At 55.1% G+C, this 56,800-nt stretch carries 56 protein-coding genes and 1 tRNA gene; 20 read left to right on the top strand and 37 right to left on the bottom strand.

Going from position 1 to position 56,800, the window contains the following annotated elements; genetic code table 11:
* Window positions 1-123 precede the first annotated feature (123 nt).
* From CMO10_RS14945 to CMO10_RS14925, 5 genes are all read right to left on the bottom strand, one after another.
* Complete coding sequence (locus CMO10_RS14945; RefSeq protein WP_044827749.1) at window positions 124-705, bottom strand: DUF3035 domain-containing protein; 582 nt, start codon at window positions 703-705, stop codon at window positions 124-126.
* 52 nt (window positions 706-757) lie between these two features.
* On the bottom strand, window positions 758-1,228 hold the full coding sequence (gene lspA / locus CMO10_RS14940) for a signal peptidase II (protein ID WP_044827748.1): 471 nt from the start codon (window positions 1,226-1,228) through the stop codon (window positions 758-760).
* A gap of 65 nt (window positions 1,229-1,293) precedes the next feature.
* A complete protein-coding gene (ileS, locus tag CMO10_RS14935) occupies window positions 1,294-4,131 on the bottom strand; it encodes an isoleucine--tRNA ligase (protein WP_297023767.1) in 2,838 nt (945 codons plus the stop codon).
* Window positions 4,132-4,239: 108 nt separating this feature from the next.
* Window positions 4,240-5,196, bottom strand: coding sequence for a bifunctional riboflavin kinase/FAD synthetase (locus CMO10_RS14930; RefSeq protein WP_297023764.1), 957 nt, complete (start codon window positions 5,194-5,196; stop codon window positions 4,240-4,242).
* A gap of 129 nt (window positions 5,197-5,325) precedes the next feature.
* Complete coding sequence (locus CMO10_RS14925) at window positions 5,326-5,763, bottom strand: MaoC family dehydratase (RefSeq protein WP_044827746.1); 438 nt, start codon at window positions 5,761-5,763, stop codon at window positions 5,326-5,328.
* 244 nt (window positions 5,764-6,007) lie between these two features.
* On the opposite strand from CMO10_RS14925, the gene CMO10_RS14920 reads away from it, so the two are divergent.
* Window positions 6,008-6,799, top strand: coding sequence for a methyltransferase domain-containing protein (locus tag CMO10_RS14920; protein WP_044827745.1), 792 nt, complete (start codon window positions 6,008-6,010; stop codon window positions 6,797-6,799).
* Between the two features lie 7 nt (window positions 6,800-6,806).
* Here CMO10_RS14920 and CMO10_RS14915 read toward each other — a convergent pair whose 3' ends face one another.
* Window positions 6,807-7,598 (bottom strand): sterol desaturase family protein, encoded by a 792-nt coding sequence (locus CMO10_RS14915; RefSeq protein WP_297023757.1) that lies wholly within the window; start codon window positions 7,596-7,598, stop codon window positions 6,807-6,809.
* Window positions 7,599-7,818: 220 nt separating this feature from the next.
* On the opposite strand from CMO10_RS14915, the gene CMO10_RS14910 reads away from it, so the two are divergent.
* The 5 genes from CMO10_RS14910 (at window position 7,819) to CMO10_RS14890 (ending at window position 13,141) form a co-directional block, all read left to right on the top strand.
* Window positions 7,819-8,805: a M23 family metallopeptidase gene (locus tag CMO10_RS14910; RefSeq protein ID WP_297023754.1), complete on the top strand. Its 987-nt coding sequence runs from the start codon at window positions 7,819-7,821 to the stop codon at window positions 8,803-8,805.
* Between the two features lie 120 nt (window positions 8,806-8,925).
* Window positions 8,926-11,355: an EAL domain-containing protein gene (locus tag CMO10_RS14905; protein ID WP_297023751.1), complete on the top strand. Its 2,430-nt coding sequence runs from the start codon at window positions 8,926-8,928 to the stop codon at window positions 11,353-11,355.
* A gap of 218 nt (window positions 11,356-11,573) precedes the next feature.
* Window positions 11,574-11,696 (top strand): hypothetical protein, encoded by a 123-nt coding sequence (locus CMO10_RS14900; RefSeq protein WP_255356118.1) that lies wholly within the window; start codon window positions 11,574-11,576, stop codon window positions 11,694-11,696.
* Between the two features lie 194 nt (window positions 11,697-11,890).
* On the top strand, window positions 11,891-12,217 hold the full coding sequence (locus CMO10_RS14895; protein ID WP_297023748.1) for a hypothetical protein: 327 nt from the start codon (window positions 11,891-11,893) through the stop codon (window positions 12,215-12,217).
* A 60-nt stretch (window positions 12,218-12,277) separates the two neighbouring features.
* Entirely contained in the window at window positions 12,278-13,141 is an 864-nt protein-coding gene (locus CMO10_RS14890; protein WP_297023746.1) for an NUDIX hydrolase, read from the top strand.
* A gap of 93 nt (window positions 13,142-13,234) precedes the next feature.
* Here CMO10_RS14890 and CMO10_RS14885 read toward each other — a convergent pair whose 3' ends face one another.
* The 3 genes from CMO10_RS14885 to CMO10_RS14875 all read right to left on the bottom strand — a co-directional run bounded on the left by CMO10_RS14885 (window position 13,235) and on the right by CMO10_RS14875 (window position 15,081).
* Window positions 13,235-13,717, bottom strand: coding sequence for a hypothetical protein (locus CMO10_RS14885; protein ID WP_297023743.1), 483 nt, complete (start codon window positions 13,715-13,717; stop codon window positions 13,235-13,237).
* A 113-nt stretch (window positions 13,718-13,830) separates the two neighbouring features.
* Window positions 13,831-14,292, bottom strand: coding sequence for a methylmalonyl-CoA mutase (locus CMO10_RS14880; RefSeq protein ID WP_297023740.1), 462 nt, complete (start codon window positions 14,290-14,292; stop codon window positions 13,831-13,833).
* A 126-nt stretch (window positions 14,293-14,418) separates the two neighbouring features.
* Window positions 14,419-15,081 carry an NnrU family protein gene (locus tag CMO10_RS14875; RefSeq protein WP_297023738.1) on the bottom strand — a complete coding sequence of 221 codons (663 nt, stop codon included), beginning with the start codon at window positions 15,079-15,081 and terminating at the stop codon, window positions 14,419-14,421.
* Between the two features lie 198 nt (window positions 15,082-15,279).
* Here CMO10_RS14875 and CMO10_RS14870 point away from each other — a divergent pair, with 198 nt between their 5' ends.
* Window positions 15,280-15,720 (top strand): GcrA family cell cycle regulator, encoded by a 441-nt coding sequence (locus tag CMO10_RS14870; RefSeq protein ID WP_044827738.1) that lies wholly within the window; start codon window positions 15,280-15,282, stop codon window positions 15,718-15,720.
* A 100-nt stretch (window positions 15,721-15,820) separates the two neighbouring features.
* On the opposite strand, the gene CMO10_RS14865 is transcribed toward CMO10_RS14870, so the two are convergent.
* Complete coding sequence (locus CMO10_RS14865) at window positions 15,821-17,782, bottom strand: bifunctional 2',3'-cyclic-nucleotide 2'-phosphodiesterase/3'-nucleotidase (RefSeq protein WP_297023734.1); 1,962 nt, start codon at window positions 17,780-17,782, stop codon at window positions 15,821-15,823.
* 153 nt (window positions 17,783-17,935) lie between these two features.
* Window positions 17,936-19,204: an MFS transporter gene (locus CMO10_RS14860; RefSeq protein ID WP_297023731.1), complete on the bottom strand. Its 1,269-nt coding sequence runs from the start codon at window positions 19,202-19,204 to the stop codon at window positions 17,936-17,938.
* 155 nt (window positions 19,205-19,359) lie between these two features.
* Here CMO10_RS14860 and CMO10_RS14855 point away from each other — a divergent pair, with 155 nt between their 5' ends.
* Window positions 19,360-20,160 (top strand): AraC family transcriptional regulator, encoded by an 801-nt coding sequence (locus CMO10_RS14855; protein ID WP_297023729.1) that lies wholly within the window; start codon window positions 19,360-19,362, stop codon window positions 20,158-20,160.
* Between the two features lie 25 nt (window positions 20,161-20,185).
* Here the strand turns inward: CMO10_RS14855 and CMO10_RS14850 are convergent, their stop codons facing one another.
* On the bottom strand, window positions 20,186-20,806 hold the full coding sequence (locus CMO10_RS14850; protein ID WP_297023727.1) for a hypothetical protein: 621 nt from the start codon (window positions 20,804-20,806) through the stop codon (window positions 20,186-20,188).
* A gap of 218 nt (window positions 20,807-21,024) precedes the next feature.
* A complete protein-coding gene (locus CMO10_RS14845) occupies window positions 21,025-21,507 on the bottom strand; it encodes a hypothetical protein (protein ID WP_297023725.1) in 483 nt (160 codons plus the stop codon).
* Window positions 21,508-21,921: 414 nt separating this feature from the next.
* On the opposite strand from CMO10_RS14845, the gene CMO10_RS14840 reads away from it, so the two are divergent.
* Window positions 21,922-22,965, top strand: coding sequence for a helix-turn-helix domain-containing protein (locus CMO10_RS14840; RefSeq protein WP_297023723.1), 1,044 nt, complete (start codon window positions 21,922-21,924; stop codon window positions 22,963-22,965).
* 134 nt (window positions 22,966-23,099) lie between these two features.
* Window positions 23,100-24,041 (top strand): DMT family transporter, encoded by a 942-nt coding sequence (locus CMO10_RS14835; protein WP_297023721.1) that lies wholly within the window; start codon window positions 23,100-23,102, stop codon window positions 24,039-24,041.
* Window positions 24,042-24,049: 8 nt separating this feature from the next.
* On the opposite strand, the gene CMO10_RS14830 is transcribed toward CMO10_RS14835, so the two are convergent.
* On the bottom strand, window positions 24,050-24,943 hold the full coding sequence (locus CMO10_RS14830) for a ketopantoate reductase family protein (protein WP_297023719.1): 894 nt from the start codon (window positions 24,941-24,943) through the stop codon (window positions 24,050-24,052).
* 223 nt (window positions 24,944-25,166) lie between these two features.
* Between CMO10_RS14830 and pncA the strand changes: the two genes are divergently transcribed.
* A complete protein-coding gene (gene pncA, locus CMO10_RS14825; RefSeq protein ID WP_297023717.1) occupies window positions 25,167-25,925 on the top strand; it encodes a bifunctional nicotinamidase/pyrazinamidase in 759 nt (252 codons plus the stop codon).
* 70 nt (window positions 25,926-25,995) lie between these two features.
* Here pncA and CMO10_RS14820 read toward each other — a convergent pair whose 3' ends face one another.
* The 7 genes from CMO10_RS14820 to CMO10_RS14790 all read right to left on the bottom strand — a co-directional run bounded on the left by CMO10_RS14820 (window position 25,996) and on the right by CMO10_RS14790 (window position 33,708).
* On the bottom strand, window positions 25,996-26,928 hold the full coding sequence (locus CMO10_RS14820) for a nitrilase-related carbon-nitrogen hydrolase (RefSeq protein ID WP_297023715.1): 933 nt from the start codon (window positions 26,926-26,928) through the stop codon (window positions 25,996-25,998).
* A gap of 112 nt (window positions 26,929-27,040) precedes the next feature.
* Entirely contained in the window at window positions 27,041-28,081 is a 1,041-nt protein-coding gene (locus CMO10_RS14815) for an extracellular solute-binding protein (RefSeq protein WP_297023713.1), read from the bottom strand.
* A 93-nt stretch (window positions 28,082-28,174) separates the two neighbouring features.
* Window positions 28,175-28,969: an ABC transporter permease gene (locus tag CMO10_RS14810; RefSeq protein ID WP_044827731.1), complete on the bottom strand. Its 795-nt coding sequence runs from the start codon at window positions 28,967-28,969 to the stop codon at window positions 28,175-28,177.
* A complete protein-coding gene (locus CMO10_RS14805) occupies window positions 28,966-29,856 on the bottom strand; it encodes an ABC transporter permease (RefSeq protein ID WP_297023705.1) in 891 nt (296 codons plus the stop codon). The genes CMO10_RS14810 and CMO10_RS14805 overlap by 4 nt, the downstream gene beginning before the upstream one ends.
* A gap of 2 nt (window positions 29,857-29,858) precedes the next feature.
* The gene (locus CMO10_RS14800; RefSeq protein WP_297023702.1) at window positions 29,859-30,953 is read right to left on the bottom strand and encodes an ABC transporter ATP-binding protein; all 1,095 of its coding nucleotides are present in this window, start codon (window positions 30,951-30,953) and stop codon (window positions 29,859-29,861) included.
* 250 nt (window positions 30,954-31,203) lie between these two features.
* Window positions 31,204-32,427: a CaiB/BaiF CoA transferase family protein gene (locus CMO10_RS14795; RefSeq protein WP_297023699.1), complete on the bottom strand. Its 1,224-nt coding sequence runs from the start codon at window positions 32,425-32,427 to the stop codon at window positions 31,204-31,206.
* 90 nt (window positions 32,428-32,517) lie between these two features.
* Window positions 32,518-33,708: an acyl-CoA dehydrogenase gene (locus CMO10_RS14790; protein WP_297023697.1), complete on the bottom strand. Its 1,191-nt coding sequence runs from the start codon at window positions 33,706-33,708 to the stop codon at window positions 32,518-32,520.
* A gap of 200 nt (window positions 33,709-33,908) precedes the next feature.
* Between CMO10_RS14790 and gcvA the strand changes: the two genes are divergently transcribed.
* Entirely contained in the window at window positions 33,909-34,841 is a 933-nt protein-coding gene (gcvA, locus tag CMO10_RS14785) for a transcriptional regulator GcvA (protein WP_297023694.1), read from the top strand.
* Here gcvA and CMO10_RS14780 read toward each other — a convergent pair whose 3' ends face one another.
* From CMO10_RS14780 to CMO10_RS14750, 7 genes are all read right to left on the bottom strand, one after another.
* Entirely contained in the window at window positions 34,842-36,293 is a 1,452-nt protein-coding gene (locus CMO10_RS14780; RefSeq protein ID WP_297023691.1) for a hypothetical protein, read from the bottom strand. It lies immediately after the preceding gene.
* A complete protein-coding gene (locus tag CMO10_RS14775; protein WP_297023687.1) occupies window positions 36,290-37,456 on the bottom strand; it encodes a hypothetical protein in 1,167 nt (388 codons plus the stop codon). Before CMO10_RS14775 ends, CMO10_RS14780 begins: the two co-directional genes overlap by 4 nt.
* A gap of 243 nt (window positions 37,457-37,699) precedes the next feature.
* Window positions 37,700-38,836, bottom strand: a complete 1,137-nt coding sequence (locus tag CMO10_RS14770) for a homogentisate 1,2-dioxygenase (protein WP_297023685.1) — start codon at window positions 38,834-38,836, stop codon at window positions 37,700-37,702.
* A 171-nt stretch (window positions 38,837-39,007) separates the two neighbouring features.
* Window positions 39,008-39,084, bottom strand: a tRNA-Arg gene (locus CMO10_RS14765).
* 159 nt (window positions 39,085-39,243) lie between these two features.
* Entirely contained in the window at window positions 39,244-39,768 is a 525-nt protein-coding gene (locus tag CMO10_RS14760; RefSeq protein ID WP_044827724.1) for an acyloxyacyl hydrolase, read from the bottom strand.
* Window positions 39,769-39,856: 88 nt separating this feature from the next.
* Window positions 39,857-40,813, bottom strand: a complete 957-nt coding sequence (gene pip / locus CMO10_RS14755) for a prolyl aminopeptidase (protein ID WP_297023681.1) — start codon at window positions 40,811-40,813, stop codon at window positions 39,857-39,859.
* Window positions 40,814-40,906: 93 nt separating this feature from the next.
* Window positions 40,907-41,611, bottom strand: coding sequence for a hypothetical protein (locus tag CMO10_RS14750; RefSeq protein ID WP_297023679.1), 705 nt, complete (start codon window positions 41,609-41,611; stop codon window positions 40,907-40,909).
* Between the two features lie 316 nt (window positions 41,612-41,927).
* Between CMO10_RS14750 and CMO10_RS14745 the strand changes: the two genes are divergently transcribed.
* On the top strand, window positions 41,928-43,406 hold the full coding sequence (locus CMO10_RS14745; RefSeq protein ID WP_297023676.1) for a M48 family metalloprotease: 1,479 nt from the start codon (window positions 41,928-41,930) through the stop codon (window positions 43,404-43,406).
* Window positions 43,407-43,510: 104 nt separating this feature from the next.
* On the opposite strand, the gene CMO10_RS14740 is transcribed toward CMO10_RS14745, so the two are convergent.
* From CMO10_RS14740 to fdxA, 3 genes are all read right to left on the bottom strand, one after another.
* On the bottom strand, window positions 43,511-44,314 hold the full coding sequence (locus CMO10_RS14740; RefSeq protein ID WP_297023674.1) for a hypothetical protein: 804 nt from the start codon (window positions 44,312-44,314) through the stop codon (window positions 43,511-43,513).
* A gap of 93 nt (window positions 44,315-44,407) precedes the next feature.
* A complete protein-coding gene (locus tag CMO10_RS14735; RefSeq protein WP_044827719.1) occupies window positions 44,408-44,908 on the bottom strand; it encodes a CarD family transcriptional regulator in 501 nt (166 codons plus the stop codon).
* Window positions 44,909-45,220: 312 nt separating this feature from the next.
* Window positions 45,221-45,556, bottom strand: a complete 336-nt coding sequence (gene fdxA / locus CMO10_RS14730) for a ferredoxin FdxA (protein ID WP_044827718.1) — start codon at window positions 45,554-45,556, stop codon at window positions 45,221-45,223.
* Window positions 45,557-45,929: 373 nt separating this feature from the next.
* On the opposite strand from fdxA, the gene CMO10_RS14725 reads away from it, so the two are divergent.
* From CMO10_RS14725 to CMO10_RS14705, 5 genes are all read left to right on the top strand, one after another.
* Window positions 45,930-48,356: a putative bifunctional diguanylate cyclase/phosphodiesterase gene (locus tag CMO10_RS14725; RefSeq protein WP_297023661.1), complete on the top strand. Its 2,427-nt coding sequence runs from the start codon at window positions 45,930-45,932 to the stop codon at window positions 48,354-48,356.
* A 61-nt stretch (window positions 48,357-48,417) separates the two neighbouring features.
* Window positions 48,418-48,792, top strand: coding sequence for a response regulator transcription factor (locus CMO10_RS14720; RefSeq protein WP_297023660.1), 375 nt, complete (start codon window positions 48,418-48,420; stop codon window positions 48,790-48,792).
* Window positions 48,789-49,412 carry a chemotaxis protein CheC gene (locus CMO10_RS14715; RefSeq protein ID WP_044827716.1) on the top strand — a complete coding sequence of 208 codons (624 nt, stop codon included), beginning with the start codon at window positions 48,789-48,791 and terminating at the stop codon, window positions 49,410-49,412. Before CMO10_RS14720 ends, CMO10_RS14715 begins: the two co-directional genes overlap by 4 nt.
* Window positions 49,413-49,424: 12 nt before the next feature.
* Window positions 49,425-51,044 (top strand): ATP-binding protein, encoded by a 1,620-nt coding sequence (locus tag CMO10_RS14710; protein WP_297023656.1) that lies wholly within the window; start codon window positions 49,425-49,427, stop codon window positions 51,042-51,044.
* A gap of 38 nt (window positions 51,045-51,082) precedes the next feature.
* Complete coding sequence (locus CMO10_RS14705) at window positions 51,083-51,466, top strand: MerR family transcriptional regulator (protein WP_297023654.1); 384 nt, start codon at window positions 51,083-51,085, stop codon at window positions 51,464-51,466.
* Here the strand turns inward: CMO10_RS14705 and CMO10_RS14700 are convergent.
* Window positions 51,463-51,867, bottom strand: coding sequence for a YbaN family protein (locus CMO10_RS14700; RefSeq protein WP_044827713.1), 405 nt, complete (start codon window positions 51,865-51,867; stop codon window positions 51,463-51,465). The genes CMO10_RS14705 and CMO10_RS14700 overlap by 4 nt on opposite strands.
* A gap of 168 nt (window positions 51,868-52,035) precedes the next feature.
* Here CMO10_RS14700 and arfB point away from each other — a divergent pair, with 168 nt between their 5' ends.
* Both arfB and CMO10_RS14690 read left to right on the top strand, forming a co-directional pair.
* Complete coding sequence (gene arfB / locus CMO10_RS14695) at window positions 52,036-52,452, top strand: alternative ribosome rescue aminoacyl-tRNA hydrolase ArfB (protein ID WP_044827712.1); 417 nt, start codon at window positions 52,036-52,038, stop codon at window positions 52,450-52,452.
* A 46-nt stretch (window positions 52,453-52,498) separates the two neighbouring features.
* Complete coding sequence (locus tag CMO10_RS14690) at window positions 52,499-53,281, top strand: acyl-[acyl-carrier-protein] thioesterase (protein WP_297023649.1); 783 nt, start codon at window positions 52,499-52,501, stop codon at window positions 53,279-53,281.
* Between the two features lie 2 nt (window positions 53,282-53,283).
* Here CMO10_RS14690 and CMO10_RS14685 read toward each other — a convergent pair whose 3' ends face one another.
* The 5 genes from CMO10_RS14685 to CMO10_RS14665 form a co-directional block, all read right to left on the bottom strand.
* Window positions 53,284-53,907: a ribonuclease HII gene (locus CMO10_RS14685; RefSeq protein WP_297023646.1), complete on the bottom strand. Its 624-nt coding sequence runs from the start codon at window positions 53,905-53,907 to the stop codon at window positions 53,284-53,286.
* A 144-nt stretch (window positions 53,908-54,051) separates the two neighbouring features.
* Window positions 54,052-54,456 carry a Na+/H+ antiporter subunit G gene (locus tag CMO10_RS14680; protein ID WP_044827709.1) on the bottom strand — a complete coding sequence of 135 codons (405 nt, stop codon included), beginning with the start codon at window positions 54,454-54,456 and terminating at the stop codon, window positions 54,052-54,054.
* Window positions 54,457-54,468: 12 nt separating this feature from the next.
* Window positions 54,469-54,738: a K+/H+ antiporter subunit F gene (locus tag CMO10_RS14675; protein ID WP_044827708.1), complete on the bottom strand. Its 270-nt coding sequence runs from the start codon at window positions 54,736-54,738 to the stop codon at window positions 54,469-54,471.
* Window positions 54,735-55,226, bottom strand: a complete 492-nt coding sequence (locus CMO10_RS14670) for a Na+/H+ antiporter subunit E (RefSeq protein ID WP_044827707.1) — start codon at window positions 55,224-55,226, stop codon at window positions 54,735-54,737. The genes CMO10_RS14675 and CMO10_RS14670 overlap by 4 nt, the downstream gene beginning before the upstream one ends.
* A 19-nt stretch (window positions 55,227-55,245) precedes the next feature.
* Window positions 55,246-56,778 (bottom strand): monovalent cation/H+ antiporter subunit D, encoded by a 1,533-nt coding sequence (locus CMO10_RS14665; RefSeq protein WP_297023642.1) that lies wholly within the window; start codon window positions 56,776-56,778, stop codon window positions 55,246-55,248.
* Window positions 56,779-56,800: the final 22 nt, after the last annotated feature.

The following is a 56,800-nucleotide window of genomic DNA, read 5'->3' as shown; positions in this document are numbered from 1 at the left end:
GCGCAATCGCATTCAACAGGCATTTCTTAAAAACCGAATATGACAGAACAAGGGCGCGAAACCATCGCGCCCTTGTTCGAATTCATCAAATTGTCGTGTGGTCGCAAAACCAAGGAGAAAAGCTTAGAAGATATCTTCCAGCCAGCCCTTCTGTTTGCGTTCGATCACAGGGGTATCGGCACCACCGGAAACATTGTCGCCCAGGGCCTGCTGATCGCGGATACGCTTGGCTTCGGCTGCCGGGTCAACCACGGATCCGAATTCCGGCTTTTCCTGCCAGAACAGAAGGTCGTCAACGACACCTTCGCTTTCGGAAATGAAGATCGAGGTTTCACGATCAACCGTGTTGCGGATTTCCGGATCGGCATATTGCGCGCCCGATGCCGACAGAAGGGCAACCTGACCTTTACTGCGTGTGCCTTCGGTAATGTCGCGTTTAACCTGATTGGGGTCTTCGCCCACCAGAATACGACGCGCCTGATCAGTGGTCGAACCGGTCTGCGGGCGCGGTGCACCCGGATCAGGAACACGCAGCGTAAAATCAGGCGGCAGGCTTAGCGGTGCGCGCGAGACAACGGCGAACTCGTCCGGGGACTGTTTGTTCAGGCCAAAGGTTTCGCGTGTTGATTCACAACCGGAAACGCCAAGCGCAAGTCCGCCCAGCAATGCAATTTTGAAAATATTGGTCGTCAGTTTCCGGGCCATGTGCGCCTCATTACCACGTCTGAACCGGGCTTTAAGGCCCGGCGAAAATTCATCAGGTAGATTTTTTACCGCCAAAAAGGGAATCGATCAACAGTAGCGCGGCACCAACCGTGATTGCGCTATCAGCGACATTGAAGACCGGCCAGTGATAGCCCGCAACATGCAGATCAATGAAGTCGGTCACAGCGCCATGACGCAGGCGATCCACCAGATTGCCGATTGCCCCGCCAATGATCATGGCGAGTGCAAAGCGCAGCATGGAATCACGTGTGCGCCACATCCAGACGCCAAAGCCGATCGTGATGGCCGCGGTAATCGCAATCATCACCCAAGGTGCCTGCCCCTGAAACAGGCCGAACGAAACGCCCGGGTTCCAGGCCAGAACAAAGTTCATAAACGGCGTGACTTCGATCTTGCGAAACGGGGCAGAAAGCCCGTCAATGGCAAGCGCCTTGGTCCACTGGTCGACACCAAACACGATTGCAATGACGATCAGACCAAAGACAAAGGCACGATGTTTCATCAACACTCTTTCTGACTTGCCAGTATCTGCCCTGCCATCAGGCAGGGCTTTCCCAAACGCCACCCTTATTCGGCAGCAATTCCCATTTCATCAACGGCATCCGCACAGCGGTTGCAAACGGCTTTGTGTTCGGCGTGGCTGCCGACTTCCGGCAGGGTCTGCCAGCAACGTTCGCATTTCTCGCCGTCTGCCAATGCCGGCACGACACCAACACCTGCAACATCATCAAGGGTATAGGCACCAGCCGGTGCTTCACCCGTGATCAGTTCGATGTCAGATGTAATGGCGATTTCGGCAAGATTAAGGCCGTTAAGTGCTTCGACATATTCGGCGTCGGCATAAACCTTCGGTGCGGCATCAAGGCTTGCGCCAATGCGTTTTTCCGCACGTTCAAGTTCAAGCGCACCGGTGACAACACGGCGAAGCTTGCGGATTTTTGCCCATTTGGCAGCCAGTGCATCGTCTTTCCAGCCATCGGACACCGTGTTGAAGGTTTCCGAATGGACGGAGCTATCGGCACCATAACGGGCACGCCATGCTTCATCGGCGGTAAAGCACAGAACCGGTGCCAACCAACGCACAAGGCAATCAAACACGCGATCCATGACGGTGCGGGCCGCGCGACGGCGCAGGCTGCTTGGCGCGTCGCAATAAAGCGCGTCCTTGCGGATATCAAGGTAGAACGCCGACATATCGAGCGCGCAGAAGTTATGCAGCTCGATAAACATGGTGTGGAAATCGTAATCCGCGGTCGTCTTGCGCACCATGTCATCAAGGTGGCTCAGACGATGCAGAACCCAGCGTTCGAGTTCCGGGAGTTCGTTATCGGCGACCTTTTCGGACTCGGTGAAGCCATCAAGGTTCCCCAGCAGGAAGCGCAGCGTGTTGCGCAGACGACGATAGATGTCGGAATGGCGCTGAATGATTTCATGGCTGATGCGCAGATCATCATGATAGTCCGAGCTAACCACCCAAAGACGCAGGATATCGGCGCCCAGCTTGTCGATCACATCGTTCGGCGCAATGACGTTGCCCAGCGACTTGGACATCTTGCGGCCTTCACCATCAAGCACGAAGCCGTGGGTCAGAACCGCTTCATACGGTGCACGACCACGGGTGCCGCATGATTCAAGCAGCGAGCTGTGGAACCAGCCGCGATGCTGATCAGAACCTTCGAGATACAGATCCGCTGGCCATTTCAGGTCCTGACGTTCTTCAAGCACGAAGGCGTGGGTCGAACCGGAATCAAACCAGACGTCAAGAACGTCGGTGACCTGTTCGAAATCATCGGCCTTGTATTTGTCGCCAAGGAAATACTGCGCGTCACGGGTGAACCATGCATCGGCCCCTTCTTCGCAGAAGGCTTCGTAAACACGATCAAGAACTTCCTGATCACGCAGCGGCTGACGAGTGCTTTTTTCGATGAACCCCGTGATCGGCACCCCCCATGCGCGCTGACGCGAAACGCACCAGTCCGGACGGTTGGCGATCATGGAATGCAGGCGGTTGCGACCGGCTTCCGGCACAAAGCGGGTTTCATCAATCGCCTTGAGCGCCTTTTCGCGCAGGTCATTGTCCTGCATGGAAATGAACCACTGCGGCGTGGTGCGATAGATCACCGGCGCCTTGGAACGCCAGGAGCACGGATAGGAGTGCTTGAGACGACCACGCGACAGCAGCGCGCCAACTTCGATCAGCTTGGCGATAACCGCTTCGTTCGCACCGGCTTCCTTGCCGTTTTCGTCATAGATACGTTCGCCGGCAAACAGCGGCACGGTCTGATAATAGGCACCGTCGCCATCGACCATTTCCGGTACTTCCAGACCGTATTTCAGACCGGTCTGGTAATCGTCTGGGCCGTGGGTCGGTGCGGTATGGACAAAGCCGGTACCGGTATCGGTCGTGACATAATCAGCAGCCAGAAGCGGCACATCGAACTCATAACCCTGCCCGCGGAACGGATGGGCCGACAGAGTACCTTCAAGTTCGGAACCCTTGAAGGTGCCGACAACCTTGTGACCAGTCACGCGACCGTTCTTGCACAGGTCTTCGAGAAGGTCGGTACAAACCGCCATCTTCTCGCCAACGGTGGCCCATGCTTCTTCGGCGGTTTCGGTGACTTCGATGACGGAATATTCGATGTCTTCGCCATAGGAAATTGCACGGTTGCCCGGAATGGTCCACGGGGTCGTGGTCCAGATGACGATGGTCGCATCTTTCAGCAGATCAACCTTGGTCTCGGTGACCGGGAAACGGACATAGATCGTTTTCGACGTATGGTCGTGATATTCGACCTCGGCCTCGGCGAGCGCGGTCTTTTCAACCACCGACCACATGACCGGTTTCGAGCCCATATAGAGCGAACCGTTCATCAGGAACTTGCCGAGTTCACGCGCGATGGAGGCTTCTGCCTTGTAATCCATGGTGACATAGGGGTTATCCCAGTCACCCATCACGCCAAGGCGTTTGAATTCTTCGCGCTGAACATCAAGCCATTTCTGGGCGAACTCGCGGCATTCCTTGCGGAATTCGGCAATCGGAACATCGTCCTTGTTCTTGCCCTTGGCACGATACTGTTCTTCGATCTTCCATTCGATCGGAAGGCCGTGGCAGTCCCAACCCGGAACGTAAACAGCGTTCTTGCCCAGCATCTGCTGGGAACGGGTGATCACGTCTTTAAGGATCTTGTTCAGTGCATGACCAATATGCAGGTGGCCGTTCGCGTAAGGAGGGCCGTCATGCAGGACAAACATTTCACGATCGGCAGAAATACCGCGAATTTTGCCGTAGAGGTCCTCGTTTTTCCACTGCTCAAGCAGGGTGGGCTCCATCTTTGGCAAACCCGCCCGCATCGGGAAATCGGTCTTGGGCAGGATAACGGTTTTCTTGTATTCGACACTCATCGTGACGGTCCTGTCGTCTTGAACAAATTAAAAGGGCGAACCCCCGGAGATCTCGCAAACGCCAATCTTGCGAAAAGCGCGCGGATCATAGCGGGTTCGTCAACAAATTCAAATCTTGCCGAGAATATCCTTGGCAGTGATCACATCTGCTGCGATCTGGGCCTTCAGGGCATCAAGCCCATCGAACTTCTGTTCCCCACGGATAAAGCCGTGCAGACGCACGCGGACCCGCCGGTCATAGATGTCCTGATCAAAGTCAAAAAGGTGTGCTTCAAGCCCGGCATCGTCATCACCGCCAAAGCTTGGCCGCACACCGATATTGGCGACTCCGGGCACCCAGCGTTCAACGGTTTTGCCATCTTCTTCGGAAACCAGTCCAAGTTCGACGGCATAGACACCGAATTTCGGGCGCAGGTGATTACCCAATGCCACATTGGCGGTTGGAAAACCGATCGTCCGACCACGCGCATCGCCATGGGCGACAATCCCGGCGATTTCCCACGGGCGCCCCAAAAGATGCTTGGCGTCTTCCGGGCGGCCTTCACGCAGCGCCTGACGGATCGCAGTCGAGGAATAGACAATCCCGTTATCATGGGTCACAGCGGTTACCGCGGTTACGCCAAAACCGGACTTCTCGCCAATCGCGCGCAACAGATCAACGTCACCTGCCCGGCCCTTGCCGAAACAGAAATCCCAGCCAACAACGATATGCTTGGCACCAAGGCCGCTGACCAGAACGCGCTCGATGAATTCTTCGGCGGTCATGGCCGCGAAGTCGCGATTGAATTCGACCTCGTAGAACAGGTCGATATCAATGCTGCCAGCCGCAGTTTCGCGATCCTCGGCCGAGGTCAGGCGAAATGGCGGATCATCGGCGCGAAACAGCATGCGCGGATGGGGTTCAAAGGTCAGGATGGCAAGCGGCGCGCCGAGATCGCGGGCAATCGCGCGGGCCTGATCCAGAAGCGTTTGATGCCCCAGATGCAAACCATCGAAATTGCCGATCGCCACAACGGCGCCGCGCGCATCATCGGTCAGGTTCTCAAAAGATCGAAAAACGCGCATTCGCGCCGGTCTCTCTTTGCTGCGTTCCATGCCTGCCGACCTTTTATCGGCAAATCCAGCAGGCAGCTATATAGGGCGCAGGCCCGAAGCGTAAAGACTTTTCCGACAAAAAAGCGCCGTTTCCTGACCCTAGCCGCGTGAGGGCACCATGACCGTTGCTTCACCGGTGATCACGCAACGATCCCCGACATAGCAATTGGTTTCGAGAATGGCGCGTTTCTTTTCCGCGATGATTTCACGCACAGTCACCCGTGCCGTCACGGTATCGCCAATGCGAACCGGTGCCTTGAATTGCAGGTTTTGCGAAAGATAAATGGTGCCCGGCCCCGGAAGGCGGGTACCAAGAACGGTGGAAATAAACCCGGCGGAAAGCATGCCATGGGCAATGCGGCCTTCAAACATCGTGGTTTCGGCGTAATCCTGATTAAGGTGCACCGGATTGGTATCGCCGGTAATACCGGCAAACATCACAATGTCGGTTTCGGTGACTGTCTTGCCATAACTTGCTGACAAGCCGACCTCGAGATCTTCGAGATACAGCCCGTGAAGTCCGTCGCGTTCGTTCATTTCCTTGGAACCCCTTGCCTGTTGCGCAGTCGCTTACATTGCAGATGTCGCGCTTATGATTATTTTGCAATGCAATATTTGTAATTTTATTGCGCATTTTTTGAAATGAGCAATGCCTATTTCGTCGAATGGCCAATTGGCAAAGGTCCTAATGCTTGAAATTGTTGGGAAGCGGGACATATCAGGGCATGGCCATCTGGCACCGGATTAAAATAAATCAAACAAATTTGAGGAAACGCCCCGGATGAACAACACGATTGCCGACACCTATGAAATTGCCATGGGTCGATGGAGCCGCCGCCTGTCGCGCAGTTTCCTTGATTTTGTTGCCGCCCCGTCCTGTGGGGCGCTGGTTGATGTCGGCTGCGGCACCGGCAGCCTGACGCTGGCCGCGGCAAACCGGTATCCCGATGCGCGCGTTGTCGGTATTGACCTGATCCCCGATTACCTGACCGATGCCCTGCGCGAAGAAGCGGCGAATATCGAACTCAAGACCGGTGATGCGTCGTCCCTGCCCTTTGACGACAACAGTTTTGATACCGCCTGTTCGCAGCTTCTGATCAATGACCTGGAAGACCCGGTGAAGGCTTTGGGCGAAATGGTACGTGTGACCAAACCTGATGGTCGGGTGGCCGCATCGGTCTGGGACCGTTCTGGCGGGCTGACCTTTATCCGGCTGTTTCTCGATGCCGCCGCCATTCTGGCCGGGGTAGAAGGTGAAAAGCTCCGCGAGGAGATTTTTGACGTTCCCTATAAGGACGAAGACGATCTTTATGATCTTTGGTCGGATGCGGGTTTGCGCGACATCGACACAACCACCTTGGCTGTGCGCATGGACTTCATCGATTTCGATGATTATTGGCAATCGCTGATGGGTGCGCACAGCCTGATCCGCACATTCTTTAATCGGCAATATGCCGACATGGCCCACGAAATCCAGCAGGCCACCCGACTGGCCTATCTTGGTGGCAAGACCGATGGGCGCAGGTCACTGGTGGCGTCGGCGATGGCAGTGCGTGGGGTGGTTCCGGCGTAAGCCCTGATCAGCGGCGCCTGAACGGCATGCACAAAACACCCAGCAAACTTTGACTGTCCTTGTCGCGGAATTCTTCAAGGCCGATCTGCATGTCGTGATCATTGACCCTGGTGTGGTCGATGTAGCTGACAAACAGGCGATCCCAGACCGACAGGATATTGCCGTAGTTGCTGTTGGTTTCTTTCATCACACTGGAATGGTGAACCCGGTGCATATCGGGTGTCACCACCAGCATGCGCAAGGCCCGATCCAGGCTTTTGGGCAGATGGACATTGCCGTGGTTAAACAGGGCAAAGCCGCTAAGCATGCTTTCATACACCACCACCGCCCATGGATCGGCACCGATCATCAGAACAAAGAACGATTTATAAAGTGCGGATGCGACGATCTCGAACGGGTGAAAGCGCACAGCGGTCGAGACATCAAATTCGGTATCGCAGTGATGCACCCGATGGAACCGCCAGAAGATCGGCACGATATGGGTCAGGCGATGCTGCCAATAGATTGCACAATCCAGAACAATGATAGTGATAAGGCCCGCCAGAAGCGCCGGTAGTCCTGCAATGTTGTTCAGGCCCCAGCCATTGGCCTGCGCCCAGATGGCCGTCGCGATCATTGCCGCACCGATGGTGAACCGTGTCAGTGCAGCGCTTAGCAACAGTAGGCCAAAATTGGTCAGCCAGCGCATGGGACGGCGCACGGCTTCCTTGGGCCGATAGGGGGCCAGGGCCTCCCACAAAGCCATGACCGCCAGAATAGCGGCAAAGATACCCAGCCGAAACAATCCGCTCTGATCCATTTCATCCTGCCTTGCGTGATGAGATCGTGTTCATATTTGCCATCTTGAAGTGATAGCGGAAAGCGCAATCTACAAACAATATCTTGCACGTCGCAGCCTGATCACCTTTATGTTAGAGAAAGGTGATTCATACCAGAACACCAAAGTGCAGTGACCAAATTCGAAAACAGGGGGCCTTATGCCAGAACGATCAGGATCTATTCGGACACTTTTTCTTTCGGTGTTCGCGACCCTATCCTTTGGCAGCACCGCTTTTGCGGATGGCCCACCGTTCGATTTGCCAATCGTATGTGAAGGCAATACCTGCGACATCGTGCATTACGTTGATCATGATGCCGGTCCGAACATTCGTGACTATGCCTGTGGTACCACGACATATGATGGCCATCGCGGTACTGATTTCGCCATTCCGGATGAGGCAACCATGCTTGACGGCGTTCCGGTCTTGTCGATTGCGGACGGCACGGTTGTTGCGCTGCGCGACGGGGTCGAGGATATCGACTCTGGCCGGATCGCCACCAGCAGCCTTGAAGGCATTGAATGCGGCAATGGCATCCTGATTGATCACGATAATGGCTGGCAAAGCCAGTATTGCCATTTGCGCCGTGGATGGGTCGCAGTCAAACAGGGCGACCGGGTCAGCCGGGGACAGGTCATTGGCCGCATCGGCATTTCCGGTCAGGCCACCTTCCCGCATCTGCATTTCAACCTGCGCAAGGATGGCGAACTTGTTGATCCGTTTAGCGGCACCACCATGGGGTCGAGCACGTCAAACGATTGCAGTGTTGAGAACGCGGCCCTTTGGTCGACGACTGCTCGAGCACAGCTGACCTACAACGAAATCACGCTTTATGGTCACGGGTTTTCCATGGCACGCCCGAATGCGTCTGACCTCAAGCGCGGCTATGGCAAGGATCAGGAACTGCCAAGCACCAGCCCGGGGCTTTATTTCTGGGCTTACCTTATCGGGGCCAATGATGGTGACGTCATCCGCATGAGCCTGCAAACCCCCGATGGCAAGGGCGGTCATCGTGACTTTGTCATTGATCTGCCCAATGATGCCGGTCCGCGCGCAAAGTGGTTCTTTATCAATATGGACCGCCCCGGAAGCAATTGGCCAGCCGGGACCTATCACGGGGAGATTACCTTTACCCGTGGTGACAGTACCCCGCGCATGATTGGCCAACGCGACGTTGTCATCCGTTAGAAACCAAAACGCGAAGGATCCATTTTGGGTTGCTTCGCGTACAAAGGCCGAATTAAAATTACACCAGTAAAATGTGATAGTATTTGAAACTATTACATAAATTTTTAAATCGGCTCGTTAATGTACAGAATTTATGACTGCCTGGCCCACCAGCACGACATCGTACTGGTCCTTGTTGCCCTTCTGATCGGACTGGGCGGCATTCATACCGCATTCAATCTGTACGCACGGGCCTGCATCGGCCGCCTGCGCCAGAAAATCGCATGGCTGTTCCTGACCGGTGTTGTGACCGGTGGGGGCATCTGGGCCACTCATTTCATCGCAATGATGTCCTATGACCCAACGGTTCCCGTTGGATATGAACCGGTTGAAACGGCGGTTTCACTGGCGATTGCGATTGCCGCAACCACCATCGGCTTTGCCATTGCGTCAGTCGGCGGGCCGCATCGTTTGATGTCGCGGATCGTCGGCGGCCTTGTTGTCGGGCTTGGCATTTCGGCGATGCATTTTACCGGCATGTCCGCCATCAGCGTTCCCGGTGTTATCAGCTGGCACATGGATATCGTGATTGCCGCCATCGTGATGGGCGCACTGTTCGGAATAGTGTCGCTTTGGCTTGCGGGTGCGGCACAAACCGAACGTCAGAAACTGCTGGGCAAAGCCAGTTTGACCATCGCCGTTGCGACCATGCACTTCAGCGCAATGGGCGCACTGATCATTACCCCCGATCCAACCGTGCCCGTCCCCGAACAGCTGATTTCGCAAGAATATCTTGCCGTCGGAGTTGCGGTGGTTGCAGCCATTCTGATTGCCATTGGCTTTGTGACCGCCCTTGTCGATCGCCAGCTTCGCGATCATGTCAGCAACCGCATGCGTATTCTGGGCGACTCCGCGATCGAGGCGCTTGTCCTGACCCAGAATGGCCAGGTGATTGATGCCAATGACAGTTTCCTGAAGCTGGGCGGGGTGAGCCGTGCGGAGATCCTTGATTGCGATTTTCTAAGCGAATGGCTTTCGGCGACGCCAGTTGCTTTCAAGTCGGGGGAGATCAGCTATGCCGAGACCAACCTGTCCTGGACCAATAACAGCGAAATCCCGGTCGAGGTAGTGCGGCGCGAAATTCCCGCCGATGAGTTTTCGGATGCAACGGTGATCTTCGGTCTTCGTGACTTGCGCGAACGGCGCGCGGCCGAACACCATATCCGCTTCCTGGCCGAACATGATTCGCTGACCAAACTTCTGAACCGGACAACCTTTAACGACCGGTTGGCGGCCGCCCTTCAGAAATCCGATAAAACCGGCACGCCCGCCACCGTGATGTGCATCGATTTCGATCACTTCAAGGAACTCAATGACAGCTATGGCCACATTGCCGGTGACCATGCCCTGCGCGAACTGGGGGAACGTCTGTCGAAACTGTTTTCCGATGATGTCGTCATCGCACGCGTTGGCGGCGACGAATTTGTCACCCTGCTGCAGCATAAAGAGGGTGCGGATGAGGACGACGTAATTGCGCGGTCGCGCGATGTTGCCCAGCAGATCCTTGATTGTGTCGCCATCCCGGTCTTCATCAATGCAGAACACCGCGCCAAGCTTTCCTCAAGTATTGGCATCGCCCATTACCCGGCTGACGGCAATGACGGCGAAAGCATCCTGTTCCATGCCGACCTGGCGATGTATCGGGTCAAGCAATCGGGCGGCAATGACATGGTGTTCTATTCCCCCGAGATGGACGAAGAATACCGCTTCAAGCGCCAGCTTTCCTCTAACCTGCGCAATGCGATGGAGAACGGCCAGCTTGAACTGCATTACCAGCCGCAATGCCAGACCGATGGCCGAGTGATCAATTCGTTTGAAGCGCTGCTGCGCTGGACCGATCCGGAAATGGGATCGATCCCGCCGGGCCGCTTCATCCCGATTGCCGAGGAAACCGGCCTGATCGTACCGCTGGGTGAATGGGTGCTGAGAACCGCGTGCCTGGAAGCATCTCGCTGGAAAAACCCGCTGGGTATCGGGGTCAACCTGTCGGCTGTGCAGCTTCAGAAGCATGAATTACCGGAACTGGTTGCCGAGATCCTTGAAGAAACGGGCCTCGACCCGAAGCGCCTTGAGCTGGAAGTCACCGAAACAGCACTTATTCATAATCCGGCGCGCTCGATGAAGATCCTTTCGGACATCAAGAAACTTGGTGTGCGGATTGCCATGGATGATTTCGGCACGGGCTATTCGTCACTCGCGACCTTGCAGAACTTCCCGGTCGACCGAATCAAGATTGATCAGTCCTTCATCAAGAAGCTGGTTAGCAACGATCAGGCCATCGCCATCGTCCGTGCGGTCATAAATCTCAGCCGTGACCTTAATCTTGATGTCATTGCCGAAGGGGTCGAAACCGACGAGCAGGCAAGCTTCCTGACCGATCATGATTGCCGTTCGGTGCAGGGCTATAAGTACGGATATCCCAAGCCAATCAGCGATTACTGGCACGTGGTAAACCAGAGCGAAACCGCAGAAACCCCGGCGAATCGCGATAGCGGTATTGAAACTGTCTGATCGCGAGCAGCCCTGAGAAGCGATACAGAAGCCCAAGCAGGAAAGGCCGAGCCAATTTGTGACAAAACAGCGATCAAAAACGTGACCTTTTCCATGAGGTTGAAAGTTTTTTGACGTTTTTTGACTCTGAACTCTTGTAACTCGGGCTTTTGCCTGCCTATATTTGACGTGTGCCGAGAGCGGCACATTGCCACTACCTGTCAGAAGACGGAGTAAACATGATGAATAAGCGCAAAGCCGTTGCAATCGCCATTGCCCGTGAACAGCAGATCGCCCGTTCGATGGAAATCCTGTTCGCTGGTACCATTCTGGCTGTCATCGCATCGCTTCTGGTCATCTGACCAGGCTTCCGCTTTCGTCATTTGTGTCCCCATTCAAACCTTTCGGTTTTGAAGAGACCCTTCTTTAAATAGCTTCATGACACACCACAGCATTCTTTCGGTCATCATTGCGCGAATTATCAGCCCGGTTGTCTAAGGACACCGGGACGTATCTGTTCGCCTTTTTGATGTACTGAATATCTGTGAGCATTGTCATGACCGATCATGCATTTGCTGCGTCCACACACGACGCACATACCCCCAAATCCGTTTACTGTTTTTCCGTTCACGCCGCTGCCGAACCGGACGTGATGCCGCGTGTCCTTGAACTGTTTGCCAAGCGCAACCTTGTTCCGGCCAGCTGGCATTCCACCGTTGCCGATGGGATGCGTGGCTATGAAGAATTGCAGATCGATATCCAGGTCCAGCAACTTGAAACCAAGGTTGCTGAACATATCGCGCGCTGCCTGCGACAGATCATTCACGTGAATACGGTTCTGACCTCGGAAAAGGGCTATTCAAACTCCGCACTTAGCGCGTAGGCTGTCCGGGCACGCGGCGCTGCAGCAAATTGCAGCGCCCTTGCCGACAGGAGTTCCGACTTGGCCTATCTTGATCACATCCATGCTTGTAACAACGCCAATCTGTCGCGCTATGCCCGCTTTCGCATTGGCAACCTTCCGGTCGGCGCCATCCGGTCAGAATTTGCCACGGCCCTCACCGGGCTGGGCGACAGTTTCATCCGCGATGAGAACGGCGAGTACGGGTTTGGTCCGCACATCAAAACCGTTGATCACCGCAACCAGATCCTGATCGATGCCACGGAAACCCTTTGCGAACAGGGCGTGATAAAGCGCCTGCACGGCGAGAAGTTCGATATCCGCAATCGGCTTGCCGATGATCCGCTGTGTCAGCTTGACCGTTTTGCCATGCCCTATTTCGGCTGTCGGTCATGGGGCGTGCATATGAACGGCTTTGTTCGCAAGGCGGACGGCATTCACATGTGGATCGCCAAACGCGCACAGGACAAACCTACCTATCCCGGCATGCTCGACAATATGGTGGCTGGCGGCCAACCGACCGGGCTTGGCTTTCGCGAAAACATGATCAAGGAATGCGCCGAAGAAGCTGGCATCCCGGCAAGCTTGGCTGAAAACGTCATCGCGATCGGCACTGTATCCTATCTGTATGAAACCGCCGAAGGCCTGAAGCCCGACATCATGGTCAATTTCGATCTGGAATTGCCCGAAGACTTTGTCCCGCACTGCGCCGATGGCGAGGTCGAGCGGTTTGACCTTCTACCCATCGCCGAGGTGGCCGAGATGGTCCGCACCGGCTTTGATTTCAAGTTCAACTGCGCGCTGGTGGTGATTGATTTCCTGATCCGCCACGGGTATCTCAGCGCCGACAACGAGCCATCTTACGGCGAACTTGTCACGGGCCTGCACCGCAGTCTTGAGCCATAAGCCCCACCCCGTCGTTTTTTGATCACGGCAAACAAAAAGGCACCAGCCCGACCGGGTGGTGCCATCTGTTTTTTCGACCATCGACCTTGCGGTTTACTGACGCGGCGTGTTCGGCCCGCCCATCAGGGCACCCACCGCCATGACGGTCAGTTTGGCACGAAGATCCGGATCAAGCTTGTCAAGATCGCCTTGCTTGCTGCGCAATGCCTTGACCGCCTCGGAAATCAGTTCCTGACGGCGTTCGTCCTCGGGCGTTGAGATTTTGCTTTTCTTTTTGCCAAGCTTGGCATCGGCGGCATTGAGCGCCTTCATGATTTCGGTATGCGGGGCATCGGCCTGTTCGGTCAGGGTTTCGGCAAGGGCAAGTGCGCGGGCTTCTTCAAGCGACATGCCCTCGTCCTGATGGGCAAGGGCGCGGTCTTCGATGCGGCGTGCCTGACGTGCCTGTGCGGCAGTCTTTTCCGCCGTCGCACTGTCGCGCACATGAAGGGATTGTGCGTCATTATATGCCTGAATCGCATCCCGGCCTTTTTTGCCGACAAAGACGCGCATCAGCGTTTCCTTGAGCAATCCCATACATTCATCCCTTGATTAAACAGCCCGTCCGGGGGTGCAACTATTGTGCATCATTATGCGCCCAAAGGGTTTCGAAAACATTGCCCCGGTTTTAACCGGATTTTATCAATGTTCTAAATATGTTGTGCAACCCGGCCTTCTTCAACTGCCAAAATATAGTCAATCAGCGCTTCGCAATCGCTTGTCTGCAGATGTTCAAGATCACAGATAAAATCAACATTGCCGGCTGCCGGATCATCGGCATGGCCAACAATGCCGACTTTGACATATGCAGCATCAAGCGCATCCAGCGACGAAATCAGATCGGCAACACTGACCCGGTCTTCAGCCGTCAGGGATGTTCTGATTAGAACGAGCATATCCGCATCACAATCAATCACCTGCCGGGCAATGGATTGCGCATCGGAATGACGGGGGGCAACATCCACATCAAACCCGCCGTCGGCAAACAGGGTTGCGACATGTTTGTCGTGCTTTTCTTCAACAGAGGATGCGGTTGCCAGCAGAAGCCGCGGATGACGGCCTTCCATTTCGGCAAATTTGGCCAGACTGCTCGCAAGTTGAGGAGACGTCATGTTACCTCGCTTGAAACTGCCCTTTGCCATCCAACACGGCAAAGCGGCCAGCGCAGATGCCCTGCGCCGTGACCCACAGTATCCCTGTCAAAGCCTTGCCTGACAAGCGTTGCAATAAGAAGTGCGTTACCAGCCCGCCATCATGCGCGGATCCACGCCAATCACATGGCCGTGCCCGCCAAGCAAAATGACATAAAGAATGATACCTGCCAGAAGGTCCTGCCAGCGGACCGCAACGCGCAGCAAGCCGGACGGTGCAAAACGCCGGGTCGCCTCCAGCCAGATCGCGCGTTGATCCGGCGTGATATCGCGCAGACGGATTTTTTCCATCCGCCAGAAACCGATCAGGGCAAAAGCTGCACTGCCGCCAAAGAACAGGACCGCGACCAGATCCCCATTGGCAATCATGTGGCCGATCCCCCAGATGATCATGCCGAGCAATAGCGGATGTCGACAAAACCCGTTGATGCCGGGCCTTGCCGGATCAAACCCGGTTTTTCGGCCGATCGACAGCGGACAGGGTTGAAGAATGGCACAGGCCCACAAAATACAGGCAGGCAACATCACAACAATAAGAAGCTGTGCCTGCCAGGTTTGATGATCCCAGAGCAAAAACGACTCCGCGACCAGAACCTCGTGAACCACCCAGCCAAACAGGAAAATCGACAGGATCGAGAAGCCGACAATATAGGGACGATAGCCGATGAGACCGACAAGCCTTTCGCGCAGCAGGCCGGGTATAATGTGGCCTGCCAGGAAAACCGCAATGGCGATGAAAAACCCGGTCAAAACAAGATCCCCTCTTTACATTGTGGCTTCAACATGCAAATTGCCCTGTTCGCGCAGACGGGACGGGATGCGAATCTCCAAGACCCTTGCGTTACACGATATTAGGCGATACCTCTGTATCCCTGTTTGACATCGAACAACAAGCCCTTGCCGTGGAATACTTCGACGGCAGACAAAGAAATACGGAATATACTCGAAATGAGCTGGACGCCGGAAAAGATTGAATTGCTGACCTCGCTCTGGAATCAGGGCTGGACCACGGCACGCATCGGTGAGGAACTCGGCGTCGGCAAGAATGCCGTCGTTGGCAAGGCACATCGCCTTGGGCTGCCCAAGCGCCCGTCCCCGATCCAGCGCCGTGCCGAGGAAGCAGAACAGAAAAAGGCACCGGCTCCCAAACAGCAGACCAAAGGCATTTCGATCTTTGATCTGGGCCCGGGCATGTGCCGTTGGCCGTTTGGCGATCCGGGTGATGATGATTTCCATTTCTGCGGCAAGAAAATCGTGCCGAGCAAGCCCTATTGCGACGAGCATTGCGCGCAGGCTTACCTGAACGGCAAGAACCCGCGCGAAGACAATCCCCCTGCACAGCAGGGTGGCGCTGGCGGCAAAGGCCCGCAGGCAGCCAACAAGAAATAACCTGCTTTCATTCGGGTACGTTTCCGGAAAGCTGCGAAAAGCAAAAAGCCGCCCAATACCCGGGCGGCTTTTTTCATTGGATGATTTTGGCTGTAACCTGTTACCGGGTTTGCAGCACGTATTTGGCAAAGCCTTCCGCGTCTTCACCAACGAAGCTGATATTATCGGGTGCATTGATCGCCGAGGATGCCTTGGGGCTGGTCACAAAGGTGACATTGGATGCCTCGCCAATTGGGGCGAAGGTCCAGTTGCCATCGGCTTGCGGATCAATTTCCTTTTCGGTCAGGATATAGTTGGCAAGCACCGTGCGGTTTTCATCAGGCGCCTCGACAATGATGGTTGATCCATCAAGCCCCGGGAAGTTACCGCCACCGCCTGCGCGATAGTTGTTGGTCGCAACGACAAACTTCTGATCGGCGGTGACCGGTTTGCCCTCGAAATTCAGATTAGTGATGCGGTGACTATCGGCATTGATCACCTCGCCCGCCTTGTTGTAGCGCGCTGGCTTGGTGACATCGATTTCATAGGTCACCCCGTCAATCACATCATAATTATAGGTCGGGAAGTCCGGATTGATCAGCACCTGTTCTTCGCGGCTATTCGGGTCAATCTGGTTGAACTGGCCGGCTGACATTTCAAGCCATTCACGCACCTGATCGCCATCAAGCAATACCGCACGCACGGTGTTGGGATAGATGTAAAGATCGGCAACGTTTTTAAGCGCAATCTGGCCTTCGGGGATGTCGGTGAAATAGTCCGGACCACCGCGACCACCGGCCTTGAACGGCGCACCGGCCGACAGGATCGGGATGCCATCATATTCCGACCCGTTCAGGATTTTCTCAAGATACCATTTCTGGGCATTGGTCACGATCTGGATCGACGGATCATCGGCCACCAGCGCAAAGAAGCTGTTGATCGGGGCGGATGTTGTGCCGACCCCTTCGCGCATATAGGCGATGGTTGCTTCGTGCTCTTCCTGGACTGCGGCAATGATTTCCGGATCGGCTTCTACCAGCGGGGTCACGGTGCGGCCTTCGCGTTGATAGATCGGACGTGCGTCAGACAGGCTGTCAGTAACACTCCATTCGCCGTCATCAGTGACATTCAGCGTCAGGTCAATTACCCCCAAATGACTGCCCCAGAAGCCCGGCATCACTGCAGCAACACCATTGATCGTGCCCTTGGCCAGATCAACACCGTCAAGATCGGCAAAGTTTTCGGACGGGAATACCGTATGAGCATGACCAAACAGGATGGCATCGATGCCATCGACCTCGGACAGGTAATAGGTGGCATTTTCTTCCATACCGTTGCGCGCCATGGTCGAAAGCCCCGAATGCGGGACGGCGATGACGATATCCGCGCCCTTTTCACGCATTTCCGGAACGTATTTTTCGGCCATTTCGATGATGTCCTTGGCGATCACCTTGCCTTCAAGGTTGGCCTTGTCCCATTGCATGATTTGCGGCGGGACAAAGCCGATCACGCCGACCTTGGCTTTATGCACCTTGCCGTCGCTATCGGTGAATTCGCGATCCAGCAGCACATAGGGCTCGAAATACGGCTTGTCGTTATCGGGATTGCCATCGCCGTCATCGACAAAGACATTGGCACTGACATAGGGGAAGTTCGCGCCAGCCAGCGACTTGCCAAGAAAATCGAGGCCGTAATTGAATTCGTGGTTGCCGATATTGGCGGCATCATAATCAAGCAGGTTCATCGCCTTATAGACCGGATGAACATCGCCATCCTCAAGCCCCCGTTCCTTGGCCATGTAATCGCCAAGCGGGTTGCCCTGGATCAGGTCACCATTGTCGATAAAGACAACGTTGTCTGCTTCGCCGCGCGCGGTCTTGAGCAAGGTCGCGACCTTTGCCAGACCAACCGTGTCAGACGCGCCATCGCGGTAATAGTCATAATTGACCAGATGCGTGTGGATGTCGGTCGTTTCGAGAATACGCAGCGATACCGTGCTATCGGCCAGGGCCGTGCTGCTTACGAGTGCCAGTACCGTTGAAATCCCGGCAATGCGGGCAGCTCTTTTGTTGAAATATGCCATTGGGCCCTATCCCTGCTTATGCGTGAAACTGCGAAACTGTAGTCCCGTTTAAGTGGCGGGGTTTTGAAGATTTTGCGAAAAAGACAAGGCAAACACAAACAGAAACGCCTGCCACAAGGGGCAGGCGTTTCCGATATTGAACAGTTCTGCCAATCAGGCAGGCTGCAGCGTGGTCGACTTATAGCCGCGCACAACCTCATTGCCCGGTTCCGGATCATGCGGAACGTTAAGCGCCAGAACCAATGAGACAAAGGCCATGGCAGCACCGGCCAGGAATACCGCACCCGGTGAAATCAGCCACAGCAACCCGAAGGCGGCCGGGATGAAGACAGCCGCGATATGGTTGATTGTAAAGCTGACCCCGGCGGTCGAGGAAATATCCGCTGGATCGGCGATCTTCTGGAAATATGTCTTGATGGCGATCGCCAGGGCAAAGAACAGGTGATCAATCACATAAAGTCCACCGGCCAGCACATGGTTTTCGACAAAGGCGTAAGAGACGAAAACGATGAACAGACCTGCATATTCAAATACCAGCGCACGGCGTTCACCCCATTTGCCGATCATCTTGCCGATCTTGGGTGCCAGGAACATGTTGATCACATGGTTCACCAGATAAAGCAGGGTGATGGTGGCTGCATCATATCCGAACTTTTCCACCATCAGGAAGCCGGCAAAAACGGTAAAGATCTGACGGCGCGCGCCACTCATGAAGGTCAGGGCGTAATACAACCAATAGCGTTTGCGCAGGATCAGCTTCTTGGTTTGCGGATGGGCATCGGAGAATTTCGGGAAAGCCCCCCAGACAAACAGGGCTGCGATGATCGTCAGCGCCCCGCCAAGCAAATAGACATAGCGATACTCGACATCAAAGACTTCAAGCATCACCCAGACAATGCCAAACATCACCAGCGACGAGATCGACTTGGCCGAAAGCTGCCGCCCCATCACCATCGCCGTGCGGTCCTTGCGCACCCATTGCAGGGACAAGGCCTGCTGCATGGTTTCAAAATAATGGAAGCCGATCGACATCAGAACCGTTGTGCAATAAAGCCCAATCACGGTCGGGAAATAGCCCGAGATCGCAACCCCAATGCCAAGCACCAGCAACGAGATAACGGCAAATGTCTGTTCACGCAGGATCAGCAGGACAAAGATCGCGGTAAAGGCAAGGAAGCCCGGAATTTCGCGCAGCGACTGCAGGATGCCGATCTCGCGCCCGGTAAAATCGGCCATCTCGACCGAAAAGTTGTTTAAAAGCGCCATCCAGGTCGAAAAGGACAGTGGCATGGCAGCCGCCATCACGATCAGCAGAACTTCCGGATTGCGCCATCCCTTATAGACCGGAGCTATGGGCGCGCCGGTGGCATCACCAAGTGGGGCGGCGTGATTGCTGGCCTCCGGTATGATTTCCTTGGACATTTTATCTCCCGGGACAGGGTCACTTTGGTGGCGATGACCGTGTCACATCTTGTGCGTTTTGGAATGCGACCAAGTTAAACCTGTCCGATCCGTCTGTCTTGCGTTAATCTGCCATCATATATCGCAATCAAGACAGTTTTGAATGTCAGCGCATCATGATTCATATCCTCAATACCTTTGACGGGCGTCCGGAACATCACAACAAGGTCCCGCGCCCCCGTGCATTGCCGCGCGCGGTATATGTCCGGGTCAGTGACATGCCCGCTGGCTACCACGTTGCAGCCCACAGCCATGACTGGAACCAGCTTTTATATGCGCTTGAAGGCACCATGACCGTGGTGACCGAAGCCGGGATGTGGATCGTGCCGCCACAGCGTGCCGTCTGGGTCCCACCCCATACGCAGCACGCGGTGACCTGTGCTGGTTTTACCCGGGCGCGCCACCTTTATATTGGCCGGGATGTTGCAGCCAGCCTGCCTGATCGCTGCATGGTTCTGGAAGTCAGCCCGCTTTTGCGTGAACTGATCCGCGCGGCTACAGAAATACCGGTCGAATATGATGAGGATGGCGAAGAAGGCCGTCTGATCCGCGTATTGCTGGATCAGATCAAGGCACCTGATCAGGACAAGCTTCACCTGCCCGCCCCCAAGGATGCCCGATTGGCGCGCATTTGCGATCATTTGCAAGGCGATCCGGCCGATAACCGCACGCTTGAAGATTGGGCGAAGATTTGTGGCGCGTCGAGCCGCACATTGGCACGCCTGTTTCAACGCGAAACCGGCATGCCATTTCGCGAATGGCGGCAAAAGCTTCGCCTGCTGCATGCTTTGGAAAAGCTTGCCAATGACCGACCGGTGACCGAAATCGCCCTTGATCTCGGTTACGAAACACCGTCGGCCTTTATCGCGATGTTTCGCAAGGCCACGGGGCGCACACCGGGCGGCTATTTCCGCTAAGGCCGGTTTTCGTCAAATCGGGAACCTAGTTTTTGTATCTCGTCACGGGTGACTTTGGCGGCAAAATCTCGTGCTCAGGTTCGAGATAGGTTCCATAGCACTCAGTGACGTTGAGATGATCAGGTCGCGTTTTCTGCCCACTTGCACACATATTGTGAAGCTGAACCATGAATTCCGATGACCAACCGCTGCGGTCCTGCGACGAATTTTGGTCTTTCTTGTTGGCAAAACTATCATTGCTGAGACGCTCAAGCCGTTTATCCGCTTTGGGGGCAACCGCCCCGTCATGGCGCATGACACGAAGACCTTCGATAAAGGCCATCATTTCCATCACCGACTTCAGCATTCTGAAGCTGTCTTCGAAGGTTCGCGTTACGGCGACCGAAGCTTCGTCAATGTAATCGGAAAAAAAACCGTCAGCCCCGGATTCAAAAGGCTCATCGTCGTGAGTGTCACTTTCGACCAGATACTGCCAAGCCTGATGATTGGGCTCATTCACGCGACGTCCGGGAAGAATATGGCTACTTGGCCCCCAATCGCGGCCTGGACCACGACAATTGGCTTCTCCCTTCCGGCGTGCCGGATGTGGTACACAAGACATCATCTCTAACCCCAGAGAACAATATAAAGCTTCACTGATATTCATGTCCTTACATGAACGCAGATCTTCCCACTCTGTGAACGGACATGTGTCTTATTATTGCGAGTAATTCTACTTTGGATTTTATTGTCGTAATGCACAATTCATCCAAATAGATATGCAAATCATCCAGAAAATGGACGAAATGCACTCCTAAAACGCTCTGACATTGTTTCTTGACGCTGCGACCGCACGCCTCGCGCACGCGATGCAGCTTTGGAAAACTAGCTTCGCAGTGTTTCCGTACGGTCGGCCAAAGATTTTGTGTCATTAACCGGGATGATGGTCGCGCCAAACAGCTTCGCACTGTCGCGCCGGATCGGATCCGGAGTCCAGTCACGTTCAAACATGGACCGCATATCTGCCAGAAGGCCAGGAGCCCAACCTGTTTTGGCCTCGGACTGCGTGGACGCACTTTTGCCCTCACCGTCGACTTTACCGGCGTCACCCTTAACTGCGGACAATACCTTGTCATTGGCACAGGACCGGATGCCCTCAAGCACAAGGATCATCCGCGCAAGCGGCGCAAGTGTCTCGCAATCAGGTCCGCCAAATCCCGCATTGGCGAATTCGGATGAATTGTTGCTGTGAGTTCTCGTGGCTTTCGCTTCAGGCGCCTTTGACGGCATTGCCCTTTCCACGCGATCACGATCACGTTTTTCCGTGCGCGATTTTGGCCGCGCTGACGGCACCTCAATAAGGTCCATATTCTCCCCCAGAGAAAATATCACGTCACACTGATAGCACCGGCCCTCGTTATTTTGTTCTGATCAGGGGACGGGCAAATTTTTTATAAGTCTAACATGGTGATTGCAGTCGCGATGTACGAGGCGTCCAAAAGAATATGCATAGCGTCCAAAATTGACCGGTTATGATAAGGCAAACACCTGATTGGCTTGTTCTTTTGGCTAGGGCCAACACTGCCAAGCTATTGACGTTACGAAATACTAACATTTGTGACCCAGTTTAGAGGCGAAACTATACTTTTTGGCCTTTGACGGGCAGGAAGGACTAGTCATATTATACAAAACTTATGGAGTTGTTCGACCTTAACGTTCGACACCAGAATTGACCGGCGCAAGTAGCGTTGTTTGCTTTTGAAGCAAAACCGGGGATCAGGCATGACAGACACACCACAGAACACCCACACCTTTTTTACGGTCAATGACCTTCCGATGTCAGTGCGATACGACATCTGGAAAAGCAGCATTGATTGCATCTTTGATGTCGAAACCGTTCCCGACATCCGCAAGAACGATTTCCATGCGACACTGGATGCCGATCTGATGGGCTCGATGATGCTGGCCCGGACAATCAGCAAACATCAGTTCTGGAAACGCAGCCCGTCGGCAATCGCAGCCGACGGCATGGACCATTATATGGTGCAGTATTTTCACGGCGGCGGCATGTCGTCAGAAGAAGGCAAGGACGGCGGAAGCCTTGCCCAGGGCGGGTTGCTGTTTCAGGACCTTTCACAGGTTGCAACGGCCGTCACGACAGATTTCGACAACCTTGTCATGATCTTTCCCCGCAAGCTGCTTGAGAACCGCCTGACCCTTCCCGAAGATCACAATATGCGTTTCCTAAGCCCGCGTGATCCGATGGTGCGCATTCTTGCCAGCATGATGCTGTCCTTTAAGGAAAACGCACATTCCTTCAGCCCGGAGCAGGCCAGCGTCCTTGAAAACAGTTTTGTCGAAGTCCTGGCCACCTGCCTGAACGCGACCCACGGCGGAACATCCGAAACGGCCCATCAAAGACAAAACCTCGAAACCATGGCCCTGATCCGCCAATATTTCCGCAAGAACTTCAAGTCCCCGGATCTGACACCAGACCGCGCAGCGCGTGAATTGGGGATTTCGCGATCCAAGCTTTATCAGTTGATGGAAGATCACGGCGGGGTTTATCGCTTTATCCGGGACTTACGCCTGCGCCACGCCATGTCGTTGCTGGGCTCGCCAGCTGAACGCAACCGGTCACTTTATGACATTGCCCTTGAATGCGGCTTTGCCAGCGACACCAGCTTCATCCGTGCGTTTCGCGAAAAGTACGACATGACGCCGGGCGATTTTCGCCGTAATGCGCAGGCCGGACGGAAAAGCATTCCGGATGCCAGCGACGAAGAACGCGATACCCGATATGAAAAATGGCTGCATTCCCTGTAATGCGACTGGTCTCCCTGCGAGTGCATTGAATTATCATGCGGTCAGACATGAAAATTTATCAGTATTGCCCTTTCTGAACTTGCGATACTCCTGAACGCAGGTCAGATGACCGGCCACCATTCGGGATAAACATGATGAACAGCTTCTGGTCTGGAATTGGGTTACGCCTTGCCGCGACCGGATTGTTCGGGGTGATGAACCTGTTTGTCCGGCTGGCCTCATTCGAAGCGCCGACCGGCCAGATCGTCTTTTGGCGAAGCAGTGTCGCGCTGATCCCGATTGTGCTTTATCTGATGTGGCGCGACCAGTTCCCCAGAGCCCTTCGTACCAAACGCCCGCTTGGCCATTTGAAACGCAGCACCTATGGCTGCATTTCGATGTTTCTGGCTTTCGTGTCGCTGGCGTATCTTCCGCTGGCACTGGCCACCGCCCTTGGCTTCCTGGCCCCGCTAATCCTGATCCCGGTTGCGATCATTACGCTTCGTGAAAACCCAGGTTGGCTTGTGATCAGTGCAACCATTGGCGGTTTTGCCGGTGTGTTCCTGATGCTGTGGCCGATGCTGTCCACGCCGGGACTGGATCACAACACCCTGATCGGCATCGGGGCGGGGGTGGCTTTTGCGATTACCACCGCCTTTGCCAAGGTGCAGATCAAGGCGCTGACGACCACGGAGCCATCCGGCACGATTGCCTTTTACTTTGCGGTGATCTGTTCCATCGGCGGTCTTTTGACCATCCCGTTTGGCTGGGCGCCACTTTCAGTAGACAATATCGTTTATCTAATTGGCGCTGGCATTACGGGTGGCCTCGCCCACATCGCCATGACCGAGGCACTTGCACGTGCCCCGGCATCGACCTTGTCGGCGTTTGAATACACCGCCATGATCTGGGCGATCATTCTGGATCTTGTCGTATTCGGTGTCCTGCCCGCCCCGATCAGCCTGATGGGTGGCGTGTTCATCGTCGCCGCCGCCGCACTGGTGATGTTTAACGATCAGATCGTTGCAGCAGTTGCCCGCAAATTCAAAAGATCACCCGAAGGCACCACCGAACCGGCAAACTCCCCGGCAGAGTAAGCCGGAATCTAGGCCGATTTGGTTTCCTGCAATTTGGTCAAGGCATGCAAGGTCAGATTGGTCGGGGTTGCGATCCCCAGTTCCGATCCTTTGCGCACGATATAGCCATTGAGAAAATCAATCTCGCTTGCTTTGCCACGTGCCAGATCCTGTGCGGTCGAGGAAAACTGACCGGGCATCGTTTCCGCGATCTTTTCAATTGCGCCCCAGACATCGCCCGGCACACTCACACCGCATCCCTTGGCAACGACCAGACATTCATCAACCGCGTTGCGCATGACATCCCAGACGCCAACGCCCTGAACAATCTCGCCATAGGGGCGCTGGGTAATGGCTGATAGCGCGTTATAGGCACAATTCAGGATCATCTTGGCCCACAGGGCACCGGCAGCATTTTCTGAAACCTCGACCGGGATTTTCGCAGGCACCAGTGTATCGACCACAGTCTGGCTTTGCGCGGATGGGCCAATCACAAGCTCACCCCGCCCATGATGTTTCACATGGCCCGGCCCGCCCATGCTGGTCGCGACATAGACCACAACGGGAATAACCGGCTGCCCCAGAACACCACTGAGGCGTTCGGCATTATCCACGCCGTTTTGCAGACTAAGCACAATGGTGTTGGCGGACAGGAACGGTTTGATCTGTTCCCCCGCCTCGATCGTGTCGGTGGATTTCACGCAAAACAGGATCATTTCTGCGCCTGCAACACCGGCAGCATCCGTATCGCCTGTAACCGTCACATATTCCTGCGACGATCCGAAATCGAGCAACAAGCCATCACGGTTCATGGCCTCGACATGGTTGGGACGCCCGATCAGGGTGACGTCATGACCGGCCCGGGCCAGCATCGCCCCGTAGTAACATCCAACCGCCCCGGCCCCCATTACCGCAATTTTCATCGTCGCCTTGCTCCTGATCGTGTTTGGCATCCTGACTGTGCGATCAGGGGAGCCTCCCCCTGACGCATAGGCAGCATCTGGTGTTGCTTGACTTTGCAATGTTCTCGCCCAATCCTGATGAAATCAGAGGAACGTTCAAGCACTTATAACAAGTGTCCGCGCAAAATAACCATAACAGACAATCGTAAGCGACGCGTCGGCCACCAACATCAGGAAGGCGATCTTGAACAATTCCTCTTATTCCCTGAACCGTCGTCGGTTTCTGGCCGTACTTGGCGCCATTGGTGCCGGAACGCTCGCCTCTGCATCCCTGCTGGGATCGGCGCGCACGGCCCTTGCATCGGGCATGATTGGCAAGAACAAGGACGATGTCCTTCTGGTCATTGACGTCCAGAACTGCTTCCTGCCCGGCGGGACATTGCCGGTGAGCGACGGCGATCAGATCATCCCGATTATCAACAAGCTGGGTCAGCAGTTTGAAAACGTGATTTTCACCCAAGACTGGCACACCCCGGGTCATGCATCCTTTGCCTCAAGCCATGCGGGCAAGGCACCGTTTGAAACCATCGAACTTGATTACGGCACACAAGTCCTTTGGCCCGATCACTGTGTTCAGGGATCGGACGATGCCAAACTTGCTGCCGGTCTTGATATCCCGCATGCACAGCTGATCATTCGCAAGGGTTATCACAGCGAAGTGGATAGCTACTCCACCTTTGTCGAGGCGGACGGCGAAACCAAAACCGGGCTTACCGGCTACATGCAGGAACGCGGCCTTAAGAACGTTTATGTTTGCGGACTTGCTACCGATTTCTGTGTCAGCTGGTCGGCTCAGGATGCCCGCAAGGCCGGGCTGAATGTTTCCGTGATCGAGGACGCCTGCCGGGCGATTGATCTCAACGGATCGCTCGAAGCAGCCTGGACGGCGATGGGCACGGCTGGCGTATCGCGCATGCAGTCTTCTGACATTCTGACGTCGTAAACTTGCACCAACAAAAATGCCCTCCGGACGTTCATCATCCGGAGGGCTTTGTTTTTTCTGTGTGCCAATGTTAGCCGATTTTATTGACCGAAACATGGCCTGCGGTCCAGCCGCCCGGCCAGACTTCGGCGTCGCCATTACGAAGCGAGCGCACCAGTCCCACCGGCACATCCTTGGAAATTAGAAGTTCACCGTCGGCACCATCATCAAAGGTCGGCTCGGTCTCGGCAAAGCGGCCGATATGGCCCAGTTGAGGTTCGCACGGGGTAAAGACCGAGCAGCCGGAATAGTTGGTCGGATTGTTGGTGGTGTTGACCGCAGCACCGGTCGTACCGCAGGCTGCCACCACCGTCATAAGCTCAACCGCACGCGCCTTGGCACAGCCGAACACACGGTTATAGCCCGATGGTGTGAGGGTCATCGACGGCACCAGCAACAGATCAATATCAAGCGGCGCCAGCACGCAGGACAAGGCCGGCATTTCGATATCAAGGCAGATCAGCACGGCAACATTCAGCCCGCGCCATTTAATGACGTTAAAGCTCTTGCCCGGGGTGAGGTTCCAGTTTTCCGGCTCCTGCTCGCCCGGTGTCAGGGACAGTTTGTCCTGAATGATCGCATCGCCTTCGGGGGTGAAGATCATCGCACTGTTGGTTTGCCCGGCATCCGGGTTTTCGGGATCAATGTGCCAGGGCATGCTGCCGGCCACCAGAAGCATGTCGTGCTTCTTGGCGAGGTCGGCTGCGTATTTGCGTGCCTCGGGCGCGAAGTCCGCCATCCAGGCGATTTCCTGTCCGGTTTGCAGGCCTTCGGGTTTGAAGGCCAACCATTGTTCGCTGGCATATTCCGGCAGAACGAAAACCTTGGCACCCTGCTGGGCGGCCTCGGCCATTTTGGCATCCACATGATCGGCCCATCCGGCCATATCAGCCACCGGTCGACCAAGGTTGGTTGCCCACAGGGCCAGAGTTACATATTCGGGGAAGGATGCCGGCGAAGTCATGATCAGCGTTCCTGAAATCAAAATGGTGGTGGTCGCAAAAGTTATGGGCAAAATAACATGATCCGGCCATCAGACGACAGCCGGATCACAAAGATCAATCGTCGAACCAGACTTAGTTTTTAAGTTTGGTCCAGACACGGTTACGAAGATCACGCGCCTTGACCGAGCAGTTCTGCGACGGGATCAGAAGGTCAGCATATTCTTCGGGCATGTTCACGGCCGGATCGGCATTCAGCGACGGATCCATGAATTCACCAGTACCCTTGATCGAGTTCATGTAACCGGCATAGTTCGAGGCCTCAGCCGCGTTTTCCGGTTTCATCATCCAGTTGATGAAGGTCTTGGCGTTTTCGAGGTTCGGTGCACCGTCCGGAATGACAAAGTGGTCAGCCCAGTAGGTCAGGCCTTCCTTCGGATAGACAAAGACCGCTTCCGGAATGCTTTCCTTGGTACGGTGAGCAGCACCGTTCCACTGCATGTGCATCTGAACTTCGCGGGCGGACATACGGTCGATGGTGCCTTCCGAGCTGTAAACAGCAATGTAGGGCTTCTGTTTCATCAGAATATCAAGGACCTTCTGTGCTTCGGCCGGGTCCTCGGTGCATTTTTCAACGCCGGCATAGTAGGACGCAGCGTTGAACATTTCGACTTCGTCGTTCAGCGCGCCGATCTTGCCGCGGAATTCTTCACGCGGTTCGAAGAATTCTTTCCAGCTGTTTTCAAGCTCACCATCAACAGCAGCCGCGTCATAGGTAAAGCCGGTGGTGCCCCAGAGATAGGTCACGGAGTATTCGCGCTCCGGATCGTATTTCATGGTGTCATGCGGCTTGGCGACGTTGCCGAAGTTTTCAAGGCTTTTGGCATCGAACTTGGTTGCCAGGCCTTCCTTGATCATCACGTCAACCATGTAGTCGGACGCGACAGCAATGTCATAGCCCGATGCACCGGCCTGAAGCTTTGCCAGCATGGTTTCGTTGGAATCGTAAACATCAAGGGTCACCTTGATGCCGGTTTCCTCTTCGAACTTTTCCATCAGCTCCGGCGGAAAATAGTTCGACCAGTTATAGAAAAACAGATCGCCAGCTGCCTGTGCCGAACCGGCCGACAAAAAGGCAATGGCGGATGCTCCCAGAAGTGCGGAACGTAATTTCATCGTGAGACTCCCAAATAAGGACGGTGCATTATTTTGTTATTCGGATGGCAGGCCCGTCCGGTGAACCCGCCATCCCGTTTGGAATTTCAGTTATCAGTAGCGAATACGATCAATCATGAACGAGATGCTGACAAACACGATTGAGACAATCAACATCATCGCAGAGACAGCATTCACCTCTGGCGTGATCCCGATCCGGATCATCCCGAAGATATAGATTGGCAAGGTCGTCGAGCCGGCCCCGCCAACGAAATAGGAAATAACAAAGTCATCAAGCGAGATGATGAAGGACAACATCGCGCCCGACAAAATCCCCGGCCACAACAACGGCAAGGTGACACGCCGGAACGCTTTCCATTCATTGGCATAAAGATCGTTTGCCGCTTCGACCAATGCAGGGTCCATGCCTTCCAACCGTGCACGGATGGGCAGATAGGCAAACGGAATGCAAAAGACCGTGTGAGCAATGATCACCGTCAAAAGACCAAGCTTGATCCCCAGCGCGACAAAGAACAGAAGGGTCGCAATCGCGGTCACAATTTCCGGTACGAGCAACGGCAGAACCAGCATGGCCGAAACGCCCGCCTCGCCCTTGAAGCGTCCGCGTGACATGCCCATTGCTGCCAATGTGGCGGCAATGGTGGCCAGAACGGTTGCCGAAACCGCGACAACGATAGAGTTCTGGGCGGCGCGCAGCATGTCATCGTTGGAAAGGGCCGTGACATACCAGTCCATTGTAAAACCGGTCCAGATCGTCGCCAGACGGTTTTCGTTAAACGAAAGCGCAATCAGAACGACGATCGGAAGGTACAGATAGGCAAAGAAAAACATTGCCGTTGAGGTGATCCCACGGAAACGCCACAGCGGGTTGGAAGCATCGACTTTCATCGGCTTTCCTCCGGCAATGATTTGAACTTGAACGAATAGACCATCATCGAAATCAGGACGAGTGCCAGAAGCACAAAGCCAAGACCTGCGCCAAGCGGCCAGTTACGTGCAGCCCCGAATTGGCTGCCGATCAGGTTGGCAATCATCATGAACTTGCCACCGCCCAGAAGTTCCGGCGTGACATAGGCGCCAAGGCAGGGGATGAAGACCAGAATGCACCCTGCAGCAATGCCGGGTGCTGCAAGCGGCAAGATCACCCGGCTCATTGCACGGCGCTTGTCCGCACCAAGGTCAAAGGCCGCCTCAACCAGTCGATGATCAAGCTTTTCAAGGCTGGCATAAATCGGCAGAACCATGAACGGCAGATAGGTGTATGTCAGACCTATCGAGACCGCATAAGGCGTATAAAGGACATCAAGCCCGCCGGTTTCAAGCCCCATCCAGTTCAAGGCACCATCGATCAGGCCGCCATTGCGCAGCAAAAGCATCCACGCATAGTTCCGCACCAGAATGTTGGTCCAGAACGGAATGGTCACCAGAAAGATCAAGAAGTTGCGCCGGCTTTGCGGTTGGGTTGAAATGTAAAACGCCGTAGGGAAACCGAGCAGAAGCGCAAACACCGTCGTCATTGCCGACAGACCGAACGAACGGACGAAAATCTGCAGGTAGTCGGTATTGACCACCAGATTGTCCATCAGATCACGTTCAAAGATGAAGCTGATATAGGCATCCATCGAGAATGCCCCCCAGTTCACCCCGCCATAATCGCCCCGTTCTAGCACGGAAACATAGGCCATCTGCAACAGCGGCACGGCCATGAAGAAGCCGATATAGACCACCGCAGGTGCGACCAGCCAAAATCGTTTGGTTCGTATGATGTTCCCCATGATCAGTCCGCCAGTACCCGGATGGCATCAGGTGACATGGTGATCCCGACACGCTCGCCCTCAGCAAAATCTGCTTTCGCGCCAGAGCCATTCTGCATCCGGACCGTCAGCAGCGCCTCATTGCCAAGATCAATCTGATAGGTGGTATCGGTCCCGAAATAGATGACCGTCGAAACCGTACCGGTCAGCTGATCCGCACCGGCGTCACTTTCGGCAACCAGCCCAAGGCGTTCCGGGCGAACCGAAACAGTGACTTCGCCAGTGCGTTGATCGGAAACCTCTTGTGTCAGGGCGATCACCTGACCACCGGAAAGTTTCACGGCGCGCTTGCCTGCCCCACCGTCAACAAGATCACCAACAAGGAAGTTACTGTCGCCGATAAAGTCCGCAACAAAGCGATGGGTTGGCGCTTCATAGATTTCGCGCGGCGCTCCGATCTGAAGAATTTCACCCGACTGCATGACGGCAATACGATCCGACATGGCAAGGGCTTCTTCCTGATCGTGGGTCACGAAGACAAAGGTAATCCCGGTTTCGGTCTGCAGACGTTTGAGTTCGACCTGCATTTCCTTGCGCAGCTTAAGATCAAGGGCCGAAAGCGGCTCATCAAGCAGAAGCACCTTTGGCGCCGGTGCAAGCGCACGTGCCAGGGCAATACGTTGCTGTTGGCCGCCGGAAAGCTGGCTTGGTACGCGATCACCATATTCGGCCAATCGAACCAGTTCGAGCATTTCGTCCGCGCGTCCGCCGGCGTCCTTGCGCGAGATGCCCTGCATCTCAAGCCCGAATGTAATGTTTTGTTTGACCGTCAGATGCGGGAACAGCGCATAGGACTGGAAGACCGTATTGATCGGCCGTTTGAACGGCGGCAGGTCGTTTAGTTCCTTGCCTTCAAGCAGGATCTGCCCCGATGTTGCCTGTTCAAACCCGCCAATCAGGCGCAGCAAAGTCGTTTTGCCGCAGCCCGAAGGGCCCAACATGGTGAAAAATTCGTTCTGAAAGATATCAACGGAAACCGAGTCCAGTGCGGTGACTTTATCCGCCCCTGACCCAAATGTTTTACCAACAGACCGCGCTGAAATTACTACTTCTGACATGCACTTCCCCGAATTTGTATTTTGTAAAATGATATAAAATCTACAGAGACTTGCAATCCGGAGGTCGCGAAAGCATCGCTATTTACAGAAGTTCCGCAATATCCTCGCCAAAAGGGCATCCAAACTGGTGCAGATTGCGTCAGAACCACACATTACAAAATAATGTGCAGCGCACCATTCAACTGAAAGAGAAGATTAGCCGAAATATCACAATCACCAAGTGTTATTCCAGGCGCACTTCTCCCCCGGATCAGACGATTCCTGCTTCGCGCAGCTTTGCAATTTGATCGTCACTCAGATCGGCGACCTTGCGCAGGATTTCGTCGCTGTGCTGACCCAGCATCGGCGGGGCTTTTTCATCCGTGATCGGCGTTTTGGAAAACTTGATCGGGTTGGCAACCGTCGGAACGGTTCCGGCGGTCGGGTGATCAAGCTGCTTGACCATGCCGCGATGCTTGACCTGCGGGTTTTCAAAGACGCGATCAAGGGTGTTGATCGGTCCGCACGGCACATTGGCCTTTTCAAGGGCGTCGATCCATTCATCGGTGGTTTTGGCAACCATCGCCTGGCGGATCAGCGGCACCAACTCTACCCGGTTGGCTACACGTTTGCGGTTGGTGGCATAGCGTTCATCAAGCGGCAAGGCATCAAGCCCGGCGACCGCGCAGAAGCTTTTGAACTGGCTGTCATTGCCAACGGCCAGGATCAGATAACCATCCGCCGTCGGGAAAGCTTCGTAGGGTACGATATTGGGATGTGCGTTACCAAGACGGCCGGGCGCATTGCCGGTCGCAAGATAGTTCATCGCCTGATTGGCAAGAACAGCCGTCTGCACATCCAGAAGTGCCAAATCGATATACTGTCCCTCGCCCGTTGCGTCGCGATGACGCAGGGCGGCCAGTATGCCAATCGTTGCGTAAAGCCCGGTAAAGATGTCAGCAACCGCAACACCAACCTTCATCGGCTGGCCACCCGGCGCACTGTCCGGCGCACCGGTGATGCTCATCAACCCGCCCATGCCCTGGATCATGAAATCATAACCCGGGCGATCCTTATAGGGACCGTCCTGCCCAAAACCGGTGATCGAGCAATAGACAAGCTTCGGGTTCACTTTCGAGAGCGATGCGTAATCCAGCCCGTATTTCTTCAGGCCACCGACCTTGAAGTTTTCGAGCACCACATCACTTTCAGCCGCAAGATTACGCACAATCTCCTGACCTTCGGGCTTGGTGATATCGATGGTCAGTGACTTTTTGCCGCGGTTCGCCGTCAGGTAATACGCGGCCTCGCTCGTGTCTTCGCCATTAGCGTCCTTGGCAAAGGGCGGGCCCCAGCCACGGGTATCATCACCGGCACCGGGACGTTCGATCTTGATGACCTCTGCCCCCATATCGGCAAGGGTCTGGCTGGCCCAAGGCCCGGCCAGTACACGCGAAAGGTCAAGAACACGAAGCCCGGAAAGTGCGCCAGTCATCTGAATATCCCGAAATATCGACTTGGAAAAAGCAGGTAGAATCAAATCGGGCGACAACATTTCTGCCGCCGCCCGATCAGGATTTTTGGATCAACCTTCTGCGGAGAAGGCCTGAAGTCCGGTCTGTGCACGGCCCAGGATCAGGGCGTGAACATCATGCGTACCTTCATAGGTATTGACCGCTTCAAGGTTCATCGCGTGGCGAATGACATGGAATTCATCGGAAATGCCGTTACCGCCATGCATGTCACGGGCAACACGAGCAATATCAAGCGCCTTGCCACAGTTGTTGCGCTTCATCAGCGAAATGGCTTCCGGCGCGCCTTTGCCTTCGTCAAGCAGACGACCGACCTGAAGCGCGCCCTGCAGGCCAAGGGTGATTTCAGTCTGCATGTTGGCCAGTTTCAGCTGGATCAGCTGGTTGGCTGCAAGCGGACGACCGAACTGTTTGCGATCAAGCGTGTACTGACGTGCCGCATGCCAGCAGAATTCAGCAGCACCCATAGCACCCCATGCAATGCCGTAACGAGCCTTGTTCAGGCAACCGAACGGACCGCCAAGACCCTTGGCGTTCGGCAGCATGTTTTCGTCTGGCACGAAGACATTATCCATGACGATTTCGCCGGTGATCGACGCACGCAAGGAAAACTTGCCTTCGATCTTCGGTGCACTCAGCCCCTTCATGCCTTTTTCAAGGATGAAGCCGCGAATGACACCTTCGTCATCCTTGGCCCAGACGACAAAGACGTCTGCGATCGGGCTGTTGGTGATCCACATTTTGGCACCTGACAGGTTAAAGCCGCCATCGGCTTTACGGGCACGGGTTTTCATGCCACCCGGATCGGAACCGTGGTCAGGCTCGGTCAGGCCAAAGCAGCCAACCCATTCACCGGTTGCCAGTTTCGGCAGGTATTTTTTGCGCTGTTCTTCGCTGCCATAGGCATAGATCGGATGCATGACGAGCGAGCTCTGAACCGACATTGCCGAACGATAGCCGGAATCAACGCGTTCAACTTCGCGGGCCACCAGACCATAGGCAACGTGGTTAACGCCCGGTCCGCCGTATTCCTCGGGGATGGTCGGGCCAAGCAGACCAAGTTCACCCATCTCGCTCATGATTTCACGATGGAAAACTTCATGACGGTTGGCTTCAAGAACGCGGGTTTGCAGATTTTCCTGACAATATGCACGGGCCGCATCGCGGATCATGCGTTCGTCTTCGCTCAACTGTTCTTCAAGCAGGAGCGGATCTTCCCAATGAAACGGTGCGCGGCTTGCCATTCACCTGGTCCTTTTATGAATTTTTGTACAGAAAGCAGGGGCAGCGCCATAGAAGGGCGAGATGACGCTACCCCTGAAAAGCTTACTTGCTTATGGGATAAAGCTAGGAATTGGCAGACGAACTTGCAAATGATAAAAGTGATGCAGATTATGCAAAAAACTCATAATCTTTGCAGATACCCCTTTTTCAGGACACCCGATTGGCCCGCCGCATTCCCAGCCTGAAGGCGCTTAGTTGCTTCGAACAGACCGCCCGGTTTGGCAGCGCATCACGTGCGGCCGAGGAACTTTACCTCACGCAAAGTGCAGTAAGCCGGCAGATTCAGGGTCTTGAAACCTGGTTGGGGTGCAAGCTGTTTGCCCGAGAAAAGCAACGCCTCGTGCTGACCCCGGAAGGTGAAAGTTATCTGCAATCCATCCGTCCGGCCCTTGATCAGCTTGAAAGCGCGACGCTTACGCTTTTGTCTGGCGGATCGGAAAGCGGTGTCTTGACGGTGGCCGCCCCGCCGACATTTGGTTCACGCTGCCTTATTCCATTATTGCCTGAATTCAGAAGCAAACATCCCGAAATCGCCATCAACTTCATCTCGCGGATCGGCATGCCCGACTTTGACCGCGAACAGATCGATATTGCTGTTCTGTTTGGCGAAGGAAACTGGTCGGAACTTGATGCCCACATCCTGCATGGCGAGGAAATGGTACCGATCTGCAGCCCGCAACTGGTTGCCAATTTGGGACGCCCGCCACGGGCAGAGGACCTTCGGAACTTCCCGTTGCTGCACATCGCAACCGGCCCGCGCGGCTGGGCCGATTGGCTGTCGGCCAGTGGCCTCAGTGACATTGACGGGGAAAACGGCCCGAAGTTCGAACACTTCACCATGGCTATGCAGGCCGCCGCTGCAGGACTTGGCGTGGCACTACTGCCAACATTTGCGATTGAGGATGAATTGGCGACCGGACGGATCATTGCACCCTTCGGACAACCAAAAGCAAGCCCGTTTCACTATTACGCCTGCTGCCCGAAAAGCCGTGCACGACTTCCCAAGATCCGGGCCTTCATGAACTGGCTTGATCAGCTTGAGACAGTAACGACCTTGATCCGCGGACAAGGAAAGCAGGCGAAGCCGGCCTGATCAGCTCGCTTTCTGATCCGCTGTCAACGCGCGCAGTGCATTCATCCCGCGGCGACGCAGCACATCGGCATCATCCGGGCCATCGACGATTTCAAGCAAACGCACGGTTGCCATCAGGTTTCGCTGCGCATTGGGCACCTCTTCGGGTGTGAGACGGCGCATGCTGTCCACACCGGCACGGCCGATCTGATTGAGCTTCTTCTTAAGCTCCACCACTGCCTTGGCCGCCGAACTTTGCGCTGCCAACACATCGGAAATACGGGCGGTTTCGGCAATTGCCTCTGCTGATCGTTCTGCCGCAAGGACTTTGTCGTCATCGAATTCCTGCGAGAAGATCGGACGCGCCAATCCACTGCGGCCCGATCCCGGCCCCTGGGCAGCTTCAAGTTTTGGCAAGGCATCAATCACGCGTTCTGGCGTCGCGCCAAACATCGTGTCGGCCAGCGCGCGAGACACCCGACGACGGGTTTCAAGAAGCTTCTCGCCCCAACGGCCATCCTTGCGGATTTTGAATTCGCGGGTGATGCGGACAAATTCGGATGCATACCAACGGGCCAGCGACAGAATGTGCGCTTCGTCCTTGCCGGTAACGACACCCTGTTCGATCTCGGTCACGGTTTCGGCCAGCAGATCGATGATCAGATCACCGGTTTCGGCAAGATTGGTTTTCTCGATCGTGCGGTCGTCAGACTTGCTGGAAAGAACACGGATCAGCTTGAACAACTCGCTCGGCCGCAACAGGCGGGCAAGAACCGCAAGCAGGAACATCGGTTCCAGCCCGGGTTTTTCCTTGGAAATCGACACGAACAGGTCGCGCAGCCATTTCACATCGTTGGGATCAAGAACCCTGATCGGCGCAGACGGGAACCGTTCACGCAACTGGGCAATTTCATCACCAACACGCAGAATTCTACCAACCTCGGCAAAGGCCGGCATATGGACGCGTGATCCCAAACGGGTCGCAAGTGCGCGTTCCTGCTTCACCCCACCATGGGAATCTTCGATCTGATCTTCGATCGTGCGTGCGCCAATTTGCCAAAGCTGACGTTCGGCAATGGCAAGCTTGGCGGTGTCACGGGTGGCTGCGGCCTTGTCGATATCCTGCATGGCCTTTTGGAATTCAGGCCCGCCGGACTCCACCACAACATTCCAGATCGGCATCAACGAAGACCGGCTGATGCGGATGCTTTTTTCGTTGGGCTCAGCGGACGTCAGCAGATCCTCGAATGGATCGCAGAACTGACGCATCGGTGTCGGATAGCGTTCGGGCTTAAGCGACGCCAGACGCGGGCGCAGAATCTGCAGGATGGCTTCGTGCGGCAGCGGCAGTTTGGGATCGGCACGATCACTTTCGATCGCACGGGTAAAGCGCGCGATTTCGCTGCTGCTAAGGGATTCAAACAGCTGTCCAAGTTGGGAAACGCCAAGCTTTCCGGCGTCTTCAATCTTCATGCCGTCTGTCTCCTGAAGCGTTCGAGACGGTCCATCATGTCGGCGTCAATCTCACCACTGCCAAGTTTACGCAATTCACCGGCCCAAAGCATCTGGTTCACACGCACATCAGCCCAGAACTGCTGTTCCGAGATGGCAATTTCCGAAAGCGGCAGAACCGGTGCGAAACTTGCGATTTCCTCGACGACTTCGCGCTGCTTGGAGCGATCTGTCAGGGATCGTTTTTCCCAGACATCGATCAGTTCCTGCCAGCCATCCAGCAGCCACCAAAGATATTCGACTGTCTTGCCAATGTCCTGTTTGGCGCGCTCCCAATCGGTCAAAACCTTGCCAAGTTCGCTGTTCCAGCTATCAACTTCGGCAATGCGTTTCAAGGCATGCTCGCTGGTTGAACGGGTCGCACTTACGATACGCCCGGCCATGAAGCGGAAATCGGACTGCTCGGAGTTCGCCCATTCCTCGATATCCTGGGCAAATTTCTTAAGCCCGTTGGCCAAAACGCGCAGCTGGCCCTGACATCCTTCAAGATCAAGACCAACCGGGGCAATCATTTTGCTCCATTCGCCAAGACTATCGATGATGGTGTCATTGGCTACCTTGTGCTCGGACGCGAAGCGGTTCAGTGCTTTACGTGCGCGGATCTGGCCTTCGGTGGTCATCAGTTCTTCTTGCTTCATGTCCTTGACGGCTTCACCGCCAAGTTGACGCAGGGCCTGATGCAGAACGGCCATCTGACCAAGTTCACGCGATGCCTTTTCGTTCCAGTTCCGGCGGATGCAAACGCGCGCGAGTTCCACACCGCCAACACCGGTGCTGCCAACTTCGCGGCTATGTTCAAGAACTGTCTGCGGACGAACTTCTTCAAGCTCAAGCACGCGATCAAACAGCATGCGGTCATGCACCGACAGATCAAACACTTCGCGCAGGGTATCGAGCGGCATTTCGTAAGTACCAAGCCCACCGGACAGACCCGGCAACATGATCATTTTCCGTCCGCCCTTACCGATCGAGACGCGCGCATAGCGCAGGGTCTTGGTGGTAAACGGGGTCCTGACACCGCGGGATTCAAAGGTTTGCGGCAGGCATGCCAATGGGTCTTCCGGCACCTCATGCGGTTCGGGAGACTTGTGACTGACGGATTTTACGATCTTCTGTTTATTCATTCTTGGCTTTGGTTAACCGGTAACGGCGCTGATGTCTGGCGGTCATCCTGATGCCCCTTGTTATCAGGATTTCCGGCGTTGGAAAGCATTGTGTAATGAACAGTTTGTCATTTTAGCCAGAGTTCTTCGGGACGATTTAAACTATCCCGACAAGTTGACAATTACATTAACAACCTTCCCCGAAAATACCATCCTCAACTCGCGGCGCCAAAATGCCATTTTTCACCGAAAGACAGCAAGTGCTTATAGTGTTTCTTCGGCCTTTTCCCACGTTTTTACGTAGGCCTTCCATTCCGCACCATCAGGGATCGATTCATCAACATTCAAAAACGCCCGACTGTCGATCATGACCGCCACTTCATCGGTTTCCACCGGGGCCTTGACCATTTTGCTCTGATAGGCACTTGGATGCGGGCCATGCGGGAAACCGCTGGGGTGGAAAGTTGCCATTCCGGCCTTTATTTCCCCGCGGCTAAAGAATTCGCCACGATGGTAAAAGATGAACTCGTCGGCATCTTCGTTGGAATGATAAAACGGCACGCGCATGATGCCTGACGCGCCCTCGCCCACCTTGGGGATAAAGGTGCTGACGGAAAATGTTTCGGTGACAAAGGTGCAGGATGCCGCCGGCGGCGTTCTTTGCCCGCTTGATCGATGTTTGGCAAGGTCGCGCCAATTCACTTTCACCACACAAAGATCCCCTTCCCAGCCAATCGCATCAAGCGGATTGAACGGATAGGTCAGGGTGGATACCTGCCCGCGGCGTTTGATGTGAATTTCCCAGAATGCATCATCCTGCTGGGCAATGAAGGCATCATCAATTCGGGGCAAGGTAAACAGCATGGGATTAACCGCCGCTTCCCCACCAAGCGATACGTCGGGCAGCTTGAAGGCATCCGCCGTTGCCTCGATCATCATGAGTTCAGACATCTCTGATGGCTCAATCCGCCAGGACGTGCCGCGCGGCAGCAGGATATAATCCCCGTCACGATAGGATAAATGCCCGTAATCGCAAAACAGGGCACCGGCGCCGTTATGAACAAAGATCAGGGTATCGCCATCGGCATTGCGCGCAAGCGCGTGCATCTTGCTTTCGGTTTTCCAGAACCGCATTTCCATGCTGTCATTATGCAAAACCCGGCGCGCCTGAAGCGGACAGGCCGGCCCGGCGGAAAGCTTGGCCAGCGAAAAGGCGCGCGGCCGCAACGGACCTTCAAAAGTCGCCCAGCCTGCTGGCGGGTGGCGATGATAAATTTGTGCTGCTGGTCCCTGAAAACCGGCGCGTCCAACTTCGCGCTGATAGGTTTTCTGATCGCCCTGCGCATCCGGGCGCGACACACATTGGCCTTCGCTGTTCGGAAGTCTGATCCAGTTCGTCATTTTATCCTCCCAGACCGGTTTTATAGGGAGGCTGACAGACTGCATCGCGTGCAAGCCCCCTTTCTAGCGATATGAGAAAGAAGCACTTATTTTTCAAGCAAGACGGAACATCGGCACGATAGGCCAACAACCGTGACAATGAGCTGGAAAACCGCAAAGGAAGGGGAGATATGGTGCGCCCGACAGGATTCGAACCTGTGGCCCCCAGATTAGGAATCTGGTGCTCTATCCTGCTGAGCTACGGGCGCACTGCCAAAAGGCAGCATTCCATTAGCAGCAAAACCGACGGCGATCAATCCGCGAGGGCACGGATATTGCCGCCTTTCGAGGCCAAACCTGGCCCCAAACGCAAATCAGCCGAGGATGTGATCACCCTCGGCTGATGGAAATCTTTGATGTTGATCGCCTTAGTCGAACAGGCGCTCAATCGGGAAGGAATATGTCAAAGACAGAATTTCCGTACCCGGGTTCTCGTCGCCGATGCTGGCGTTCGAGATGTGCGAGATGCCAAGGCTCAGACGTTCGTGGCTGTCAAAGCGGAAGCCAAGCTCGAGACCGGAACGGAATTCAATCCAGTGACCAAGGTCTTCGCCGTTACCCTGATGGTATGCACCAACCGAGGTGTAGACGCTGGAAACGAAGTGATCGCCCCAAAGAACGTCAACTGCAAGACCGCCATAGCCGTGAACCGCACCTTCGGAGGTCACCATCACACCGCCGATCGGGCGGGTGACGTCAAACATCGCGTGCTGGGCACGGTAGTTCAGACGAAATTCAGCTGCTTCTTCATCCTGAGTGATGTCGACCATACCGGTCGAAAATTCAAGCAGTCCGGAATCGTTATCATTTCCAAGAATTTGCTGCGCATGCGCCGTGCTTCCAAAAGCGAACAGAACGCAAACTGCGAGCAGCTTCCCCAAAACCAACTTCATTAACCAAGTCCCCACTAGATCAATCGGTGCGCTATACTAGCCGATAGGTTTTCAAACTCAACAACACAATGCTGTTTGTCTGTTAATTTTACACGAACTTTTTGCCATCGAACCGGTTTGTTGCCCTAACCAGTTCGCGAATGATGCCCGGTTCGCTGGCTGCATGTCCGGCATCATCGACAATCATCAGCTCCGACCCTTCCCACGCGTTATGAAGCGCAAGGGCCGAAACCGGCGGACACACGACGTCATAGCGCCCCTGAACAATAACAACCGGCGCATGCGAAATGCGACTGACGTTTTTGATCAGCTGGTCTTCTTCAAAGAAGCAGCGATGCACAAAGTAATGATGCTCAAGCTTGGCCAGTGCCAGTGCGATCTGATCACCTTCGAAGTCCTCGACCAAACCATCATCAGGCAACAGCGTGCAGCATGTTGCTTCATAGGCTGACCAGACGCGCGCGGCGTCAATCGCAGCGTCCTCGCCGTGCTTGCCTGCGAAAATCTCGGCATAGCGATCGAGCAGTTTCTGATAGCCCGGATTGTCGGCAAAGCCTGCTGTATCAAGGAAGCGGCGCTCTGCCTCGGGGAAGAAACGCCCCATGCCTTCCATGAACCATTGGATTTCTGACGTCGTGCCAAGGAAAATACCGCGCAGGACAAAGCCGGCAACCCGTTCTGGGCACGCCTGCCCATAAGCCAGCGCAAGTGTCGATCCCCAGGACCCGCCAAACACCAGCCAGCGTTCAATGCCGCGCTCTTCGCGCAGGGCTTCGATATCGCCGATCAAATGATCGGTGGTGTTGTTTTCAAGACTGCCGAACGGGCGTGATTTCCCCGCCCCGCGCTGATCAAGCAGGATTACGCGATACTTTGCGGGATCAAAGAAACGACGGCTGTTGGGTGAAATACCCGCACCCGGGCCGCCATGCAGGAAGATCACCGGCAACCCGTCAGGACTACCAACTTCTTCCCAGTAAATCTCATGACCATCTTCACGAGATAGCCAACCCGACTGATGGGGCGAAATTTCGGGATAGAGCACGCGAAGGACCTCTTTGTTTGAATGCCAATATGTCTGTTTGGCCGGTGGTGGCGCGGACAAGAAGTCTCACGAACAATGGCCTCAGAACAAGTCCTATTGCGCCCCTTCATCTTGGAAAAGGCATAACCAGAACGGGTTATCGAGAGTGATGTATGGCCCACCGCGATTTTCAATCACGCCTCGCACCCGAACTTTTTGCCCGACCCAAGTATCGAGAACTCCCTGAAAATCACCGCCTTGCGCAAAGCCATCCCGCAGGGTCGCATCAAGTGCGATGGTGAAATCCTCACGCCAGTTCGCTCCGAAATTAAGGTAGCTGCGCCATTCCTGATGCTCGATGCTTCTGATCGAGCCATCAATCACGGCAAAGCGACCAATTGCATCGCTGGCCGTCGGCAAATCTCCAGCCGCCGTGTCATCAGCAACTACGTAATACGCAGTGTCCACCCCTTGATCGGACCACATGCCGGATTTGCTTTGGATTGCCGAGTCCTCAATCCCGATCAGGTGCGAGATGTCTTGCCCGGTTTCAGGAACAAGCATTGCCAGACCGGCAGTCAGAAGCTCTTCCCGCCAGTCGCCCACAACGGGATCGTCAATAAGAACCGGTGTGCGACCGAGGAAATCGGGTTGCTCGGCAAGTGACGTGATCGACACCTCGTTCTCACGCGCCTGCCCTAACCACGCCCTTGCCGCATCATCAACACCCGGGACAAACGCGATATCCGCAAGCCGAAATGATTTACCCGGAAGATCAGATACCGAAAACGCATCAACCGCATCAATGTTGAGTTGCACATCCCGCCAAACCGGTGCCGGGTGGTTTGCCAAGTCCGCTTGCACGTTATTTGCTGCGAAAATGTCTGTTCCACACTGCCATTCGGCGGCTGTTGCTGGCAAATTTGCGGCACAAAGGACGGCACCAAGCAGCATTGCCGCACCTTTCTGGCGCACTGATGACAATCCGGCCCAAAAATCTCCCCATTTTTGATGCTTTATCGGGGCTTGCGAAAAGATTGAATGATCCGAAAACACGCGCTACCAATTCCCGGTGGGCTTTGCTGGAACAATACCGGGCAGCTTACGCGGCCAAAGGACACGAGGAAAGATATCAATGGGCTGGCTGAATTTCCGATCACATAAACATCTTGCCGGCGTGCTTGCAGCGATTGCGCTCAGCACAGCAGTTGCCGGCTGTTCGACCAACCGGGCCACCGGTGAGGACAGCTTTACGGCCTTCATGTCGCCAGAGCAGGAAAAACAGATCGGCTCGCAAGAACATCCGAAAATGGTCAAGGAATTCGGTGGTCAATACACCGAAAAGGACCTACAGACCTATGTGACCGAAGTCGGCGAAAAGCTTGTTGCGGTTTCGGAAACCCCGAACGAGAAATTCACGTTTACAGTTCTTGATTCGCCGGTCGTCAACGCCTTTGCCTTGCCCGGCGGCTATGTCTATATCACCCGTGGTCTGGCCGCCCTTGCCACCAACGAGGCAGAGCTGGCTGGTGTTCTGGCGCATGAGATTGGCCACGTCGTTGCCCGCCACTCTGCCCAGCGCTATAGCCGTGGCGTCCTGACGCAAATTCTGGCGGGCGGCCTTGCTGTTGCCATCGGCAACGGTGCGGGCGATCTGATCGGGACCGGGGCGAACGCCTATCTCAAGTCCTTCTCGCGCGAGCATGAATTCGAAGCCGATATGCTTGGCATTCGCTATATCACGCGCGCCGGTTACGACCCGGATGCCATGGCGACGTTCCTCGAGAAGCTGCGCGCCCATTCGCGCCTCCAGGCCAAACTGGCCGGTCGATCCCCGGATGATGTCGACCAGTATGATTTCATGGCAACCCACCCGCGTACGCTCGATCGTATCGAACAGGCCCATCAAAGTGCGAATGTAACCGCGGCTGCCAATCCGGAACGCGGTGCTGTGCGCTACATGACGGCTATTGATGGCATTCTCTATGGTGATGGGCCAGATCAGGGCTATGTCCGCGGACAGGAATTTGTCCATGTGCCGCTCGATTTCCGCTTTGAAGTGCCTGATGGCTTTAACATGACCAATCAGCCAACCGCGGTGATCGCCCAGGACGGCAAAGGGGCGCAGATCATTTTTGAAGGCGCACCGGGCGCCAAGGACATTCGCCTTGATCATTATCTGCAGAACGGCTTTTCCAAACAGATCGCCATTCGCAATATCGAGATGCTCGATATCGAAGGCCAGGAAGCCGCGACCGGCAGTGCCGATATCTCGCTGCGGTCAGGCCCGGCGCGCCTGCGCGTGGTTGTGATCCGCCATGGCAGCTCGGCCTATCAGTTCCTGTTTGTCACCCCGCTGGATCAGGCCGACAGCTATAACCTGCCGCTGCGTCGCACGACCTATAGCTTCCGCCCCCTGACCGACCGTGAAAAGCAGATCTATACCCCGCTTCGCATCAAGGTGCGCGCGGTGAACCCGGAATATAGCCTGCAGACATTCATTGATGACATGGAAGTCGACAAGGCACCGGCAGACGTCTTTGCCACGATCAATGGTCTTGGCAGTGGTCAGTCGCCTGCCGTCGGATCGCTGGTCAAGGTGGTGCGTCATTAGACCCATCACCTGACGATCTCCGGATACAACAAAAGGCAGCATGTTTCATGCTGCCTTTTGTTTTGGGACTTCACCGGGCCAGATCAAAGCTGGCCAACACCAGGTCAGTCGCTGGTAATCTGCTCGACGATGGTTCCCTGACCATCAAGGGCCACCGCAATCAACTGGCCGCCACGGCCAGCCCCGCCATCAAGCGACAGGGTAAATTCGCGTTCCTGCAGACCGACCTGCCCCTGTGACGCACCGCGGACAATGCGCGCGCAATCATAATAGCGTTCGGTGATGGCCTCAAACATCGACCCGCCCCACCAGAATGTATCGGTCTGGCCGGTTAGCGGCCGCGAGCCATCCAGTCCCGTGTGGACAAAGATCAAGCGCCCGTCTGTGGAATAGGCCGCGTGTTTCAGGTCAGACAGCAATGCGTTATGGCCGCTATGGCGTCGCACAGCATCGCCAAATGTCGATGTCCATTGTGAAATCGCATGCGCGCCCTGATGCATGGTTCTTTGTACATTGGCCGGATCAAAACCATAGGCACGCACTGTTCCGGCAATGCCGCGTGTCAGCATCCAGTCAAAGACTTCACCGGGGTTCGGGGCAAACTGGATCTGCTGCAACTTCGACAGCATTTCTTCAGCCGCCCCACGCAGGAAGGCAATATCGGTGATATCAACACCGTCCATGGCAATGAAGAAACGACGGAACAGCAGCAACTCGTTGATGGCCGCAACCACGTTTTCAGCGGTGCCTTCACCCCAATAGTTGCCAAGATAGACAAGCCTGTCGCCCGGTTTGATGCGCTGCGCAAGTTTCTGATGAACAGAACGCAGTGCGTCGCGGTCGCCATTGATTGCGCCGACGACCCAGATTCGCTCAGCCGGCTTGATTGGCGCCAGAACTGTACTCATCGCTGTAACCTGCCAAAAAACAAAAATAAAACCGGCCCAAGAGTACCTTGCGGGCCGGTTTTTATAAATAGGTGTCTAAAGGCGCCTTCGCAATCAGGCGGCCTTATGCAAAAGCTTTTCAAGCTTGCCAGACGCCTTGTCCTTGTCGATTTTTTCAATCGCGGCAAGCTCGTCTACAAGACGCTCAAACGCAGCTTCGTAAATCTGGCGTTCAGAGAACGACTGTTCCGGCTGGGTCGCACTACGGTGAAGGTCGCGAACGACTTCCGCAATCGATACCGGATCACCGGAATTGATCTTTGCTTCGTATTCCTGTGCGCGGCGCGACCACATGGTGCGCTTGACGCGCGCACGGCCCTTGAGGGTTACGAGCGCAGAATCCATCTGCTTTTTCGAGGACAGCTTGCGCAGACCGGAGTTGCCCACCTTGTTCACCGGCACGCGCAAGGTCATGCGGCTGGAGTCAAAGGTAATTACATAAAGGCGCAATTCCTGCCCCGCGATTTCCTGGGTTTCCAGGCCATCGACACAGCCAACGCCATGCGCGGGGTAAACAACGTAATCGCCAACAGCAAACGGCAACTTATCCGACATCAAGCATCCTTCCGGCCCAATCAGGCCTGGTCATTCAACTGCAACACTACAGAACCAGCGACGCAAAGAGCTGCACGCGACCAAGCTTTTTTGGCAAAGTCGCGGTTCAGACAGGAATTTCAAATACGGAAATCCGACATTTCGGAATGAGCCTGTCGAGCCCTTAGCGCGAATTGTGAACAATAACACAACACGTCATCAGTTTACAGGGATTTTCCCTACAAGCTGTTCAAGGCAGCCATGCGCAAAACCCACTGGCAAAGGCCAGTGGGTTGAAAATCGCATGAAATATCCGGGGGTTAGTCCGAAAAATCAGTCGCCCGCACCAGGGGCTTCGGACAGCATTTCGGTCTTACCCGATTTGCCGTTCCATTCGTCCGCATCGGCAGGCGCATCGCCCTTGCGGGTAATATTTGGCCAGACTTCTGCAAATTTCCGGTTGATTTCCAACCAGTTGTCCAGATTCGGCTCGGTATCGGGAATAATTGCTTCGGCGGGGCATTCCGGTTCGCAAACACCGCAATCAATGCATTCGTCAGGGTGAATCACCAGGAAGTTTTCACCTTCATAGAAGCAATCGACGGGGCAAACCTCGACGCAGTCCTGATACTTACACTTGATGCAGTTTTCCGTCACCACATAGGTCATGGTGTAACTCCGTACAGGTTGCGGGCCAGATTGCGGCTGCACCCGCTTTCGGCCATTCTCTCTCGGGAATTGGGTTATCACGCACAGCAGTTGTGTGCAACTCCAATAAAACCCTAATTTTTTGCGTAGTATTCTATCTGCATGACACGGCTGCGATACGCGAAGCCAAAAACGGATCGGCCCGATCCCGCTGCAATGCAGCGCAGACCATACAGATTTCTTGCCGCTTTTCCAGTTCCTAAATCCCGCTGAGAATTGCTTTTGAACCCACAAACCCATAATCTGCTGCGCAAGGGATAGAACACAAGAATCTGTGGGGATCGGATTGCCAGAAAAAGGCCTTGATCAACAACGGCTTAGATGGCGGGATCGCTTGTCTGTCAAACAGGCAAGGATTGCGGTCGGGCTTACTTTGCTGATTGGCCTGATGTTTAGCGGCATTCAGATTGTCTGGGATCTGCGCGAAGAACAGAACCTGATAGACCGCACCGTGAACCAGGTTCTGGCGACTTTGCGCGAATCTGCCACCCAGGCAGCATACGGTCTTGATGAAACCTTGGCCGCCCGCGTTGTATCGGGATTGTTTGAATATGAGCCGGTCTACGAGGCCGAGCTTCGCGACAATTTCAACAATGTTCTGGCAAGCAAGGCCGAACAACCCATTAGTTCGAACCGCACATTCCTGACCCAGATCATGTTTGGGGAGAACCAGGAATATGAAATCGCCCTCACCACAGACGGACCAAACGGATTAGTCGGTCATCTGAGTGTGAAGATCGATACCGACCTGATTGCGGATGGCTTTCTGAACCGCGCATCACGCATTTTATTGTCCGGCATCCTGCGCAACCTTTTGCTGGGGCTGGTTCTGGTGGCGTTTTTCTACACCACACTGACCAAGCCGCTTCTGGGCATTGCCAGCCAATTGCGCAAGATCGATCCGGAAAAACCCGACTCTACGGCGATTGATATCCCGCCCCATCATGCGCGCAACGAACTGGGCCTGATCCTGCACACCACGCGCGGTTTGATGGAACGGGTGACATCGACACTCGACCGCTTGCTTGAAAGCCAGCAGAAAGTTCGCGAACGCGAAAGCCGTCTGAGCGCGATCATGGAAAATGCGGCTGACGGCATCCTGACCATCACGCCGATCGGCCGGATTGTTGAATGCAACGCGGCGACCAAGGAAATCCTCGGCCTGATGCGCGATGAAACGCCCAAAGGCCGGACATTGCATGAATTCCTGCTGCCGCGTGCCGTACCACTTCTTGAGCACAGCCTTGAAGAACTCGCGAACCAGCCCGCCGGCACGCAGACTGTCGAGAAGCGCTTTACCCTGCCCATCGTGCGCGCCGATCAGAGGGAAATCGATGTGTCGATTGCCCTGCGCCTGATCCCCGACAGCGCAACTCCGCTGATGACGGCTGTGCTTAACGACATCACGGTCCGCAAACGTTATGAAGAACAACTGGTCTATATGGCCAACCATGACACGCTGACCAACCTGCCCAACCGCAGCATGTTGGAGCGCAGCCTGTCGGATGCCTTGCTGGCCCATAAAGACGAGACAAAGGGACGCAGTGGCGCCACCGCGATCCTGTTTATCGACCTTGACCGGTTCAAGGTGATCAATGACAGCCTTGGCCACGATGTCGGTGACCTTTTGCTCAAGGCCGTTGCACTCCGTCTGCAACGCGTGATCGGGCGACAGGAAATTGTCGGGCGACTGGGCGGTGACGAATTCCTGATCATTATCCCCGATCTAAAAGAAACGCAGGAAGCCGTCATCCTGTCGCAAGCAGTCCTTGAAGCCCTGTCACCAGCCTTTGACATCAAGGGGCGCGTTCTGTTTGTCACACCATCCATCGGCATCGCGCTTTACCCATCCGATGGTGAAGATTTCCCGGCTCTGATGCGCAATGCCGACACAGCGATGTATAGTGCGAAATCAAGTGGTGGCGGCACCTATCACTTCTTCACCAAGACCATGAATGAAAGTGCGATGGCGCGCCTCGTCATCGAAAACGACCTGCGCGAGGCACTGGCAAAGGATCAGTTCGAACTGCATTACCAGCCCAAGGTCGATCTTCGCACCAATCAGGTCTGTGGTCTTGAAGCCCTGATCCGCTGGAAGCAGCCCGGTCGGGGCTATATTTCCCCCATGCAATTCATCCCGGTGGCTGAGGAAACCGGTCTGATCGGCAGGATAGGTGAATGGGTACTCCGCGAAGTCTGCCGGCAGATTTCCGACTGGGAAGCGCAATCACTTCCCGCCATGCCAATTGCGATCAATCTGTCGCCCAGACAGTTGATCGAAGGCCACATAACCGAGACCGTTTCACGCATCCTGACCGAAACCGGCACTCCGGCTGCCCGCATTGTCCTTGAAGTCACCGAAACGGCGATGATGCAAGACATCAAGAAGTCCGCCACCATTCTTGATGAGCTCCGCCATCTGGGCCTTAAGATCGCGGTTGATGATTTTGGCACCGGCTATTCGTCGCTGGCCTATCTCAAACGCCTGCCGATCAACAGCATCAAGATTGATCGATCCTTCGTACGCGATGTCACGATTGATACTGACGACGCGGCCATCACACGCACTATCATCGCCATGGGCCATAACCTTGGCCTCAAGGTCGTTGCCGAAGGGGTCGAAACCAATGAACAGATGCAGTTCCTGCGTGAATGTCACTGTGACGAGGTTCAGGGCTTCCTGTTTGCAACACCGCTGCCGCCCGAAGAAATTGTCGCCTTCATTCAACGACCAACTGTCGAGATTGAAAATGAACTCTAGCCCCGCCACGCCCGTTGCCCTGACAACGGGTTTGGCATAGCCCCGCACAATCGAGAAGAAGATGCCAAACAACAAATCCGTTTTGCTCGTTGATGACAGCAAGTTTGCCCGTCTGCTGGTGAAGACTTTCATTTCCAGCAATTTCACTGATTGGGAAATCGCTGAGGCCGAAGACGCCGCCAAGGCGCTTGAGATGGTCGATACCAAGACCTATGACTACATGCTGGTTGATTTCAATATGCCCGGCATGGATGGCCTAGAACTGGGTGGGAAATTACGCGAACGCTTCCCCGGGGCTGTAATCGCGCTGCTAACTGCCAATATTCAACAGGAAATCCAGAACAAGGCCGAAAGCCTTGGACTTGATTTCATTCCGAAACCCCCGACCGAAGAGAAAATTCGCGACTACATCATGTCGCGGGAAGCTGCCCAATGATCGAACTCACCGAACTCGAACATGATACAATCAGTGAACTGATCAATATTGGTGTCGGACGTGCGGCGTCATCGCTTTCGGAAATGGTTGAACAGCCGGTCGAACTTACGGTGCCGGCCATCTCGTTTGTTGAACGTTTTGCCGACAGCGAACTGGCCAACGCCCCGACCGAGGTTGTTTCTGCTGTCAGCCAAAGCTTTCACGGTCCGTTCACAGGCGAAGCCATGCTGGTCTTCCCCGAAGTACGCAGTCTGGAACTTGTCCGAAGCCTGCTTAAGGTCGATGTACCACTTGATTCGCTGACCGACCTTGAACAGGAAGCATTGATGGAGGTCGGCAACATCATCCTCAATGCCTGCCTTGGCAGTATTTCAAATGTGCTGGGCGAGCCAATCAATTGCTCCATGCCGACGTTTCGCAAACGTGAAACCCGTGCCCTGCTTGATGAAGACGCCACACAAGGCAACGCAGGCGCCCATCCCGTTCTGATGATCTTGCATGTACAATTCATGCTGCGACAGAACGATATCGATGGCTATGTCCTGTTTGTCATGGATCTTGAATCCATTCAGATGTTGCGGGAACTGGTTCGCCGTTTTCTGGCCAACTCCCTTGGATAACCGGTGAGGTGAATGACAAAGTCGCAACCCGATAGCGCGAAACAACCGCAATCCTTTGATCTGAACCGTGACAGCGATGCTGCCGATCTTTTCGCAGCCCTGCTTGATACGGCAGACACGGGATTGATTGCGCTTGCCCCGGACGGCACGATTTGTCACTGGAACCAGTGGATGCAAAGCCGGTCTGGCAAGGATCCCGAACAGGTTCTGGGCAAATCACTGCATGATGTATTTCCCGACACAAAGCTTGGCCGTGTCAGCTTGGCGATTGAAGATTGCCTGAAATTCGGGATGCCTGCGGTTATTTCGCCCTCCCTTAATCAGGGTGCCCTGCCGTTGCGTCCCCTGCCTCAATTTGCCGCAAGCTTTGACCGCATGGAACAATCGATCCGCGTCCACCCGATCAAGACCAAACGCAATGGCACGCTCTGCTCGCTGATCATTCGCGATGTGACCCTTGCCGTGCAGCGCGACCGATTACTGCGCCAACAGGCGGCCGAACTGGCCGATCTTGTCACCCAATCTAAACGCAGCGAAGGGCGCACCCGCGCCATCCTGCAAAACACCATTGATGCCATTCTTGTCGCATCCGATGATGGCAGCATCGAACCACTGAATGCGCGCGCGCAGGAACTCTGTGGTCCTACCGGCGATCCGGAATTGCGCAATATCATTCGTTTCCTGCTGCCCGATAGCGAACATACGCCGCTGACCCCGCCACCACCCAACCGGCTTCTGACCGATCTTGGCACCGGCGTGATCGAGGTGCTGGCATCAACCCTTAGCGGCCGCAACGTACCGCTTGAAGTCGCGATCAGCCATTTTTCCGCGGATCAGCGATATCACTACATCATTACGCTGCGCGATATTTCCCAACGCAAACGCCACGAACGCGAAATCCAGCGCACGATGCAGGAACTGGAACGCTCTAACGCGGAGCTTGAACAGTTCGCTTATGCTGCCTCGCATGACTTGCAGGAACCGCTGCGCATGGTTTCAAGCTATACACAGTTGCTTGCACGGCGCTATCAGGGGCAGTTGGACGAAACTGCTGACGAGTTCATCCATTACGCAGTTGATGGCACCCAGCGCATGCAGCGCATGATTGATGACCTGCTGACCCTGTCGCGCGTTGGCCGCCACGGCAAACCGTTCAATCCGGTACCACTTGATAGCCTGTTTGATGCCATCGTCACCAACTTCCGCCGTGCCGGATCGGCCCCGGAAGGCAACATCATCCGCGATGGCGTCTTCCCAACCGTGATGGGCGATGCCAGCCAGTTACTGCTGCTGTTCCAGAATCTTGTATCCAACGGACTTAAATACAGCGACCCCAAGAATGGGCAGGTGCGTATCTTTGCCTCGGAAACACCGGACAGTTACCGGATTTTCGTTGCCGATAACGGGATTGGCATCGACCCGCAATATCACGAAACGATCTTTGAGATTTTCAAACGTCTGCATGGATATGGCGATTATGCCGGGACTGGCATCGGCCTTGCGATCTGTAAAAAGATCGTCGATCGCCATGGCGGAAGCATTGATGTGACCAGCAAACCCGGTGAAGGCAGCACCTTCTGTGTTGAGCTGCCAAAAGAATTGTCGATTGTCGCGACTGGCGAAAGCATGTAGCCTGCAGTTTACGTAAGCGTAAAGATGATCGAGCCACCATGAACGACAGCTACACCATCACCGACCTTGCCCGCGAATTTGAAGTCACCACCCGAACCATCCGGTTTTACGAGGATCAGGAACTGATTTCGCCCGAGCGGCAAGGTCAGACCCGCATCTATAGCCAACGTGACCGTGTGCGCCTGCGACTGATCATGCGTGGCAAGCGGCTTGGATTTTCACTCAAGGAAATTCGCGATCTTCTCGATCTTTATGACGGGGACCGCAGCGAGATCACCCAGCTGACCACACTGGTCGACAAGGTCAATGAACGACGTGACACCCTGCGCAAGCAGCGCGAAGACATTGATGCGACGCTTGATGAACTCGATAAGCTCGAAGAGACCTGCCAGGAAGAACTGTCCCGCAAGAAGGCGGGCTAAGCCCCCGGATTGGTGGGATTTTGCACCTTCGCCAACCGGGCTTCTGATGGCCGCGACAGAATAAAGCAGCTGACCGGGATCGCGACCAGAAGCTGGATCATCACGACCCAACGGTTCTCGATTAGCACCAGCGATGCTGTAATCACTACCAGAAAAGCCACCATCGCAAGCGCCTTGGCACGGCGATTGATCACGCCATATTCATTCCACTGACGGATTGATGTTCCGAAACGCGGATGATTGCATATCCAGTCATGCAGGCGCGGCGATCCCTTGGCAAACAGCCAGGCTGCCAACAGCATGAACGGCGTCGTTGGCAGAAGCGGCAGGAAAATGCCAATCACACCAAGACCAACAGAAAGCCACCCAAGGGCCAGATAGATATGCGAGACGCGCAGCATTGATTTCCTGTTTACAGTCAGTCTCAGCCCTGACAGGTTAGATGAGAGCCTATTGCAATAGGCTCTGCGTAATGTAGGCATAGAAATACGTAAATTCAATCAATAGCCGACCATCGCACTCAGTTAATTTATCACCTTGAAACGCATCAAAAATCCGTTCGGTTTGCCATGCTTGAAATTGAAAATGGCCTCTATCTCGATGAACGCCATCTGACCTTTCAGTTTGTCCGTGCCTCTGGCCCGGGCGGGCAGAACGTGAACAAGGTTTCCAGTGCCGTTCAGATGCGTGTGCGCATTGATGATCTGACCGAATTGCCGCTCCGCGTACGTAATCGTCTGCGCGAACTTGCCGGTAGCAAACTGACCAATGACGGTGAAATCATCTTTGATGCCCAGCGCCACCGCACCCAGGAACGCAACAAGCAGGATGCTATTGAGCGGTTTCTGGCCCTTCTGCGCAAGGCCGCCGAGCGCAAGAAATACCGTGTAAAAACCCGGCCCAGCCTGTCAGCCAAACGCAAACGCGTTGATTCCAAAAAGAAGCGTGGCGACACCAAAAAGATGCGCCAGAAACCGTCATACTGATCTCACCAACCACCACTGCCGGTCTTCCCCACATATAGGCCCCACCATGACCATCGACTGGAACCACATTTCAGAAGCCGAACTTCCCGCCAATTGCGGATGGAAAGGAACCTATCGCGTTCGCTATTCCGAGATCGGTGACAATGGCAGGGTCATGATGTCGGCACTCGCAGATTACATGCAGGATGCCGCCGGCTGGGGCGCACGCATACTGAAACTGGCCTATGACGACACGGTTGATCAGGGGATTGCATGGGTTCTGGCGCGCATGGTCATTCACATGCGCGACTATCCCGGTAATGGCGAGGATATTCTGGTTGAAACCTGGCCGTCGGGTGTTTCGCGCCGGGTCGCAACCCGTGACTTTCGCCTGACCAACAGCAAAGGCGAGGTAATTGGTGTCGCACAAAGTTTTTGGGTGATGTTTGACCTGACCACCCGTCGTGCGGCCCAATGGCCCGAATGGATCGAGGAACGTCTGCCCGATCCCCCCGGCCCCAAACTGATCGAACCGGCTTTACGCCCGGCCTTTACCAAGGATCCTTTGCCAACGGTTGATAACATCAAGGCGCGTCCGTCTGATCTGGACCTCTATGGGCATGTCAATAATGTGCGCTTGATGCAGTGGGTCATGGGGGTTGCCGGTCCGGATGGTCGTCCGGACTTTCATCCCGAAAACCTTGATATTCAGTTCCGCACCGAATGCCGTGTCCATGAACGGGTCGCCATTCGCCATAAGGATGGCTTTGCCGCCATCACCCGCGAGGAAGACGGCACCGATCTGGTACGGGCCCATATCGTGCCGGTTAACCAGATGGCCGTGGCTTAGGCTCAGCGAGCCGCCATCATCGCTTCAAACAAATCAGCAATCGGCTTGAAGCTTTTGCGATGATGGGCCGTGGGGCCAACCTCTCCCAATCCGGCCATGTGTTTTTTAACGCCATAACCTGCATTGCCTTCCCAGCCAAAGAATGGATAGCGCACCGCAAGGCGCGCCATAGCGCGGTCACGCACCACCTTGGCAACGATGGAGGCCGCGGCAATCGATAGCGATTTGCTATCGCCCTTCACCACCGTTTCGACCGCACAGGGTAAACCGGGATCACGGTTGCCATCGACCAGTGCCTGATCCGGCACATTATCAAGACGATCCACCGCACGGCGCATGGCGACATAGGTCGCCTGCAGGATATTGATCCGGTCAATCTCGCGCACGGATGCGGCACCAATGCCGACCTCGGCACAGCTCATGATGATTTCATAGAGCCGGTCGCGTTTCTTTGCCGACAGCTTTTTGGAATCATTGAGCTCTGCCAACAGGTCCACGGGCAAACGTTCGTCACGCGGCAGGATAACTGCGGCGGCGACCACTGGGCCTGCCAGCGGACCGCGACCGACCTCGTCGATCCCGGCAATCCGGCCGCGATACTGATCTTCGATGGCAAAATCCGGCATGGTGGTCTCTGTCCCGTCTCTCTGCCTTTCGTCATAGCAAGCGCTTCTGTCGCAGGCAACACGCCACCATCAAACAAAAAACGGCACCGGTTTCCCGGTGCCGTTTGAAACTTCAAAGGTGAGACCTCAAAGGTCGTTCCCCTTTCAGGTTTCCTTTTCCTGATATTCCTCGCTGGGATCATATCCTTCGGCCCCGATCGGATCGAAAGTCGACCAGCCTTCGTCCTGGTTGCTCGGCGGCAGTTCCGTATTCGGATCCACATTCAGCAGCATATAGGCCTTGGCTATCAGGTTGGCTGTGATCGGCGCAGTCAGGAAAATGAACAGCGTGATCAGCAATTCATGGATGGTGAAGCTTCCGCGTTCCACCCAGAAAAACAGCATCGAGGCAATCAGCGCCCCGCCAAGCCCGACGGTACTTGCCTTGGTCGGCGCATGCAAACGCGTCAGAAGATCACGCAGCTTGAGCATCCCGAACGATCCAACCAACAGGAATATCCCGCTGATCACGATCAGAAGCGAGATGATGAGTTCAACAACAAACGGCATCTTATCGCTCCCTTATTCGATGATGTCGCCACGCAAGACGAACTTGCAATAGGCAACAGTTGAGACAAAGCCGAACATGGCAAACAAGAGCGCACCTTCAAAATACATCGCTGTTCCCTGCCCGATTCCGAAAAGCACCAGAAGGGCAATGGCATTGATCGCCATCGTGTCGACAGCCAGAACCCGGTCAGCCGTAGTCGGCCCCGCCGTCAGGCGATACAGGTTCATCAACAGCGCAAGTCCGACGCAAATGAAGCCGAAATTCAGTGCATATTCGATCATTCGAAGATCTCCTTCAGACGGCGTTCGTAACGGTCCTTGATGTCATCGACCACGCCCTGAGCATCGGGCGCATGCAGGCAATGAACCAAAAGACTTTTGGCATCGGCACTCAGGTCAATCGTCACCGTACCGGGCGTCATGGTGATCGTGCCGGCAAGGGTCGTGATCGCCTCGGTCGAGGTCAGATCAAGCGGGACAACAACACACTTGGACTCAAGGCTTTCGGTTTTGCGGAACAGGATCAGGCCGGCAACGATAACGTTGGCAACCAGAATGTCCCACATCACGATCAGCACATACTCGCAAATCGCATAGACATTGCGAATGCGCGGACGACCCGGCCAGAAACTGGATGTGATCAACGGAATAACGATCGCAAGGATAAGGCCAAAGATCACGGCACCAGCCGAAATCTCGTTCACCAGAAAGACCCAGACGACCAGAAGCGAAAGTGTCAGAAGCGGATGAGGCAGATAACGTTTCATCATGATGATCCTGTCCTTCCCCTTACTGGCCAATCTGTGCAAAGGCATTTTCGCCCAGCACCGCTTCGATATATTGCGACGTATCAAACAGCTGTGCCGATACACCTTGCAGATAGTCGCTGATCGGCCCGGCAAAGATCGTAAGCGCGATCAAGGCCGCCAGCATGCTGCAAGCAGCCACGATCGGCAGAACCGGCCATTGCGCACCTTCGACCGTGATCTCGCCATCGACCGAGGCACTCTTCCAGAACAGAACACTGCCTGCCCGGCCAAAGCCGACGATACACATGAGCGACGTCACCAGAATGATCGACCAGATCCAGACCATGGCATCACTGTCGCGTGCCGCATCAAGGATCTGCAACTTACCGATAAAGCCACTAAGCGGCGGCATCCCGGCCATCCCGATGGCACCGACGAAGAACAGAACGGCAAGGAAGCCCAACTGATGGAACTTCGGCGCGGTATTCAGGCTGTCGCCATACTGACCGCGGCGTGACACCACAAGATCCGCAATCAGGAACAGGGCAGCGGCCGAGAAGGTCGAATGCAGCAAATAATAAAGACCCGCCGAAATGCTTTCCGGCGTGAACAGCCCAAAGGCAATCAACAAGGTCCCCATCGATCCGATCACGGAAAAGGCAATCAGGCTGTTAAGGCGTTTTGCCGCCAAAACCCCGGTCATGCCCAACACCAGCGTAATCAGGGCGGCGGGCAGGATATAGGGCTGAGCCAGCCACGCCATGTCACCGGCCGTATCACCAAAGGCCAGCGAGTAAACACGCAGAACCGAATAGGCCCCGACCTTGGTCATGATCGCAAACAATGCTGCCACCGGTGCCGGTGCATTGGCATACGTTCCCGGCAACCAGAAGTGAACCGGAACCAAAGCCGCCTTCACACAGAAGACCAGAAGCAGGATCAGCGCACCTGCACGCAGCAGGGCCGCATCACCGGACGCCACCTTGGTCACCTGAATGGCAAGATCGGCCATGTTCAGCGTTCCGGTGACGGAATAGATTATGCCGACACCAATCAGGAACAGGGACGAACCCGTCAGGTTGATGACGACATATTGCATGCCCGCCTTCAGTCGATCCGCACCCGCGCCATGCAGCATCAAGCCATAGGACGCGATCAGCAGAACTTCGAAGAAGACAAACAGGTTGAAGACGTCACCGGTCAGGAACGCACCATTAACCCCCATAAGCTGGAACTGGAACAGGGCATGGAAATGCTTGCCGCGCTGATCCCATTCGCTTGACGCGAACAGGACAACACCAAGACCCAGGAGCGATGTCAGGAACACCATCATCGCTGACAGTCGATCAAGCACCAGCACAATGCCAAACGGTGCCGGCCAGTCCGACAACGCATACATTTCCGGGCCATTGCCGCTGGCAAAGATCAGAAGCGAAAGCGTGACCGCCACAAGGGCAACCGTCGCTGTAATCGAAAATACGCGCTGCAGGATAATGTCGTGACGTACCGCCAGAACAATCAGGGCGGCCATCACGGCGGGCAGCACTATGGGAACAACAATCCAGTCACCCATCAGTTTTTATCTCCTGCTTCGG

It is taken from the genome of Thalassospira sp., from assembly GCF_002709775.1.
Taxonomy (GTDB): domain Bacteria; phylum Pseudomonadota; class Alphaproteobacteria; order Rhodospirillales; family Thalassospiraceae; genus Thalassospira.
This window is presented reverse-complemented; position numbering and strand designations above follow the sequence as displayed.

Bases quoted from the DNA above. Each gene is read 5' to 3' on its own strand.
- CMO10_RS14830 (WP_297023719.1), bottom strand. From the start codon at position 24,943: ATGAAAATTGCGGTAATGGGGGCCGGGGCGGTTGGATGTTACTACGGG.
- CMO10_RS14745 (WP_297023676.1), top strand. From the start codon at position 41,928: ATGGGCTGGCTGAATTTCCGATCACATAAACATCTTGCCGGCGTGCTT.
- CMO10_RS14735 (WP_044827719.1), bottom strand. From the start codon at position 44,908: ATGTCGGATAAGTTGCCGTTTGCTGTTGGCGATTACGTTGTTTACCCC.
- CMO10_RS14715 (WP_044827716.1), top strand. From the start codon at position 48,789: ATGATCGAACTCACCGAACTCGAACATGATACAATCAGTGAACTGATC.
- CMO10_RS14895 (WP_297023748.1), top strand. From the start codon at position 11,891: ATGACCGATCATGCATTTGCTGCGTCCACACACGACGCACATACCCCC.
- CMO10_RS14710 (WP_297023656.1), top strand. From the start codon at position 49,425: ATGACAAAGTCGCAACCCGATAGCGCGAAACAACCGCAATCCTTTGAT.
- lspA (WP_044827748.1), bottom strand. From the start codon at position 1,228: ATGAAACATCGTGCCTTTGTCTTTGGTCTGATCGTCATTGCAATCGTG.
- CMO10_RS14815 (WP_297023713.1), bottom strand. From the start codon at position 28,081: ATGAAATTACGTTCCGCACTTCTGGGAGCATCCGCCATTGCCTTTTTG.
- CMO10_RS14780 (WP_297023691.1), bottom strand. From the start codon at position 36,293: ATGAAGATTGAAGACGCCGGAAAGCTTGGCGTTTCCCAACTTGGACAG.
- CMO10_RS14675 (WP_044827708.1), bottom strand. From the start codon at position 54,738: ATGATCGAATATGCACTGAATTTCGGCTTCATTTGCGTCGGACTTGCG.
- CMO10_RS14845 (WP_297023725.1), bottom strand. From the start codon at position 21,507: ATGGACCTTATTGAGGTGCCGTCAGCGCGGCCAAAATCGCGCACGGAA.
- CMO10_RS14885 (WP_297023743.1), bottom strand. From the start codon at position 13,717: ATGGGATTGCTCAAGGAAACGCTGATGCGCGTCTTTGTCGGCAAAAAA.
- CMO10_RS14720 (WP_297023660.1), top strand. From the start codon at position 48,418: ATGCCAAACAACAAATCCGTTTTGCTCGTTGATGACAGCAAGTTTGCC.
- CMO10_RS14790 (WP_297023697.1), bottom strand. From the start codon at position 33,708: ATGGCAAGCCGCGCACCGTTTCATTGGGAAGATCCGCTCCTGCTTGAA.
- arfB (WP_044827712.1), top strand. From the start codon at position 52,036: ATGCTTGAAATTGAAAATGGCCTCTATCTCGATGAACGCCATCTGACC.
- CMO10_RS14905 (WP_297023751.1), top strand. From the start codon at position 8,926: ATGTACAGAATTTATGACTGCCTGGCCCACCAGCACGACATCGTACTG.
- CMO10_RS14840 (WP_297023723.1), top strand. From the start codon at position 21,922: ATGACAGACACACCACAGAACACCCACACCTTTTTTACGGTCAATGAC.
- CMO10_RS14700 (WP_044827713.1), bottom strand. From the start codon at position 51,867: ATGCTGCGCGTCTCGCATATCTATCTGGCCCTTGGGTGGCTTTCTGTT.
- CMO10_RS14820 (WP_297023715.1), bottom strand. From the start codon at position 26,928: ATGACTTCGCCGGCATCCTTCCCCGAATATGTAACTCTGGCCCTGTGG.
- CMO10_RS14775 (WP_297023687.1), bottom strand. From the start codon at position 37,456: ATGAATAAACAGAAGATCGTAAAATCCGTCAGTCACAAGTCTCCCGAA.
- CMO10_RS14690 (WP_297023649.1), top strand. From the start codon at position 52,499: ATGACCATCGACTGGAACCACATTTCAGAAGCCGAACTTCCCGCCAAT.
- CMO10_RS14805 (WP_297023705.1), bottom strand. From the start codon at position 29,856: ATGGGGAACATCATACGAACCAAACGATTTTGGCTGGTCGCACCTGCG.
- CMO10_RS14850 (WP_297023727.1), bottom strand. From the start codon at position 20,806: ATGAATATCAGTGAAGCTTTATATTGTTCTCTGGGGTTAGAGATGATG.
- CMO10_RS14665 (WP_297023642.1), bottom strand. From the start codon at position 56,778: ATGGGTGACTGGATTGTTGTTCCCATAGTGCTGCCCGCCGTGATGGCC.
- CMO10_RS14920 (WP_044827745.1), top strand. From the start codon at position 6,008: ATGAACAACACGATTGCCGACACCTATGAAATTGCCATGGGTCGATGG.
- CMO10_RS14925 (WP_044827746.1), bottom strand. From the start codon at position 5,763: ATGAACGAACGCGACGGACTTCACGGGCTGTATCTCGAAGATCTCGAG.
- CMO10_RS14740 (WP_297023674.1), bottom strand. From the start codon at position 44,314: ATGAGTACAGTTCTGGCGCCAATCAAGCCGGCTGAGCGAATCTGGGTC.
- CMO10_RS14760 (WP_044827724.1), bottom strand. From the start codon at position 39,768: ATGAAGTTGGTTTTGGGGAAGCTGCTCGCAGTTTGCGTTCTGTTCGCT.
- CMO10_RS14870 (WP_044827738.1), top strand. From the start codon at position 15,280: ATGAGCTGGACGCCGGAAAAGATTGAATTGCTGACCTCGCTCTGGAAT.
- CMO10_RS14930 (WP_297023764.1), bottom strand. From the start codon at position 5,196: ATGCGCGTTTTTCGATCTTTTGAGAACCTGACCGATGATGCGCGCGGC.
- CMO10_RS14915 (WP_297023757.1), bottom strand. From the start codon at position 7,598: ATGGATCAGAGCGGATTGTTTCGGCTGGGTATCTTTGCCGCTATTCTG.
- fdxA (WP_044827718.1), bottom strand. From the start codon at position 45,556: ATGACCTATGTGGTGACGGAAAACTGCATCAAGTGTAAGTATCAGGAC.
- CMO10_RS14900 (WP_255356118.1), top strand. From the start codon at position 11,574: ATGATGAATAAGCGCAAAGCCGTTGCAATCGCCATTGCCCGTGAACAG.
- CMO10_RS14865 (WP_297023734.1), bottom strand. From the start codon at position 17,782: ATGGCATATTTCAACAAAAGAGCTGCCCGCATTGCCGGGATTTCAACG.
- CMO10_RS14795 (WP_297023699.1), bottom strand. From the start codon at position 32,427: ATGACTGGCGCACTTTCCGGGCTTCGTGTTCTTGACCTTTCGCGTGTA.
- CMO10_RS14945 (WP_044827749.1), bottom strand. From the start codon at position 705: ATGGCCCGGAAACTGACGACCAATATTTTCAAAATTGCATTGCTGGGC.
- CMO10_RS14680 (WP_044827709.1), bottom strand. From the start codon at position 54,456: ATGCCGTTTGTTGTTGAACTCATCATCTCGCTTCTGATCGTGATCAGC.
- CMO10_RS14705 (WP_297023654.1), top strand. From the start codon at position 51,083: ATGAACGACAGCTACACCATCACCGACCTTGCCCGCGAATTTGAAGTC.
- CMO10_RS14670 (WP_044827707.1), bottom strand. From the start codon at position 55,226: ATGATGAAACGTTATCTGCCTCATCCGCTTCTGACACTTTCGCTTCTG.
- CMO10_RS14835 (WP_297023721.1), top strand. From the start codon at position 23,100: ATGAACAGCTTCTGGTCTGGAATTGGGTTACGCCTTGCCGCGACCGGA.
- CMO10_RS14855 (WP_297023729.1), top strand. From the start codon at position 19,360: ATGATTCATATCCTCAATACCTTTGACGGGCGTCCGGAACATCACAAC.
- CMO10_RS14810 (WP_044827731.1), bottom strand. From the start codon at position 28,969: ATGAAAGTCGATGCTTCCAACCCGCTGTGGCGTTTCCGTGGGATCACC.
- CMO10_RS14800 (WP_297023702.1), bottom strand. From the start codon at position 30,953: ATGTCAGAAGTAGTAATTTCAGCGCGGTCTGTTGGTAAAACATTTGGG.
- ileS (WP_297023767.1), bottom strand. From the start codon at position 4,131: ATGAGTGTCGAATACAAGAAAACCGTTATCCTGCCCAAGACCGATTTC.
- CMO10_RS14685 (WP_297023646.1), bottom strand. From the start codon at position 53,907: ATGCCGGATTTTGCCATCGAAGATCAGTATCGCGGCCGGATTGCCGGG.
- CMO10_RS14770 (WP_297023685.1), bottom strand. From the start codon at position 38,836: ATGACGAACTGGATCAGACTTCCGAACAGCGAAGGCCAATGTGTGTCG.
- CMO10_RS14860 (WP_297023731.1), bottom strand. From the start codon at position 19,204: ATGTCCAAGGAAATCATACCGGAGGCCAGCAATCACGCCGCCCCACTT.
- CMO10_RS14880 (WP_297023740.1), bottom strand. From the start codon at position 14,292: ATGACGTCTCCTCAACTTGCGAGCAGTCTGGCCAAATTTGCCGAAATG.